The organism is Sphingomonas sp. R86520 (assembly GCF_042466285.1).
Taxonomy (GTDB): domain Bacteria; phylum Pseudomonadota; class Alphaproteobacteria; order Sphingomonadales; family Sphingomonadaceae; genus Sphingomonas.
Map to the genome: position 1 here is coordinate 3,727,501 of NZ_JAXHBZ010000001.1, position 57,671 is coordinate 3,785,171.

At 64.6% G+C, this 57,671-nt stretch carries 49 protein-coding genes, 3 tRNA genes and 2 rRNA genes (2 of these 54 only partly in view); 22 read left to right on the forward strand and 32 right to left on the reverse strand.

All coding sequences use genetic code 11. The annotated features are described in order from the left end of the window. The 3 genes from SJY41_RS17200 to SJY41_RS17210 form a co-directional block, all read left to right on the forward strand. A 23S ribosomal RNA gene (locus SJY41_RS17200) occupies positions 1–2,584 on the forward strand; it begins 213 nt to the left of the window's first position. Positions 2,585–2,841: 257 nt separating this feature from the next. Next, positions 2,842–2,956 (forward strand): 5S ribosomal RNA (gene rrf / locus SJY41_RS17205). Between the two features lie 112 nt (positions 2,957–3,068). Continuing rightward, positions 3,069–3,145 (forward strand) — tRNA-Met (locus tag SJY41_RS17210). 198 nt (positions 3,146–3,343) lie between these two features. Here the strand turns inward: SJY41_RS17210 and SJY41_RS17215 are convergent. The 3 genes from SJY41_RS17215 to SJY41_RS17225 form a co-directional block, all read right to left on the reverse strand. After that, the gene (locus tag SJY41_RS17215; protein WP_380783435.1) at positions 3,344–3,601 is read right to left on the reverse strand and encodes a hypothetical protein; all 258 of its coding nucleotides are present in this window, start codon (positions 3,599–3,601) and stop codon (positions 3,344–3,346) included. Between the two features lie 301 nt (positions 3,602–3,902). Further along, positions 3,903–4,490, reverse strand: coding sequence for a response regulator transcription factor (locus tag SJY41_RS17220; RefSeq protein ID WP_380783436.1), 588 nt, complete (start codon positions 4,488–4,490; stop codon positions 3,903–3,905). Next, positions 4,487–5,992 carry an ATP-binding protein gene (locus tag SJY41_RS17225; protein WP_380783437.1) on the reverse strand — a complete coding sequence of 502 codons (1,506 nt, stop codon included), beginning with the start codon at positions 5,990–5,992 and terminating at the stop codon, positions 4,487–4,489. The genes SJY41_RS17220 and SJY41_RS17225 overlap by 4 nt, the downstream gene beginning before the upstream one ends. Before the next feature lie 262 nt (positions 5,993–6,254). Between SJY41_RS17225 and SJY41_RS17230 the strand changes: the two genes are divergently transcribed. Then, positions 6,255–6,464: a hypothetical protein gene (locus SJY41_RS17230; protein WP_380783438.1), complete on the forward strand. Its 210-nt coding sequence runs from the start codon at positions 6,255–6,257 to the stop codon at positions 6,462–6,464. A gap of 226 nt (positions 6,465–6,690) precedes the next feature. Then, on the forward strand, positions 6,691–7,965 hold the full coding sequence (locus SJY41_RS17235; RefSeq protein WP_380783439.1) for a methyltransferase family protein: 1,275 nt from the start codon (positions 6,691–6,693) through the stop codon (positions 7,963–7,965). A gap of 111 nt (positions 7,966–8,076) precedes the next feature. Here the strand turns inward: SJY41_RS17235 and SJY41_RS17240 are convergent, their stop codons facing one another. The 3 genes from SJY41_RS17240 to SJY41_RS17250 all read right to left on the reverse strand — a co-directional run bounded on the left by SJY41_RS17240 (position 8,077) and on the right by SJY41_RS17250 (position 10,670). Continuing rightward, complete coding sequence (locus SJY41_RS17240; RefSeq protein WP_380783440.1) at positions 8,077–9,450, reverse strand: glutamate--cysteine ligase; 1,374 nt, start codon at positions 9,448–9,450, stop codon at positions 8,077–8,079. Positions 9,451–9,517: 67 nt separating this feature from the next. Beyond that, positions 9,518–10,258, reverse strand: coding sequence for a 16S rRNA (uracil(1498)-N(3))-methyltransferase (locus SJY41_RS17245; RefSeq protein ID WP_380783441.1), 741 nt, complete (start codon positions 10,256–10,258; stop codon positions 9,518–9,520). 250 nt (positions 10,259–10,508) lie between these two features. Beyond that, positions 10,509–10,670 carry a hypothetical protein gene (locus tag SJY41_RS17250; protein WP_380783442.1) on the reverse strand — a complete coding sequence of 54 codons (162 nt, stop codon included), beginning with the start codon at positions 10,668–10,670 and terminating at the stop codon, positions 10,509–10,511. Positions 10,671–10,753: 83 nt separating this feature from the next. Here SJY41_RS17250 and ubiA point away from each other — a divergent pair, with 83 nt between their 5' ends. The 3 genes from ubiA to SJY41_RS17265 are packed head-to-tail and all read left to right on the forward strand — an operon-like array spanning position 10,754 to position 13,859. Next, positions 10,754–11,695: a 4-hydroxybenzoate octaprenyltransferase gene (ubiA, locus tag SJY41_RS17255; protein ID WP_380783443.1), complete on the forward strand. Its 942-nt coding sequence runs from the start codon at positions 10,754–10,756 to the stop codon at positions 11,693–11,695. Between the two features lie 9 nt (positions 11,696–11,704). Further along, positions 11,705–13,051 (forward strand): TldD/PmbA family protein, encoded by a 1,347-nt coding sequence (locus tag SJY41_RS17260; protein ID WP_380783444.1) that lies wholly within the window; start codon positions 11,705–11,707, stop codon positions 13,049–13,051. 43 nt (positions 13,052–13,094) lie between these two features. After that, positions 13,095–13,859: a 3'(2'),5'-bisphosphate nucleotidase CysQ gene (locus SJY41_RS17265; protein ID WP_380784178.1), complete on the forward strand. Its 765-nt coding sequence runs from the start codon at positions 13,095–13,097 to the stop codon at positions 13,857–13,859. A gap of 56 nt (positions 13,860–13,915) precedes the next feature. Here SJY41_RS17265 and SJY41_RS17270 read toward each other — a convergent pair whose 3' ends face one another. The 3 genes from SJY41_RS17270 to SJY41_RS17280 form a co-directional block, all read right to left on the reverse strand. Next, positions 13,916–14,290, reverse strand: coding sequence for a Rap1a/Tai family immunity protein (locus tag SJY41_RS17270; protein WP_380783445.1), 375 nt, complete (start codon positions 14,288–14,290; stop codon positions 13,916–13,918). Between the two features lie 87 nt (positions 14,291–14,377). Then, complete coding sequence (locus SJY41_RS17275; protein WP_380783447.1) at positions 14,378–15,130, reverse strand: hypothetical protein; 753 nt, start codon at positions 15,128–15,130, stop codon at positions 14,378–14,380. A 55-nt stretch (positions 15,131–15,185) separates the two neighbouring features. Next, positions 15,186–15,449, reverse strand: a complete 264-nt coding sequence (locus SJY41_RS17280) for a hypothetical protein (RefSeq protein ID WP_380783448.1) — start codon at positions 15,447–15,449, stop codon at positions 15,186–15,188. A gap of 331 nt (positions 15,450–15,780) precedes the next feature. On the opposite strand from SJY41_RS17280, the gene SJY41_RS17285 reads away from it, so the two are divergent. Beyond that, positions 15,781–16,506, forward strand: coding sequence for a DUF72 domain-containing protein (locus SJY41_RS17285; RefSeq protein ID WP_380783449.1), 726 nt, complete (start codon positions 15,781–15,783; stop codon positions 16,504–16,506). 105 nt (positions 16,507–16,611) lie between these two features. On the opposite strand, the gene katG is transcribed toward SJY41_RS17285, so the two are convergent. The 13 genes from katG to hisG form a co-directional block, all read right to left on the reverse strand. Further along, on the reverse strand, positions 16,612–18,840 hold the full coding sequence (katG, locus tag SJY41_RS17290) for a catalase/peroxidase HPI (RefSeq protein ID WP_380783450.1): 2,229 nt from the start codon (positions 18,838–18,840) through the stop codon (positions 16,612–16,614). Between the two features lie 206 nt (positions 18,841–19,046). Then, complete coding sequence (locus SJY41_RS17295; protein ID WP_380783451.1) at positions 19,047–20,531, reverse strand: CHAD domain-containing protein; 1,485 nt, start codon at positions 20,529–20,531, stop codon at positions 19,047–19,049. A 77-nt stretch (positions 20,532–20,608) separates the two neighbouring features. After that, a tRNA-Phe gene (locus SJY41_RS17300) sits at positions 20,609–20,684 on the reverse strand. A gap of 54 nt (positions 20,685–20,738) precedes the next feature. After that, positions 20,739–20,912 (reverse strand): DNA gyrase inhibitor YacG, encoded by a 174-nt coding sequence (locus tag SJY41_RS17305; RefSeq protein WP_380783452.1) that lies wholly within the window; start codon positions 20,910–20,912, stop codon positions 20,739–20,741. After that, on the reverse strand, positions 20,909–21,865 hold the full coding sequence (locus SJY41_RS17310; protein WP_380783453.1) for a ribonuclease: 957 nt from the start codon (positions 21,863–21,865) through the stop codon (positions 20,909–20,911). Before SJY41_RS17310 ends, SJY41_RS17305 begins: the two co-directional genes overlap by 4 nt. After that, complete coding sequence (locus SJY41_RS17315) at positions 21,858–22,424, reverse strand: Maf family protein (protein WP_380783454.1); 567 nt, start codon at positions 22,422–22,424, stop codon at positions 21,858–21,860. Before SJY41_RS17315 ends, SJY41_RS17310 begins: the two co-directional genes overlap by 8 nt. A gap of 81 nt (positions 22,425–22,505) precedes the next feature. Continuing rightward, the gene (gene infA, locus SJY41_RS17320) at positions 22,506–22,724 is read right to left on the reverse strand and encodes a translation initiation factor IF-1 (RefSeq protein WP_031441079.1); all 219 of its coding nucleotides are present in this window, start codon (positions 22,722–22,724) and stop codon (positions 22,506–22,508) included. Positions 22,725–22,987: 263 nt separating this feature from the next. After that, entirely contained in the window at positions 22,988–24,949 is a 1,962-nt protein-coding gene (locus SJY41_RS17325; RefSeq protein WP_380783455.1) for an alpha/beta hydrolase family protein, read from the reverse strand. A 184-nt stretch (positions 24,950–25,133) separates the two neighbouring features. Further along, the gene (locus tag SJY41_RS17330; protein ID WP_380783456.1) at positions 25,134–27,290 is read right to left on the reverse strand and encodes a sodium-translocating pyrophosphatase; all 2,157 of its coding nucleotides are present in this window, start codon (positions 27,288–27,290) and stop codon (positions 25,134–25,136) included. Between the two features lie 91 nt (positions 27,291–27,381). Beyond that, entirely contained in the window at positions 27,382–28,275 is an 894-nt protein-coding gene (gene thiL, locus SJY41_RS17335; RefSeq protein ID WP_380783457.1) for a thiamine-phosphate kinase, read from the reverse strand. Between the two features lie 111 nt (positions 28,276–28,386). Next, entirely contained in the window at positions 28,387–28,842 is a 456-nt protein-coding gene (gene nusB / locus SJY41_RS17340) for a transcription antitermination factor NusB (RefSeq protein ID WP_120300706.1), read from the reverse strand. A 210-nt stretch (positions 28,843–29,052) separates the two neighbouring features. Further along, positions 29,053–30,348, reverse strand: a complete 1,296-nt coding sequence (hisD, locus tag SJY41_RS17345; protein WP_380783458.1) for a histidinol dehydrogenase — start codon at positions 30,346–30,348, stop codon at positions 29,053–29,055. A gap of 124 nt (positions 30,349–30,472) precedes the next feature. Next, positions 30,473–31,138, reverse strand: coding sequence for an ATP phosphoribosyltransferase (gene hisG / locus SJY41_RS17350; RefSeq protein WP_380783459.1), 666 nt, complete (start codon positions 31,136–31,138; stop codon positions 30,473–30,475). Positions 31,139–31,183: 45 nt separating this feature from the next. Here hisG and SJY41_RS17355 point away from each other — a divergent pair, with 45 nt between their 5' ends. Beyond that, the gene (locus SJY41_RS17355; RefSeq protein ID WP_380783460.1) at positions 31,184–32,284 is read left to right on the forward strand and encodes a DUF2332 domain-containing protein; all 1,101 of its coding nucleotides are present in this window, start codon (positions 31,184–31,186) and stop codon (positions 32,282–32,284) included. A gap of 34 nt (positions 32,285–32,318) precedes the next feature. On the opposite strand, the gene SJY41_RS17360 is transcribed toward SJY41_RS17355, so the two are convergent. The 6 genes from SJY41_RS17360 to SJY41_RS17385 all read right to left on the reverse strand — a co-directional run bounded on the left by SJY41_RS17360 (position 32,319) and on the right by SJY41_RS17385 (position 36,529). Further along, entirely contained in the window at positions 32,319–32,798 is a 480-nt protein-coding gene (locus SJY41_RS17360; RefSeq protein WP_380783461.1) for an RcnB family protein, read from the reverse strand. A gap of 326 nt (positions 32,799–33,124) precedes the next feature. After that, positions 33,125–34,000, reverse strand: a complete 876-nt coding sequence (locus SJY41_RS17365) for an alpha/beta fold hydrolase (protein WP_380783462.1) — start codon at positions 33,998–34,000, stop codon at positions 33,125–33,127. Between the two features lie 187 nt (positions 34,001–34,187). Further along, positions 34,188–35,087, reverse strand: coding sequence for a pirin family protein (locus SJY41_RS17370; protein WP_380783463.1), 900 nt, complete (start codon positions 35,085–35,087; stop codon positions 34,188–34,190). Next, a complete protein-coding gene (locus SJY41_RS17375) occupies positions 35,077–35,523 on the reverse strand; it encodes an NUDIX hydrolase (protein ID WP_380783464.1) in 447 nt (148 codons plus the stop codon). The genes SJY41_RS17370 and SJY41_RS17375 overlap by 11 nt, the downstream gene beginning before the upstream one ends. Next, on the reverse strand, positions 35,520–36,242 hold the full coding sequence (locus tag SJY41_RS17380) for a glutathione S-transferase (RefSeq protein ID WP_380783465.1): 723 nt from the start codon (positions 36,240–36,242) through the stop codon (positions 35,520–35,522). Before SJY41_RS17380 ends, SJY41_RS17375 begins: the two co-directional genes overlap by 4 nt. Continuing rightward, entirely contained in the window at positions 36,242–36,529 is a 288-nt protein-coding gene (locus tag SJY41_RS17385) for a BolA family protein (RefSeq protein ID WP_380783466.1), read from the reverse strand. The genes SJY41_RS17380 and SJY41_RS17385 overlap by 1 nt, the downstream gene beginning before the upstream one ends. Before the next feature lie 123 nt (positions 36,530–36,652). Between SJY41_RS17385 and SJY41_RS17390 the strand changes: the two genes are divergently transcribed. Continuing rightward, entirely contained in the window at positions 36,653–37,177 is a 525-nt protein-coding gene (locus SJY41_RS17390; protein WP_380783467.1) for a J domain-containing protein, read from the forward strand. A 16-nt stretch (positions 37,178–37,193) separates the two neighbouring features. On the opposite strand, the gene SJY41_RS17395 is transcribed toward SJY41_RS17390, so the two are convergent. Then, positions 37,194–37,622: a VOC family protein gene (locus SJY41_RS17395; protein ID WP_380783468.1), complete on the reverse strand. Its 429-nt coding sequence runs from the start codon at positions 37,620–37,622 to the stop codon at positions 37,194–37,196. Positions 37,623–37,804: 182 nt separating this feature from the next. Between SJY41_RS17395 and cobS the strand changes: the two genes are divergently transcribed. The 4 genes from cobS (at position 37,805) to SJY41_RS17415 (ending at position 42,133) form a co-directional block, all read left to right on the forward strand. Next, positions 37,805–38,809, forward strand: a complete 1,005-nt coding sequence (gene cobS / locus SJY41_RS17400; protein ID WP_380783469.1) for a cobaltochelatase subunit CobS — start codon at positions 37,805–37,807, stop codon at positions 38,807–38,809. A 4-nt stretch (positions 38,810–38,813) separates the two neighbouring features. Then, complete coding sequence (gene cobT / locus SJY41_RS17405; RefSeq protein ID WP_380783470.1) at positions 38,814–40,637, forward strand: cobaltochelatase subunit CobT; 1,824 nt, start codon at positions 38,814–38,816, stop codon at positions 40,635–40,637. Continuing rightward, entirely contained in the window at positions 40,634–40,876 is a 243-nt protein-coding gene (locus tag SJY41_RS17410; protein ID WP_380783471.1) for a ribbon-helix-helix domain-containing protein, read from the forward strand. Before cobT ends, SJY41_RS17410 begins: the two co-directional genes overlap by 4 nt. A 156-nt stretch (positions 40,877–41,032) precedes the next feature. Then, positions 41,033–42,133 (forward strand): PepSY-associated TM helix domain-containing protein, encoded by a 1,101-nt coding sequence (locus SJY41_RS17415; protein WP_380783473.1) that lies wholly within the window; start codon positions 41,033–41,035, stop codon positions 42,131–42,133. Between the two features lie 150 nt (positions 42,134–42,283). On the opposite strand, the gene SJY41_RS17420 is transcribed toward SJY41_RS17415, so the two are convergent. Continuing rightward, positions 42,284–46,900 (reverse strand): NAD-glutamate dehydrogenase, encoded by a 4,617-nt coding sequence (locus SJY41_RS17420; protein WP_380783474.1) that lies wholly within the window; start codon positions 46,898–46,900, stop codon positions 42,284–42,286. 95 nt (positions 46,901–46,995) lie between these two features. Then, entirely contained in the window at positions 46,996–48,183 is a 1,188-nt protein-coding gene (locus SJY41_RS17425; protein ID WP_380783475.1) for a hypothetical protein, read from the reverse strand. Between the two features lie 134 nt (positions 48,184–48,317). On the opposite strand from SJY41_RS17425, the gene SJY41_RS17430 reads away from it, so the two are divergent. Beyond that, positions 48,318–48,393, forward strand: a tRNA-Thr gene (locus SJY41_RS17430). A 197-nt stretch (positions 48,394–48,590) separates the two neighbouring features. On the opposite strand, the gene SJY41_RS17435 is transcribed toward SJY41_RS17430, so the two are convergent. Then, positions 48,591–49,319 carry a toll/interleukin-1 receptor domain-containing protein gene (locus SJY41_RS17435; protein ID WP_380783477.1) on the reverse strand — a complete coding sequence of 243 codons (729 nt, stop codon included), beginning with the start codon at positions 49,317–49,319 and terminating at the stop codon, positions 48,591–48,593. 474 nt (positions 49,320–49,793) lie between these two features. On the opposite strand from SJY41_RS17435, the gene SJY41_RS17440 reads away from it, so the two are divergent. From SJY41_RS17440 to SJY41_RS17465, 6 genes are all read left to right on the forward strand, one after another. Further along, positions 49,794–50,147 (forward strand): helix-turn-helix domain-containing protein, encoded by a 354-nt coding sequence (locus SJY41_RS17440; protein ID WP_380783478.1) that lies wholly within the window; start codon positions 49,794–49,796, stop codon positions 50,145–50,147. 201 nt (positions 50,148–50,348) lie between these two features. Then, on the forward strand, positions 50,349–50,711 hold the full coding sequence (locus SJY41_RS17445) for an ImmA/IrrE family metallo-endopeptidase (RefSeq protein ID WP_380784179.1): 363 nt from the start codon (positions 50,349–50,351) through the stop codon (positions 50,709–50,711). A 70-nt stretch (positions 50,712–50,781) separates the two neighbouring features. Next, entirely contained in the window at positions 50,782–52,794 is a 2,013-nt protein-coding gene (locus SJY41_RS17450) for an N-6 DNA methylase (RefSeq protein WP_380784180.1), read from the forward strand. Then, positions 52,791–53,942 (forward strand): restriction endonuclease subunit S, encoded by a 1,152-nt coding sequence (locus SJY41_RS17455; protein WP_380783479.1) that lies wholly within the window; start codon positions 52,791–52,793, stop codon positions 53,940–53,942. The genes SJY41_RS17450 and SJY41_RS17455 overlap by 4 nt, the downstream gene beginning before the upstream one ends. After that, on the forward strand, positions 53,939–57,142 hold the full coding sequence (locus SJY41_RS17460) for a type I restriction endonuclease subunit R (protein ID WP_380783480.1): 3,204 nt from the start codon (positions 53,939–53,941) through the stop codon (positions 57,140–57,142). Before SJY41_RS17455 ends, SJY41_RS17460 begins: the two co-directional genes overlap by 4 nt. A gap of 200 nt (positions 57,143–57,342) precedes the next feature. Then, positions 57,343–57,671, forward strand: the beginning of a protein-coding gene (locus SJY41_RS17465) for a hypothetical protein (protein ID WP_380783481.1). 556 nt of this gene lie beyond the right edge of the window; the window shows 329 of its 885 coding nt (coding positions 1–329); the start codon lies at positions 57,343–57,345; the stop codon falls past the right edge of the window.

A 57,671-nucleotide genomic window follows, 5' to 3' on the forward strand; every position in this document is an offset into this window, starting at 1 on the left:
TTCGTGAAGCGAACCCGGCGAACTGAAACATCTCAGTAGCTGGAGGAAAAGACATCAACCGAGATTCCGTTAGTAGTGGCGAGCGAACGCGGACCAGGCCAGTGCCTGATGGTGAATTAGCAGAAGCTTCTGGAAAGTAGCGCCATAGCGGGTGACAGCCCCGTATGCGAAAATGAAACATCAGGACTCGAGTAGGGCGGAACACGTGAAATTCTGTCTGAACATGGGGGGACCACCCTCCAAGCCTAAATACTCGTATGTGACCGATAGCGAACTAGTACCGTGAGGGAAAGGTGAAAAGCACCCCGATGAGGGGAGTGAAACAGTACCTGAAACGGATTGCCTACAAGCAGTTGGAGGGCTTTTATGGCCTGACAGCGTACCTCTTGCATAATGGGTCTGTGACTTAATGTATCAAGCAAGCTTAAGCCGATAGGTGTAGGCGCAGCGAAAGCGAGTCTGAATAGGGCGCCAGAGTTTGATGTATTAGACCCGAAACCCGGCGATCTAGGCATGACCAGGATGAAGGTGCAGTAACATGCACTGGAGGTCCGAACCGATTAACGTTGAAAAGTTACCGGATGAGTTGTGTTTAGGGGTGAAAGGCCAATCAAGCCGGGAAATAGCTGGTTCTCCGCGAAAACTATTGAGGTAGTGCCTCGCACGAACACCTTAGGGGGTAGAGCACTGGATGGGCTAGGGGGTCGCGAGATCTACCAAACCTAACCAAACTCCGAATACCTAAGAGTGATATGCGGGAGACAGACGGCGGGTGCTAAGGTCCGTCGTCAAAAGGGAAACAGCCCTGACCTACAGCTAAGGCCCCCAAATCGTATCTAAGTGGGAAAGCATGTGGGACTTCCAAAACAACCAGGAGGTTGGCTTAGAAGCAGCCATCCTTTAAAGAAAGCGTAACAGCTCACTGGTCTAAACAAGAGGTCCTGCGGCGAAGATGTAACGGGGCTCAAGATACGTGCCGAAGCTTAGGGTGTGCCACTTATGTGGTACGCGGTAGCGGAGCGTTCCGTAAGCCTGTGAAGCGATCTGGTAATGGGTCGTGGAGGTATCGGAAGTGCGAATGCAGACATGAGTAGCGATAAAGAGGGTGAGATGCCCTCTCGCCGAAAGACCAAGGGTTCCTGCGCAAGGCTAATCCGCGCAGGGTGAGCCGGCCCCTAAGACGAGCCCGAAGGGGGTAGTCGATGGGAACCACGTTAATATTCGTGGGCCTGGTGGTGTGTGACGGATCATGTGTGTTGTCATCCCTTATCGGATTGGGATGGCTTCGAAATGGTTCCAGGAAATAGCCCCACCGTATAGACCGTACCCGAAACCGACACAGGTGGTCAGGTAGAGTATACCAAGGCGCTTGAGAGAAGTGTCCTGAAGGAACTCGGCAAATTGCCTCCGTACCTTCGGAAGAAGGAGGCCCTCACTATGCGCAAGCACTTTGAGGGGGCACAGGCCAGGGGGTAGCGACTGTTTAGCAAAAACACAGGGCTCTGCTAAGTCGGCTTCAAGACGACGTATAGGGCCTGACGCCTGCCCGGTGCCTGAAGGTTAAGTGGAGGGGTGCAAGCTCTGAAATGAAGCCCAGGTAAACGGCGGCCGTAACTATAACGGTCCTAAGGTAGCGAAATTCCTTGTCGGGTAAGTTCCGACCTGCACGAATGGCGTAACGACTTCCCCACTGTCTCCAGGACATGCTCAGCGAAATTGAATTCTCCGTGAAGATGCGGAGTACCCGCGGTTAGACGGAAAGACCCCGTGCACCTTTACTGCAGCTTCAGAGTGGCATTAGGAAGAAACTGTGTAGCATAGGTGGGAGGCTTTGAAGCATCGGCGCCAGCTGATGTGGAGCCATAGGTGAAATACCACCCTGTTTGTTTCTGATGTCTAACCTCGTTCCGTAAGCCGGAACAGGGACCCTCTGTGGCGGGTAGTTTGACTGGGGCGGTCGCCTCCTAAAGAGTAACGGAGGCGCGCAATGGTGGGCTCAGGACGGTCGGAAACCGTCTGTTAGAGTGCAATGGCATAAGCCCGCCTGACTGCGAGACTGACAAGTCGAGCAGAGACGAAAGTCGGTCATAGTGATCCGGTGGTCCCTCGTGGAAGGGCCATCGCTCAACGGATAAAAGGTACGCCGGGGATAACAGGCTGATAACCCCCAAGAGCTCATATCGACGGGGTTGTTTGGCACCTCGATGTCGGCTCATCACATCCTGGGGCTGGAGCAGGTCCCAAGGGTTTGGCTGTTCGCCAATTAAAGTGGTACGTGAGCTGGGTTCAGAACGTCGCGAGACAGTTTGGTCCCTATCTGCCGTGGGCGTCGAAATTTGAGAGGAGTTGACCCTAGTACGAGAGGACCGGGTTGAACATACCTCTGGTGTACCTGTCGTTCCGCCAGGAGCGCAGCAGGGTAGCTATGTATGGACGGGATAACCGCTGAAAGCATCTAAGCGGGAAGCCTCCCTCGAGATAAGATTTCATAGAGCCGTCGGAGACCACGACGTTGATAGATCGGATGTAGAAGTGCGGTAACGCATGGAGCTAACCGATACTAATTGCTCTATTCGCGCTTGAGAGTCTCACACCATCAATGACAACACTGGGTTCGCCCAGTTAGCCAACGATGCGTGCGGATGATTAAGACGACGCCAGATTGCCAATCCCCTCGCCGTCGAGGGATTGGTCGAATACCACTACACCAGCACTCGGTGTTCCGAGACGCTGGCTACGAACCATGCACGGTATCGATTTTAAAACCCTCAGGCTTCGCCGAAACGCGAACCCCGAGGGGCCCAGATATGAACGCAAACGCATGTCGCACCGGCTCCATTGCCTGGTGGCTATAGCGTCGGTGTCCCACCCGATCCCATTCCGAACTCGGCCGTGAAACCCGACTGCGCCAATGGTACTATCGCTCAAGCGATGGAAGAGTAGGTCGTCGCCAGGCATTGAAGCCCGTGCGACATGCAAAACGCAACATATCCAAAACCCATCACAATGTCTCATACACCCTTTCCCAAACGGGAACTCAAGGGCCATCACCCCAGATGGTGCCCTGTCGCGGGGTGGAGCAGCCCGGTAGCTCGTCAGGCTCATAACCTGAAGGTCACAGGTTCAAATCCTGTCCCCGCAACCACTTCCTAGCTAACGACCATTGCCGCCCTCACGGGCGGCGTTGTCGTTTGTGGCAAACCCCAGCACGTCCGGCACTTTTCACGACATCCGTCTCTCAGGCCATGCTTGCGGCTCGACGAGATCGTCACCGTGACGATGGCGATGCTGACGTGGCACCAGCCTGTCACGCAACCGCAACCAGCCAGCGCTCATCGATCGATCAGAGACCGAGCTTGTCCAGTGCCGCGGACAATTCCACGTTCGCGGCCGCGCTGTCCCTCGGCGTCAGGCGGTTCAGCGCGGTCTGAATCCGCGTCTGGGCGACCTGCAACGCCTTGTGCCGTACCTCGCGCGTCGCATTGGTTCGCCACGATGCGCTCTCGCCGAGCAGGGCCGCCCATTTGGCTTCTTCGGCGGCCAGGATGGCCAGTGCAAGCCGAAGGCCGTCACGCTGACCATGAGCGTAATCCTCGGACATTCGGCTCCTCTCATATACTCGTTGCGACACTCTACCGGATCGGCGAACGAGACGACAAGCGCGTTCACGGGCCGTCGCCAAGCAAGAGGAAGCCGGAGAGCCGACACATTACGGCGATTGCCACGATGGTTTAGCGTGGCGCTAGCTTGCCCGATGTCTCGGCCAAATGCGTGCGGCGTGTCGGCCTGCGATACCAGGTACCGAAAGCGGATCTGCTCGCCCATGATACCCGGTGCGCCGGGCATGGACCGGGAAGACGGCCTGCCGGTCCGACCGGTCTACCGGAGCCGGTCATGGCCGTTCATCGGCGTGCGGGGGACAACGCCATGAGCTGGGCCAGGCCATTGGCACCGGTCTTGGCGACGATGGCCGAGCGGTGGTTCTCGATCGTCTTGGCACTCAGGTCCAGTTCCGCCGCGATCGCCTTGTTGCTGTACCCGCGGACGAGCAAGTCGAAGACCTGCCGTTCTCGCTGGGTGAGCGCCTCTGTACGGCGCGCAACGGCCCGTTGGCTCGCGGACCATGCGACCCCTTCCGAAACCGCCGCCAGCAAGCGCGCCTCGTCGATCGGTTTCTCGAGATAATCCAGGCCACCATAACGGCGCACGCTGTCCACGGCGTTCGCGGTCGTCGGCCATGCCGTCATGAAGATCAGTGCCACATGCGCATCGAGTACCCGCAACTGATCGGCGAGCATAAAGCCGTCGGTCTCGCCCATCATGATGTCGGTCACGACACAAGCCGCCGGCTCGGCGCGGTGCGTGTCGAGCAGCGCGTGCGGCTCGACGAAAGCGGTCGCGGCATAGCCATTGCGCGTGAGCAGCCGGGCTACGCTGCTGCCCAAATCGGCATCGTCGTCGACGACGTAGAGGATCGGGAGGACCGTCATGCAAGGTCTCCGGCCAACGGAAGGGTGACGACGTACGTGGTCAGTGCCGGCCCCGTCTGGGCTCGCGTGAGGCGGCCGCCATGCGCGTCGACGATCGCTTTGGCGACCAGCGAACCGACCCCCATGCCGTCATGGCCGGCCGGACGGTTCCTGCAGCGATTGGTGACGGCGATCGATACGGTGTCGTCTTCGCGCGCCACGTCGATCTCGACGAGATTGTCGTCGCAGGCCTGCACCGCATTGCGGACAAGGTTGACCAGCGCCTGTGCCAGTTCGACCTCCTGCGCGATCACGGCGAGGTCCGGGTCGACGGTCGCCACGCGTATCGCCACGCCGGCCATCGTTGCTTCCGGGCGGGCGAGCGCCTGTACGCTGTCCAGCAAACCGGCGATCGGCAGGAGGGAAGGCTCGTCCACCGCGCGCCCGCCGAACCGGCGCAGCCGTCGGACCAGCGTCGAAAGCGTCGCGGTCTTTCGTTCGATCAGCGCCGCGGTATCGCGAATCTCTGGGTCCGCGCCGCGACTGATCTCGGCGAGATGACGCGCTTCGATCGACAATGTCGACAGCGGCTGGCTGATCTCGTGGATGACCGCGACCGACATCGCGCGCAGCGTTTTCAGACGCTCGGCCTGGAACAGCATGCGGTCACGCCGCGCGACGGCCGCGAGTGCGCGGGTCTCCGCATCGGCAAAGCTGCCCGCGAGATAGCCGACGACCGCAACGGCCGCGAGGCTCATGTGAAGCGCCAGCCGCTGGTCGATCGGCATCGTGCCCGCAGTCCTGGGCAGCACGAGCAAGGCGGTGACGACGATCGACGCCCAGGCGGCCGCGCGACCGAAACGCAGCCCGATCCACGCGATTGCGAGCAGGACCGGTGTCGCCGGCAAGCCGAGCCCGATCGTCGCCAGCGTCGCCACCAGCGCAAGCGCGATCGCGAGCACGATGACGGCTTCCACGACATGCCCGCCGCGAGGGAAATGCCTCGGCAGGCTGGCCGTCCCGTTCATCAGGGCAGCAGCGTAGAGCAAAGGAGGGGCCACCAGCAGGACGCCCAGCATGTCACCGACCGCGAATGCGGTAAGCGATGCGATCACCTCGCGGACGTTGGCCACCTCGGTGAAATCGGGGCGCAGGACCGACCAGGGCGATGCGAACGCAACGGCGGTCAGCGGCGCCGCTACCGAAGCCAGCCCGAGCGGCATCGGTGCGGTCGCCAGGCTCCCTTCCGATCGATGCGACACGCTGCGGACGAGGGCCACGGCGATGCCGTAGGCGACGACCGGACTTGCCACGCGGGCTGCTGCGTAAAACCATTCCGGATCATCGAGCGAGACGATGCCCCTGAGCAACTGCACGGCGATCTCCGTGATCGCGGCCGCCGGGGTGAGACGTGACCCGAATCGCCAGAATAGCGCCAGCCGAACGCCGGCTGCGGGGAACCACGACGAGTAATAGCCGATCCCTCCCCACAATATGGCGAGGCCGTGAAGTCCCCAGAACATTGCGCCGTACCCCAGGAGGACGAGCCATTCGTCTCCCCGGGGTCGCCACGCCGCCATCGCTGATCGTACGGTATCCAAGCGCGAGGGCGATATCATCCCGCGTACCATGGCGCACCCGCCTTGCATTTTGGAGGGGGGAAATACCCGGACGGGGTGTACCCTGGTCGATGCGACGTCTGCCGGCGAGCGTCTGCGGGTTTTTCCCGGAATGACGACATCGGAGGCCGTGATCTACGCCGCAAGCGGAAATCCGGGGGGGACAATGACCGATAACCAAGCACGTTACGGCGAGCAGGCGGAACACGAGCTTCGTCTGGCAGAGCGGGCGCACTCGAGCGAACTCCGCAAACTGCATCTCAACAAGGCAGCCGAATACGCGACGCTGGCGGAACTCGCGGAACGTGCTGCGTCGATGACGAACTGTCCGGAACCAATCCCCAGGCCGATCGCCGCCGAACTCGCCGTGCGCTAGCTACGGTCGGCGCGCGCTATCCGGCGAACGCCGTCCCGAAACATGTGCCTGTTGTCGGTCGTCGTCAGATCCGATCGGACCGTGCGGCACCGGGTCGTGACGCTTTCGGGGAACGGCGGCAGGTCCATCGAGCGCGGGCCTGCGGAAACGGCGTCCCTGGACCGCAAACGGGCGGCGCGAATATGCTTCATGGCTTGCTTACCAATCCGCGCTATTGACGGTCGCCATGCATGACGACGCTGCGCTCACCGGTCGGACCGACGCCGATCCTCGTCCGCGGTCCGCGGTCAGCCATGGCGCCGGCCTGTCGGGACTGGTCGGCGTGCTCGCCTGGATCGGCATCGCGCGGCGATACGGCATGGACGGCCCGTATTCCGCGCTGGTCAACGTCGCGGCGTGCGGCGCGCCGATGGTGATATGGTCGCTTCTGGTCGACAAGGTTCACCGCCGTTCCAGCACGGGCATCGACTGGTCCGCGGGCAAGCCCTGGCGCGAGACGCTCGACACGAGTCTCACCAAGCTTGCCGGGCTCTGGGCGACCTGGGCGGCGATCACGGTGATCTACGGCACCGGACGCTTCTATTGGCAGGGTAATTTCGCGTTCGCGATGTGGTGTTTCACCAATGCCGCGCCGATCCTGTTCGTTGCGTCGATCCCCTATGTCCTCTGGATCGATCGCTATCTGGTCGAGCCACGCGATGGCGCCTGGCATCTCGGCGCCTGGATGACGGGGCAGGCGGGTGTCGACCGCGACGCGATTTACGGCCATCTGCGCGCCTGGGGGGTGAAGACGTTCTTCCTCGCCTTCATGCTCGCGATCGTACCGCCCGGGTTCGGCGATTTCGTGCGCGGCGACGTCGCGACCGTGCTCCGCGATCCGGTCGCGTTGTCGGGCTGGCTGGTGACGTTGATGTTCCTGATCGACGTGGCGTTCGCGACGGTGGGGTATCTGCTGACGTTCCGCCCGCTCGATTCGCACATCCGCAGCGCCAATCCGTTCGCCGCGGCGTGGATGCCCGCGCTGATGTGCTATCCGCCGTTCATCCTGATGAACACGGGCGGTCCGCTCGATTATCATCCGGGCACGTCGGACTGGGCGTATTGGTTTCAATGGCATCCGATCCTGCTCGCGCTGATCGGTACGATGCTGGTCGGGCTGACCGCGATCTACGCCTGGGCGACGATGGCGTTCGGCTTCCGCTTCTCGAACCTCACCAACCGCGGCATCCTGACGCACGGGCCGTACGCGCTGTCGCGCCATCCTGCGTATCTGTCGAAGAACCTGTTCTGGTGGCTCTCGACCATCCCCGTCCTGTCGCTTGGCAGCATGGTCGACGCAGCCCGCGCGACGCTGCTGATGGCGGCGGTCAGCGGGGTCTATTACTGGCGCGCGAAGACCGAGGAACGGCATTTGAAGCTCGATCCGGACTACCGCGCCTATTTCGACTGGATGACGCGCAACGGCCTGGTGCCACGGCTGTTCGCCAGGCTGCGCGGCTAATTCCCCTCCCGCTTGCGGGAGGGGTTAGGGGAGGGGCTGACCTATGCCGTGGACCGGATCGCTCGCGGCCAAGCCCTCCCCCGACCCCTCCCGTAAACGGGAGGGGAGCAGTCAGAAGCTGGCTTCGTCGTACACCTTCGACACGTCACCACCCCAGATGCCGTTATAGCGGTCCAGCAACACTTCGGCGGGCACCTTGCCGCTCCGGACGATCTCGCGCAGCGGATCGAGGAAGCCGGTCTCGTTGTCGCCCGCGCGGTTGAACCGCGCGCGTGCCGACAGTCCGGCCCCGGCGATGTCGAGCACCTCGCCCGCAATGTCGCGCAGCATGCCACCGCCTGCGATCGGCGCGTTCAGCCCGAGCTTCGGCACCGCATCGCGCAGCGCCTGGCGCTCGTCGATGGTCCAGTCCTTGACCAGGTCCCACGCCGCGTCGAGCGCCCCCTGATCGTACAGCAGGCCGACCCACAACGCCGGCAGCGCGCAGATCCGGTTCCACGGCCCGCCATCGGCACCGCGCATCTCGAGGAAGGTCTTCAGCCGCACCTCGGGGAACGCGGTCGACAGGTGATCGGTCCAGTCGTCGAGCGTCGGCTTCTCGCCGGGTAGCACCGACAATTCACCCTTCAGGAAGTCGCGGAACGACAGCCCGGCAGCATCGATATACTTGCCCTCGCGGTAGACGAAGTACATCGGCACATCGAGCGCGTACTCGGCGTAGCGCTCGTACCCGAAGCCATCCTCGAACACGAACGGCAGCATGCCGGTGCGGTGCGGATCGGTGTCGGACCAGATATGGCTGCGATACGACAGCATGCCGTTGGGCTTGCCTTCGGTGAACGGCGAGTTCGCGAACAGCGCGGTCGCCAGCGGCTGGAGCGCGAGCCCGACGCGGAATTTCTTCACCATGTCCGCCTCGGACGCGTAATCCAGGTTCACCTGGATCGTGCAGGTCCGCAGCATCATGTCGAGGCCCATGCTGCCGACGCGCGGCATGTGCCGCAGCATGATCGCATAGCGCCCCTTCGGCATCGTCGGCAGTTCGGCACGCGTCTTGTCCGGCCACATGCCGAGCCCGAGGAAGCCGATGCCGAGCTTCTCGCCCGCGGCCTTCACCTGCTCGAGGTGACGTCCGGTCTCGGCGCAGGTCTCGTGCAGATTGTCGAGCGGCGCGCCCGACAGTTCGAACTGCCCGGCCGGCTCCAGGCTGATGCTGCCATCCGCACCCGACATGGCGATGGCGTTTCCGCCTTCCATGACCGGCTTCCAGCCATATTGCTCCAGCTCGCCGAGCAACGCGCGGATGCCGCTCGGCTCGTCATAGGACGGCGCGTGGTGATCGCCGTTCGCATAGACGAACTTCTCGTGCTCGGTGCCGATCCGCCACGCGTCCTTCGGCTTCTCGCCGCGGGCGAAGCTGGCGATCAACTGGTCGCGCGACTCGATCGTCGGGCTGGTCTTGAGCGGGGCTGGAATCGTCGTCATCGCCGCGCCTTACGCGTCGATGAACGAGGGTGCTAGAGGGGATTCGGACCAATCGGTACCGATGTGGTTACCAGTCGCCCGCCGCCGCCATCCACAGGGTGACGGCAGCACTCGCAGCGGTCTCCGCGCGAAGGATACGCGGCCCGAGACCGATACCGATCGCCCGGGGGTGGGCGCGGATCGCCGCGCGCTCGTCCGCATCGAAGCCGCCTTCCGGGCCGATCAGGATCGCTGCCGGACCGGGCCGTGACCGCATCGCCTCCAGCGCGGGCACGCCGCCGGTTTCGTCGGCGAAAAACAGCGCACGGTCGTCGGGCCAGTCGCGCAGCAACGCGGCAAGCTTCACCGGCTCGGTTACTTGCGGAAGCGCGGTACGCCCGCATTGCTCCGCCGCCTCGATCATCTGCGTACGCAGGCGATCGGTATTGGGCTTGTCGACGATCGTGCGCCGCGTGACGACCGGTTGCAGTCGCGCGACGCCGAGTTCGCACGCCTTCTCCGCCATCCAGTCGACGCGGCCCTTCTTGAGTGGTGCCGCGCACAGCCACAGATCGGGCACGTCCTCGCGCGGTCGCAGCAACTCGGTGACGTCCAGCACGAGATCGCGCTTGCCGACGCTCGACGCGACGCCGAGCCATTCCCCGGTCCGATCGTCGAACAGCTTGACCGGATCACCGATCTTCATCCGCATCACGCCGACGAGATAATGCGCGGCGGGGCCATCGACGTGAAGCGGACCGACCGCGAGCGGGGTATCGACGAAGAGGCGCGGCGTGGACTGCGGCGGCCAGGCTGGGGTTGCAGGCATGAGGGCGTCCTAGCAAATCCTCCCCGGCACGGGGAGGGGGACCAGCGCAGCGGGTGGAGGGGGGCCTCCCCAGGGCGTCACGCTAGCGTTTAGCGTCTTCCAAAAGGGTTGCCGGCGCGTGTCTCGCGTTCCGCCAGCGTTGCGTTCGGGCGATCCCCTCCACCCTTCGCCGATGGCGAACGGTTCCCCTCTCCGCGCCGAGGAGGATCTGTACGTTTACCCTTCCCCTTCCCTTTGACATGGGGGGAGCTCAGCGTTTCCGCCGCGCCCACATCTTTCGCGCGACCACGTACGCCAAGACCAGGATCACGATCCCAAGGATCAGCACACCCGCAACCGCCCCCGCGACCCGGAATATCCCCCAGAACAACGCCTCGACGAAGCGGCCGACCGCGACCGAGAGGCCGATCATGCAAGGAGTTCCAGACGCAACACGGTGCCACAGGTAGCGGGCAAAGGCTTGCACGCCAAACCCCGTCTTCCTACGCCATCCACATGCCGACCAGACCCATTCCCACCGAAATCGTCCCCGACAGCGAACATAAGGGCCTGGTCGGTCGCCTCCCGCCAACCCTGCGCGGCCTTGCGCTGCTCGCCCGTTTCGACCGCCCGATCGGCTGGTGGCTGCTGTTCTGGCCCGGCGCCTGGGGCGTCGCGCTCGCCGGTGGCGCAGTCCAGCGCTGGGACCTGATCCTCTGGCTCCTGCTCGGCAGCATCGCGATGCGCGGCGCCGGCTGCGTCTTCAACGACATCGTCGACCGCGATCTCGACGCGCAGGTCGCCCGCACCCGCGCCCGGCCGATCCCGAGCGGCCTCGTTACGATCAAGCTCGCCTGGATCTGGCTCGTCGCGCTCTGCCTGATCGGACTGGCCGTCCTCCTGCAACTCACGCCATTCGCGGCGATCGTCGCGCTCGCCAGCCTCGCGCCGGTCGCCGCCTATCCGTTCATGAAGCGCATCACCTGGTGGCCGCAGGCATGGCTCGGCATCGTCTTCTCCTGGGCGTTGCTGGTCGGCTGGAGCGACATCGCCGGCGCGCTCGATACGCCGATGTGGCTGCTCTACGCGGGCTCGATCGCCTGGGTGATCGGCTACGACACGATCTACGCGCTGCAGGACCGCGAGGACGACGCGATGATCGGCATCCGCTCGTCCGCGCTCCGCATGGGGCGCCACGTGAAGGCCGGCGTCGGCACCGTCTACGTCGCTGCCATCGCGCTTTGGGTCGCGGCCTTCTGGCAGATCCGCCCCGACCCGCTCGCGCTCGCCGCGCTCGTTCCCGTCGCGCTCCACCTCGCCTGGCAAGTCGCGACGCTCAAACCCGACACTCACGACGGCGCAGGCACGGCCGCGCTTGCCCGGTTCCGCGCGAACCGTTTCGCCGGACTGCTGATGTTCCTCGCCTGCGTGGTTGTCGGCACGACCCTGCATCCTTAAGTCGCTGATATGCTGACCCCAGACCAAGCCCGCGACCGCGCCCACGACATCGTCCAGCGCGCGAAGGCGGCCGGTGCCGACGCCGCCGACGCGGTCTTCGCCGCCGACGCCGCGCTCGACGTGTCGATCCGCCTCGGCAAGCTCGAGGATATCGGCCGCTCGGAAAGCGAAGATCTGGGCCTGCGCGTGTTCGTAGGCCAGCGCTCCGCCAGCGTCTCCACCTCCGACCTGTCGACTGCCGCGATGGACGCACTCGTCGAGCGCGCGGTGGCGATGGCGCGCGAGGCGCCCGAGGATCCCTGGGCTGGCCTGGCGCCCGCCGAACGCCTGCTTCACGGCATCGTCCCGATGCTCGGCCTGGACGATGGCGGCGAGGCCAGCCCCGAGCAGCTCCGCGACGCAGCGCTCGAAGCGGAGGACGCCGCCCGCGCGGTCCCGGGCGTCTCGAACAGCGAAGGCGGCGGCGCCAGCGCCTCGCGCAGCGTCTGGGCGCTCGCCACCAGCCACGGTTTCGCCGCCGCCTATGCCGCGACCGGCTACGGCGTCTCTGCCAGCGTCCTGGCAGGCGAAGGCGGCAACATGCAGCGCGATTATGCGCACCACAGCGCCCGTCTCCGTGCGCATCTGGAATCCCCCGAGGCGATCGGCCGCCGTGCTGGTGAACAGGCGGTCGCGCGCCTCAACCCCGGCCGCTTGGTCAGCGGCGCCACCACGATCGTCTACGACCGCCGCGTCGGCGCCTCGCTGGTCGGGCACATGCTCGGCGCGATCTCCGGGCAGGCGATCACGCGGAAAACCAGCTTCCTGCTCGATTCGCTCGGCAGCCAGGTGTTCGCGCACGGCATCACCATTCGCGACGATCCGCACCGCCCGCACGGCCTGCGCTCGCGTCCGTTCGACGGCGAAGGCCTGCCTGTCTCGCCGAGCGACATCATCGAGAACGGCATGCTCGAACGCTGGCTGCTCGACTCCGCCTCGGCGCGCCAACTTGGGCTCGAACCGACCGGGCACGCGGCCCGCGGTATCGGCGGCGGTCCGGGCGTGGCGACCAGCAACGTCTTCATGGAGCCCGGTCACGTGCCCCTTGAAACGCTGATCGCCGACATCGAGTCGGGCGTGTACGTCACCGAACTGATGGGCGGCGGCGCAAACGGCGTGACTGGCGACTATAGCCGTGGCGCGGCCGGTTTCCGGATCGAGAACGGCCAGATCACCACGCCGGTCGCCGAGTTCACGATCGCCGGCAACGTGAAGGACATGTTCCTCGCGATGACGCCGGCGAACGATCTCGAATTCCGCTACGGCGTCAACGTGCCGACCTTGCGCGTGGAGGGCATGACGGTGGCGAGTGGCTGATCGCTTCCAAAAATCTCAGCGCTCGGCGGATTGGCTGCGCGCGATCGCCGACGCGGTGTCCGGCATCGCTGCGGAGGCCGGTGCGATGGCGCACGAACGCTTCGACACCGATTTCCGCCGCTGGGAAAAGACCCCCGGCAGCCCGGTCTGCGAAGTCGACCTCGATGTCGACCGGATGCTCAAGGCACGACTGTCAGCACTGCTTCCCGATGCCGGTTGGCTGTCCGAGGAAACCGCCGACAACGCGGACCGCCTCGCGCACGACCTGCTCTGGGTGGTCGACCCGATCGACGGCACGCGCGACTATATTCGCGCTAGGCCGGGCTGGTGCGTCTCGGTCGCGCTGGTCGACCGCGGCCGCTCGGTGATCGGCATTCTCGACGCGCCGTCGCGCGGCGAACATTGGCAGGCCGTTGCAGGGCAGGGCGCCACCCGCAACGGCGTGGCACTCAGAGCTGGAAACCGTACGGAGTTCGCCGGAAGTCGCACGCCGGTCGATGCACTACCCAAAGCCGACCGGGACCTGACCATGGTCGACAAACCCAACTCGATCGCGCTCCGCATCGCGATGGTGGCGGCCGACGAAGCCGATCTGGTCGCGACGCTGCGGTGGGGCAATGAATGGGATATCGCCGCTGCCATCCTGGTAGCAAGCGAAGCCGGCGCCGCGGTCAGCGATGCGCTCGGCGCGCCGTTGATCTTCAACAAGCCCCGGCCACAAGCATTCGGCGTTTTGGCGTCGGTGCCCGGCATCCACGCCGCGGCGGTCGAGCGACTGGCCGATCGGGCAAGGTCGATACTGGCGTAGAGCCTCGAACGGCGTAAAGGCGGCGGCGCTTGGCCCTATGTCGGTAGCCCCACGTGCTAGTCCGATCGCTTGCGCTTGCACGGAAAGGCCTGTTGCAGCGCATCGCGCACGACAAACGTGGGCGCACCGGTAGCTTTCTTGGCGCGCGTTCGCAGGTACTTCCGGACCGCGGAAACGACCTGGATGTTGGATGCGCGGTTTGGTGACGGACAGATCTGACGCGACAACGACAACGTGTCGAATTCGGCGATGATGTAGCCCGAACAGAAACTGGGCGTCGGGTCGGCGTCCTTGCCCTGGCAGAGTTCGACGAGCTGTTCGGTCGTCAGTGAACTCACGACCACCGGCAGGTCGCGCGCCGGTCGGTCGGCTGCCGATCGATCCGCCACTGCGGCGTTGGTCATCGCGAGCAGGGCGAGCGTGAACATCATCGTGATTTTTCCTTCGAGCAATGGGCACCGCAAGCGCCTTGACCGCGCCGACGTCTATACCGGCCGCGCGCCTGTTCGGAACCGGCTCTACTCGCCTGGTGTCGCGCCGAGATACGGCAGCAGGCGGACCCGCGGGAAGACGTCGTCGAGCGGCTTTGTGTCGGGCAGGATGTAGACGATGCCGCCTTTCCTCTGGAACAGTGGACGAAGCTTCCTGGCGTAGAAATCGGTTCCGACGTTGATGCAGCCGAAGCTGATCCGGTTGTCGTCGACTGTCGGTGACAGCAGGCGCTCGACGCGGTGCTCGCTCTTGTTGGTGGTGATCACCGCGTGCACCGCGACCGAATTGGCATAGTCGACCCAGAGGACCCGCTGGCCGCCGAAGGCACGCCCGAACTTGGCGACGAAGCGGCCCGCCGGCGTCGTTCGCTCGGCGGGACCGATCTCGGCGAGGCTCTTGGCGCCGACCCCGGGGGACGAATCGTCGCCAACGCCGATGCCCAGCAGCACCGGCGTCTGCCCGAGGAAGTCGCCCTTCGCGCTGAACATGAGCAGCGACGCGGCCTGCTTGTCGATGACGAGGTAGGGAAGCGCACCGTTATCATGCGCTGCCGCGACCCAGGCCGCCATCCGGCCTGAACCCTCCGAATACACCGGGATGGGCGCTGGCACCGCAACCTTGGCCTTGACGGGCTTCTGACGCGGGCGCGCCGACCCCTTCCGCGCGCGCGGAGGGGAGCCGGCGGCCGCAACCGGCGACAGGTCTGGTGCAATCAGCACCAGCAGGAGCGCGACGAGCCTGGCTGTGCGCCAGACCGCGGCGAACGCGCGATTATGCACGGCGGCCTTTCAACATGGTCGTCCGTCGGTGCACGCCGGTTGCGCGACGATGTGCTTAGCCCCGTGGCTTGCGCTGGCGCTGCTGCATCTGCTGCTCCAGGCCATCGACCCGACCATTGATCTGGTCGATACGCTGCCCGTTCTGCTGAGCCTGGCCGGAGGCGGCCTGAGCCTGGGTCAGCGCTTCGCCCGACGTGCCTTCGACGGTCCGCAGGCGGCCGTCCATGCCGTCGATACGCGTGTTGACCGTTGCGATCTGCTCCCTGACGAAGCCCTTCGTGGCGCACCCGCCGAGCGCCGTCGCGCCGACCAAGATCATTGCAACCGCGGAATATCTCGAAAAATTCGTACGCATTTTGTCACCTTTCAACACATGGCCCCCCCACTCGACACCCCTCCCGTAATTCGACAATCGATTTTAGCCGAGGCGTGCGCCTGATGCGGCAGAGTTGCTTGGCGAATACGCGACTCCTCGCGCCCGAACTATCGTGATGCGTGTGCCGATGTGGAACTGGACCGGGCTAAGCTATCTGCTGCTTCGCGCGATCATACCGTTCGTCAGGTGCAGTCTTGGCATCGGGTTGGAGTGCGGCGACGCCGTTCGGGGAACGGTTTGAGCGTCGGGCGATTGGGTAGCATGTATGCCACCGATGATCGGAACCGCGGGCTGGGCCATCCCCGCAAACGACCGGCCCTCGTTCCCCGCATTGGGGACGGCACTTCAGCGCTATGCGTCCGTGCTGCCATGCGTCGAGGTGAACTCCTCGTTCCACAGGCCGCATCGCCGATCGACCTGGGAGCGGTGGGCGTCAACCGTCCCGGACGACTTTCGGTTCGCGGTCAAAATCCCGAAAGCGATCAGTCACGGCCACCGGCTTCGCGACGCTGACGACACCCTGGAGCGGTTCCTGGGGGAGGTCGGCGGGCTTGGCGACAAGCTGGCGATTCTCCTGTTGCAGCTTCCGCCGAGCTTGGTGTTCGACGCGTCAATGACGTCATCATTTCTGCACAGGCTTTCCTCCAGGATTACCGCAAGGATCGTGTGTGAACCACGCCACGAAAGCTGGTTCGCCCCCGAGGCAGAGGGGCTGTTGGCCGAATACCAAGTCGCTCGGGTCGCAGCCGATCCCGGGAGGCTTGCCGCGGCGGCGTCACCGGGTGGCTGGCGCGGGCTGACGTATTGGCGGCTGCACGGTTCGCCCGTCATGTATCGGTCGGCTTACGGGGAGGACCGTCTACAGCCCTACGCGTCGATGATAGCGGCCGATGTCGCTGCAGATCGGCCGGTTTGGTGCATGTTCGACAACACCGCCGCGTCGGCGGCGCTTGGCGATGCGCTTCTCCTGGCGACGATGCTCGAGACGGCGAGCCTGTAGCGGCAGTCGTCGACGGCGTCTCAAGCAGGCGCATGACGGGTTTCACGAAAAAGGGCCGCCGACATTGCTGCCGACGTCCCCCTTTTAGGCCATTGTGCGCGTTCGTCAGTCGATCAGGTCGTAGCGATCTGCGTTCATCACCTTGGTCCACGCGCTGGTGAACTCGGTCACGAACATTTCACCCGCATCGGCGCAGGCGTACACTTCGGTCAGCGCCCGCAATTGCGAGTTCGACCCGAACACCAGATCGGTGCGCGACGCGGTCCACTTGTGATCGTGCGTACCGCGGGTCGTGCCGATATATTCCTGGTCGCTTTCCTCGCTGACCTGCTTCCACGCGGTCCGCATGTCGAGCAGGTTGACGAAGAAGTCGTTGGTCAGCTGGCCAGGACGGTCGGTGAACACGCCGTGCGCCTTCGCGTTGGAATGGTTCGCCCCCAGCACGCGCAGACCGCCAATCAGCACCGCCATCTCGGGCGCCGACAGACCCAGCAACTGCGCCTTGTCGACCATCAGTTCCTCCGTCGGCACCGTGAAGCGCGTCTGGAGATAGTTGCGGAACGCATCGGCCTTGGGCTCCAGGACCTTGAAGCTCTCGGCGTCGGTCTGCGCTTCGGTCGCGTCGGTGCGACCGGGCGTGAACGGCACTTCGATATCATAGCCTGCCGCCTTGGCTGCCGCTTCGATGCCGACCGAACCGCCGAGCACGATCAGGTCCGCGATCGAGACGCGCTTGGCACCCTCGCTCGGATCCTTTGCGTCGAACGCGGCCTTGATACCGTCATAGACCGCCAGCACGCGCGCAAGCTGTGCAGGCTCGTTGACGTCCCAGTCCTTCTGCGGCGCGAACCGGATGCGTGCGCCGTTGGCGCCGCCGCGATGGTCCGACCGACGATAGGTCGATGCCGAAGCCCAGGCGGTGGTGACCAGTTCAGCGACCTCCAGACCCGAATTGGCGATCGCCTTCTTCAGGTCGGCGACGTCGAACGAGTCGATCGGCTTGTAGTCTGCCTTCGGGATCGGATCCTGCCAGATCAGTTCCTCCGACGGTACTTCGGGGCCGAGGTAGCGCTGCTTGGGTCCCATGTCGCGGTGGGTCAGCTTGAACCATGCACGCGCCCAGGCGTCGCCGAAGTATTCCGGATCGGCCCGGAACTTCTCCATCACCGCGCGGTAGCTCGGGTCGACCTTGAGCGCCATGTCGGCGGACGTCATCATCGTCGGCACGCGCTTGTCGGGCGAATGCGCGCCGGGGGCCAGCGTCTCTTCCGGGTTGCCGACCGGCTGATACTGATGCGCGCCGGCAGGGCTGCGGACCAGTTCGTATTCATGGTCGAGCAGCATGTCGAAATACGTCATGTCCCAGGTGATCGGCGTCGGCGTCCACGCGCCTTCGATCCCGCTGGTGATCGTGTCGTCGCCCATGCCGGTGCCGTGCGTCGACGTCCAGCCGAGACCCTGCGACGCGATGTCCGAGCCTTCGGGTTCCTTGCCGACCTTCGACGCGTCGCCGTTGCCGTGCGCCTTGCCGAAGGTGTGGCCGCCCGCGGTCAGCGCTGCGGTCTCGACGTCGTCCATACCCATCCGGGCGAACGTCTCGCGCATGTCGCGCGCCGAGCCCATCGGGTTCGGGCAGCCGCCGGGACCTTCCGGATTGACGTAGATGAGACCGTGCTGGATCGCCGCAAGCGGCTCCTCCAGCGCCATGCCGGCTTCCTCGTCGATCCGGGTCTGGCCGAGCCACTCTTCCTCGGTGCCCCAGTAGATGTCCTTCAGCGGCTCGAACACGTCGGCACGACCGCCGGAGAAACCGAAGGTCGGTCCGCCCATCGATTCGATCGCGACGTTACCGGTCAGGATGAACAGATCGGCCCAGCTCAGCGCGCGACCGTATTTCTGCTTGATCGGCCACAACAGGCGACGCGCCTTGTCGAGGTTGCCGTTGTCCGGCCACGAGTTGAGCGGGGCGAACCGCTGTGCGCCCGACGACGAGCCACCGCGACCGTCGCCGGTGCGATAGGTGCCGGCCGAATGCCATGCCATGCGGATGAAGAAGGGGCCGTAATGCCCGTAATCGGCCGGCCACCAGGGCTGGCTGTCGGTCATCAGCGCGACCAGGTCAGCCTTCACCGCGGCATAGTCGAGCGCCTTGAAGGCGGCACGATAATCGAAATCGTCGCCCAGCGGGTTTACGGCGAGCCCGGGGCCCTGCAGGATTTCCAGCGGCAGCGTATCGGGCCACCAGTCCCGGGCGGTGCGGCCCAGCAGCGCACGCTTCGCGGCAGGCTGCTTCTTCGGATCGTTGATCGGGCTACCTTCGGTAATCGCGTCCATGTCTCTCTCCTCGATCTCGGCTTGGTATCCTGAATACGGGTTCGCGCTGAAAACCGGCAACGATTTCGCCAGATGTCATTGATCGACTGGGTCAATGAGTCGGGCTTAGGCGGTCGGTTTTTCCAACCCAAAGCCCACAGGAAAGACGGAAAGGATTTGGTGTTGACGGATAGGTATGGCGGCCCGCGACGGAGTAGGCGACCTGGTCACCAGAAGCGTTTTGCATCCTTCAGTCGTCCATAGGCGTCGGCCGCCCGCGCCAATATTTTCTCGCGGTCTTCCAGCGAAATCCTTTCGCCGTCATCCAGATCGAAACGCGCGAGCAGCGCAGGTGCGGTCGCGATGTCGTTCAGGAGCCCAAGCTGCTCCTGCAGCGCCTCCAACGGTTTGACGAACGCCTTGAACCGGCGATGCGCCTTCTTGCCCGGATAAAGCGTCTCGAAGAACCCGGTTGCGTAGCGTAGTTTCTTCGCGGCGATCCGCGCGCGATGTCGGGCATCGTCTTCCAGGCCGACGAGACCGTCGCCACGGCGCTTGATCCGTCGACGGAGCGATTCCAGGACATCGCCGGTAAATCGAATGGCGGGCTGCTGGACCTCTCCCGGGTCAGCGGGATGCACCCGCCACGCGCCCAGTGCGGTCCACTCCACGATGTCGATCATCAGGTCCCGCGTGCGTTTCGAATCCAGTGCCGCAAGCGCGTCAGCGTAGGCCTCGGCATGCGCGGCGATCAATCGTGCGTCCGGATGTGCCAGTCTTGCCAGCATGACGTCCAGGTCGCGTGCGGTGCCAAGCGTTCCCGCCAGCCATTTGAGGTCGCTCGCGAGGTGGACGAAGCGGGCGTCGGCGACGACCGGCTTGAATATCGAGAGCGCAGAGCGCAGCCGTCGCAGCGCGACCCGTGCCTGATGCAGCGGCTCCGGACCCGGCTCCCGGCGGAGCAGGGTCTCGTTGAGACGGAAATGCCGGAGGCAGGCGCCGACGATCCGTTCGAACGCCTCAGCCACGGTGGCGTCCGACGCAAGTTCGAGCCGCTCCGCCTTCTCCGCGCCGAGTATCGCCGCTTCCATCAAGCGATAGCCGCGCTCCGCCTTGGTCAGTACGCCGAGCCGAAGCGCGACGTCACGATCGAGCAGGCGCGCTAGCGAAAAGATCGCGGTCGGTGGTCCGCTCTTCAGTTCCAGTTCGATTTCCGAGATCGCCGTCGTGCGTTCGCCAACCGCGACGAAACCGGTGTCCGCGACGAGTTCCACGGTTCCACCATCCTGCTCGATCAGCCATTGGCGCCGCGTGACCGTCACGGTGAACGCCGGGACGATCCTCGCAAGAATGTCGGCGCCAACGAGTGTCCGTATCGGTGACTCCGCGTCCAGTTCCGGCAGGGGGCCCGCTATGTCTCGCTCCCACTCGGGACGAGCGAACAGACCCGCCGCGGCACTGCCGCTGACCTTGACGGTCTGGACATGCCGTTCGCCAATCTTGCGCACGCGCAGCGATATCTTCGCCTTGCGAAGGTCGTGCTGGGGGGTGTCGAAATAGGTCGAAAGCTGCTCGACGTCCTTGAACGCAGTCCCCGCCAACACGGCATTGGCGCGAAACGCGTCCATCGCGGCGAGCTCGATTTCAAGCTTGAGCTCGATCTCGCTGGTGTCGTCGCACGCGGTCTGGCGGGTTTTGGTCGCGATACTCATCACCGGACAATCGTCGATCCGACGAATGGATCCAAGCGGGCGGTCAGACAGACCGACGAGACAGGCTGAAGAAGAAATGGTGCCCGGAGACGGGGTCGAACCGCCGACACTGCGATTTTCAGTCGCATGCTCTACCAACTGAGCTATCCGGGCATCGTCCGATCTGGGATCGGATGAAGGACCGATCTTGCGATCGGAAGGGCGCGTTTAGTCGGGGTCTTCGGCGCTGTCCAGCCCCGTTTGCGAGATTGGCCGTCCGGGAATGCGATAGCCTTCCCCGAGCCACTGCAACAGATCGCGGTCGCGGTGGCGGCTCGAGCAGAACGGCTTGTATTCGGGCACCGCGGGCTGGTCGCAGATCGGGCATTTTACGGACATCATGCGCTCTCCAGTTCATGGACGACGCCAGTGCGCCGGGTAAGTTCCGCCACCCAATCGGGGCGTGCGATCAGCCGCGCATGAACGCCGGGCGGCAAGCTATGGCGCCGCGACGCGGTCGGCGGCGTACGCTCGAGCGTACGGAGCAGCGCACGGGTCGCGGCGCCGACGCGGTCGTTGCGAAGGATCTCGGGGATCGAGGCGCGGGGGCGGGGGCGCACGATCTGAAGGAAGCCGAAGCCGTTGACGGCAGTGCGCTCGAACGGCTGCGGCAGTGCGTCGTCGATCATCGCAGCCACCGCGATGCGCGGCGCCTTGCCGGACAATGTCGGGAAATCGATGCCGATCGAACCGCCGATGCCGTGACGGCGAATCGACAGCGCGACGGCGCGTGCCGCGGCGAGCGCCAGAGCCTCGAGCGGCGGCGCGCCATCGACGTCGAACAGCGTCATGGCAGGGGTCGGCGATAACCGCAGCGCACCGAGCGGAAAGACGATTTCCCCGCTCACCGCCTCGTCGAGCAGTTCGGACCACCCGGCCTGCTCCAGCGCGTCGGTCTCGTGCGGGCGGGGACTGCGCACGGGGATACCGGTCGCGACGAGGCGCTCGTACAGTGTCGGCGCCGGGCAGGGGGGCAAGTCGGTCGCAACCGCCTTGGCGAGCTTCGCGCGACCCGTTTCCGGGATAGCCTCGCGGACGATCTCGACGGTCAGGCTGGCGCCTTGCGTGATGCCGGCCGGAAGGTGGTTGACCAATGCCTCCACGCCATCGAACGCGACACGTCCACGCCGCCCGGCAAGCAGCTCGACGAGCCGGGCGCGCACCACCAGGCCGACCCTCGGCGTGCCATCGTCGAGCTCGATCGCGGCTTCGACGATCCGGTCGTCCTCGACCAGCGCGGCGCGTGACTCGCCTATGCCGGCTTCGTAAAGCCAGACGAGCCCGGCTTCAGGCAAGCGCGACGCCTGCGGTTTTCAGCAGCGCACGTGTTTCGAACAGGGGAAGTCCGACGACGCCCGAATGGCTGCCAGACAGAAAGCGCACGAACGCCTCGGCGCGCCCCTGGATCGCGTAGCCACCGGCCTTGCCCAGGCCCTCGCCGCACGCAAGATACGCGTCGATCTCGGCGAGCGAGAGCGGCTTGAATGCGACGATCGTGTCGGCGATCCGCGTTCGCACCTTGCCGTTCGCATCGATCACGCAGACCGCGGACAGGCAATGATGACGACGGCCGGAAAGCTTGCCGAGCAGGTCGCGCTGAACCTCGATGGTGTCGGCGGGCGGCAGGATGCGACTGCCGAGCGCGATCGTCGTGTCGCCGGCGAGTATGATCTCGCCCTCGGCGCGCGTGACGGCGCTCGCCTTCTCGACCGCGAGGCGGAGCGCGTAGGCGCGGGGCGGTTCGGCCTTGCGCGGGTTCTCGTCGATGTCGGGAGATTCCACGCGGGACGGCACAACGCCAAGCCGCGCGAGCAGGTCACGGCGGCGCGGCGAGGAAGAGGCTAGGACCAGCACAGGTGCCTCGTCATTGAAGCGGCAGGCGCACGAACGCCTGCCTCATGATGTAAAGCGGCGGGTGCCACGGCACCCACGGGCTTACTTGAAGCGGTAGGTGATGCGACCCTTGGTCAGGTCGTAAGGCGTCAGTTCGCACAGCACCTCGTCGCCGACCAGCACGCGGATGCGATTCTTGCGCATCTTGCCGGCGGTGTGACCGAGAATCTCATGGTCGTTTTCGAGCTGGACCCGGAACATCGCGTTGGGGAGCAATTCCACCACGCGGCCGCGCATCTCGAGCAGTTCTTCCTTGGCCAAATATAATCTCTGAATTGGGGGAATTTCGGGACGAGCGCCCTTACCGCAGGTTCGCGTAAAAGGGAAGCGCGGCCGAACCGCAGCCGTGCGCCCGATGCCCACGTCCACTTGAGATACCCGATGTCGGTCTTCTCGGTGCGAGAAACAAGGTCCGTGTCAGAACACGCTTTCCGGAAGGACGCTGCCTAGGGTCGGGGTCATACCGAACATCTTGATTATCGGCGATCACAGGCCTTCCTGCGCCTTACGAGCGGTTCACCCCTCTAGGCCGGATTATATTTTGCCAGGAACGCTCCCATCGCCTTCAGGAACTCCAGCCGGTCTTCGCCACGCGTGAAATGGTGATCGCCGAGCGGCTGTTCGATATACTCGTAAGGCTTGCCGGCCTGTTTCAGCGCTGCGGCGATCATCCGCGATTGCTTGACGGGAACGCGTTTGTCTTCCTTGCCGTGCAACAGCAGGATAGGAATCGAGAAGGTTTCCGCACCGAAGCGCGGCGAGACGCTGCGATAGTCCGGGGCCTGCTTCTTCAGCCAGTCGCTTCGAGTCTTTCCGTACAGGAACTTGCCGTCGTAGTTCTGCATCGCCTGCAAGTCGGAGACACCGGCGTAGGAAATCGCGCATCGATACTGGGCTGCCGCGCCGACGCCGTTGCGCTGCGCCGCGCGCATCGCCGCATAGCCACCATAGGAGGCGCCCGCCATGCACACCCGCTTCGGATCGGCGATACCCTGTTTGGCCAGATGCGTGACCGCGTCGTCGAGGTCGTCCTGCATCTTCAGGCCCCATTGGCCCTCGCCCAGCTTGGCGAACGCGGTACCGTAACCCGACGAGCCCCGGTAATTGGGCTGGACGACCGCGTAGCCGGTCTCTGCGAGATACTGCGCCCACCAGTCCCAGTCTTCGGAATCGCGGGCAAACGGCCCGCCGTGCGGCAACACGATCAGCGGCAGGTTCTTCGGACCATGGCCCCGCGGCAGCGTCAGCAGCGCTTCCACCTCGACGCCGTCGCGTGCCTTGTACCGGATGGTCGATACCGGCGACAGCGAACGTGCCTTCAGGACGTCGTTCTGCCAGGCGTAACGCTGCATCGTGCCATTGGCGAGGTCGTAGAAATAGAGCGCGCCGGGCTGCGACGGCGAACCTACCTGCACCAGGAACCGCGTCCGGCTCCTGTTCCAGGAGATGATCCGGGCGCGCCGCGCTCCGACCGCCTTGTCGATCGAGCCCTGGATTTCCTTCAATGCCGGGTTCAGCCACACGATATGGCCGAAGCGATCGGTGACGGTGATGCCATCGACGTCGTCGCCGGTCGCGTTCTCGACGACGCCGTCGACGTCGTAGCCATCCGCGCCATAGACCTTCTTGCCCAGTTTCAGATCGGGCAGCGACACCTCGAACACTTCGTCCCGGCCGTTCGAATCGTCCGTTGCGATCGCAGTGCCGTCGGCGCGGAATGTCAGGGGAATGACGATATCCTGGCTGCCGCGCGCCGACGCTATGACCTTGAAGGCGTCGCGATTGGTGCTGCGGTACAGCAGCGCGCTTTTCCGGCTGTCGTCATCGTAGCGATAGCCCATCCGGACGGTTCCGGCGCCGTCGGCATACCAGCTGAACACGTTGGCCTGGCTGCCGGCGACCGTCTTGGTCCGGCCGGTCGACAGATCGACTTCGGCGACCTGCGGGTACCATTGGCTTTCGCTTTCGATGCCGGTCTGGCGCGACAGCAGGATGCGCGGGGTGCCATCGCGGGCGACCCATAGGACATCGTCCGCGCGAACCCCGGAATGCGTCCAGTCGATCCGGTTGACCTTGGTCATGTCGGCTTTCACGCCCAACGTCCGCGTGATGTAGATTTCCTCGCCGTACAGCATGTCCTGCGAGCCGACGCCGACCGCCAGCCAGTCATCGCCGACCCAGCGCCACCAGTTGATGTCGACGCTCGCACCGACCCGGACCGCGCTGGCCTTCTTGTCTTCGAACAGCGGCGCGACCACCAGCACCTGCTGGCCGTTTATCGCCATCTTCGCTGCGATGCGTGTGCCATCGGGCGAGAGTTTCGGGTTTTCCATGCCGGGCAGCTTGGCAAACGTCTCGACGGCGACCGGTGCCGTTGTCGCTGGCGGGGCAGGCGCCTCGATCGTCGCAGCTTTAGGCGGTGCGGCCTGTGCGACAACGATCGCCGGTACTATTCCGCCAGCCAGCAGACACGAACGCCACCTCATCTATACTCTCCCCCCGTCGTCCCCCGACGACCGCTAGACCACGCTACCGCGTTCGGTCGCAGGAGCAAGTGCCAGCGAAGGCCGGGCGGTCGTGGCTCCGCGAGAGCCGATCGATTTTGGATGATTCGCGCCCGCCCTCCCGATCGTCGGGATCGGTCGGTGTTCCCGGACGGGCGCGATACAGTCAGCCCACTCCGCCACCCGCCAGCGCCGCGAGCAACAGCAACGCGACGATGTTGGTGATCTTGATCATCGGGTTCACCGCGGGGCCCGCCGTATCCTTGTAGGGATCGCCGACCGTGTCGCCAGTGATCGCAGCCTTGTGTGCCTCGGAGCCCTTGCCGCCGTGGTTGCCGTCCTCGATGTATTTCTTGGCATTGTCCCAGGCGCCGCCGCCGCTCGTCATCGAGATCGCGACGAACAGCCCGGAGACGATCACCCCCAGCAACATCGCGCCGAGCGAGGCGAAGCCGGCAGCCTGGCCCGCGACCGCGGTGATGATGAAATACACGGCGAGTGGCGACAGTACTGGCAGCAGCGAGGGCACGATCATCTCGCGGATCGCCGCCTTGGTGACGAGATCGACCGTCCGGGCGTAATCCGGGCGGCTGGTGCCGAGCATGATGCCGGGGTTGTTGCGGAATTGCTCGCGGACTTCCTCGACGACCGCGCCCGCTGCGCGACCCACCGCGGTCATCCCGAACGCCCCGAACAGATACGGGAGCAGCGCGCCGAGGAGGAGCCCGACGATGACGTACGGGTTGCTGAGACTGAAATCGACCGTGACATCGGGGAAGTACGTCGCAAGGTCGGTCGTGTACGCGCCGAACAGGACGAGGGCGGCGAGACCCGCCGAGCCGATCGCATAGCCCTTCGTCACGGCCTTGGTGGTGTTGCCGACCGCATCCAGCGCGTCGGTCCGCTGGCGGACGTCGTCAGGCAGGCCGGCCATCTCGGCGATGCCGCCCGCGTTGTCGGTGACGGGACCGTACGCGTCGAGCGCGACGACCATGCCGGCCTGGGCCAGCATCGCGGTGGCGGCGAACGCAATGCCGATGATCCCGGCGAGCTGGTACGCGACGATCACCGCGACGACGATCACCAGCGTCGGCAGCGCAGTGGATTCGAGACTGATCGCCAAGCCCTGGATGACGTTGGTGCCGTGACCGGTCTCCGACGCCTTGGCGATCGACTGGACCGGGCGGTGGTTGGTGCCGGTGTAATATTCGGTGATCCACACGATCAGCCCGGTGACGACAAGCCCGATCATCATCGACCAGAACAGGTCCATCCCGGTGAAGCTCTGTGTCAGTGACGGCGCGGCCTGCGTGGTCAGGTCGTCGGTGGTGGGATCGAGGAAGCCGGCACCGCCGATCACGCGGTGGAGGTCGCCCAGCACATATTTGGTGGCGAGGTAGATCGCCGGGATCGACAGGATCGTCGAGGTGAAGAAGCCCTTGTACAGCGCGCCCATGATGCTGCCGCTACCGAGCCGCACCATGTACGTGCCGATGATCGAGGTGACGATGCACACCCCGCCGACGAGCAGCGGGAGCGTCATCAGCCGCATCAGCTCGGCGCCGCTCGCCTGGATCAGCAGCGCGATCGAGATCATCGTGACGCCGAGCGTGACGACGTAGGTCTCGAACAGATCGGCGGCCATCCCTGCGCAATCGCCGACATTGTCGCCGACGTTGTCCGCAATGACGGCGGGGTTGCGGGGGTCGTCCTCGGGGATGCCCGCCTCGACCTTGCCGACGAGATCCGCGCCGACGTCCGCCGCCTTGGTGAAGATGCCGCCGCCCAATCGCGCGAAGATCGAGATCAGCGACGCGCCGAACGCGAGCGCGGTCAGCGCTTCGACGATGATCCGGTCGTTGGGGGCATGGCCTGCGGGGCCGGTGAGGTACCAGAAGAACGCGCTGATCGCGAGCAGGCCGAGACCCGCCACGAGCATGCCGGTGACCGCGCCCGATCGGAACGCCATCGTCAGGCCCGATTGCAGCGACGTCCGCGCGGCCTCGGCAGTGCGGACGTTGGCGCGGACCGAGATGTTCATGCCGACATAGCCGGCGACGCCCGACAGCAGCGCGCCGATGACGAAGCCGACCGTCGAGATATAGCCGAGCGTGAAGAGAAGGATCGCCGCGACGATCACGCCGACGATCGCGATCGTGGTGTATTGCCGCCCGAGATACGCTTTCGCGCCTTCCTGGATGGCGGCGGCGATGTCTTGCATCTTCTCGTTGCCGGGGGAGGCGGCAAGCACCTGTCGACTGGTGACGAAACCATACAGGACGGCGATCACGCCGCAGATCATGGCCAAATAGACGGTCGTCATACGGCGCTATCCCTCTTTTCAGGTCCTCTCCGGTCCCGGCTTTGCCGAGTCCCGATGTAAGGAACCTATCAGTGCAGGGGCATTGCGCAAGCTATCCGCGCGGACGGTGTTCGTAGCCGAGACTTGGCGGCAGCAGCACGGGTACGCCCGCGTCGTGCAAGGTAAGGCCTGAGCCGCTCGAGAACGCGCCGATGCGGGTGGCATCGGTGACGAACTCTGCGGGCGCGGCGAAGAGGAGTTGGTAGTCGTCTCCCGCCGTGGCTGCGGCGAGGCGGTCGCCTGAGAAGGCGCGATAGGCTTCGGAAAGGGGGATGCGCGTGAGGTCGACGCTGACGGCGAGGTTGCTGGCTAGCGCCATGCGGGACGCGTCGATCAGCAGGCCATCGGACACGTCCATCATCGCATGGACATGCGGGGCCAGGATGCGCCCGTCGGCGAGCCGCGGCTGCGGACGGCGATAGGCAGCGAGGAGCTCGGCCGGGCCTTGCTTTGCAAGCGCGATGGCCAGCCCTGCGCCCGCGTCGCCAATCGTGCCGGTGACGTAGAGCGCATCGCCTTCACGTGCGCCGCTACGGGCGGGCGCTGCGGCATCGCTCCCGAACGCGGTGACGGTCAGGACGCGAGGGGCGTTCGCGGGAAGCGTGACGGTGTCGCCGCCGATGATGCGCGTGTCGAATGTCGTCAGGACGTCCGCGAGCCCCTCGAGAAAGGCGCGGTCCCACGCGTCGTCGCCCAGCGGGTAGTTGAGGAGGATGCCCTCGGGCGTCGCGCCCTTGGCGGCGAGGTCGGAGAGGTTGGTCGCGACCAGCTTCCACGCGACGTCCTGCGCGGGATCGGTCGGGAGGAAATGGACGCCTTCGACAAGCGTGTCGGTGGTGACGACGAGCGGGCCGGCGTCGAGCAGCGCAGTGTCGTCATTGAGGCTACGCGCGGCAGGATGCAGCGGGAGTTCGCGTAAGGCCGCAATGAACTCGGCTTCGGTCATTCTTAGCTCCCTCTCCCCTCCGGGGAGAGGGCTGGGGTGAGGGGCTGTTCCAGGCGCCGCACTGCTTGGCAGCCCCTCACCCCGACCCTCTCCCCGAAGGGGAGAGGGAGGTTACGCCCGCACCTCTTTCGCGATGCCGTCGAGCAATCCATTCACGAAGCCCGACTCGCGCTTGTCGTAGAACGCGTGCGCCACGTCGACATACTCGCTGATCACGGCGGCAACCGGCACGTCCTGGCGCGCAAGCAGTTCATACGTGCCGACCCGGATGATCGCCTTCATCGGCTTGTCGAGGCGAGCGAGCGTCCAGCCCTTGGCCAGCTTGCCCTCGATCAGTACGTCGATCTCGCCGGCCCGCGCGTTCGCGCCGCTCACCAGGTCATCGAAGAAATCGACGTCGGCCTCGGCATATTCGACGTCTTCGATCGTCGCGCCGAGTCGGTGCTGGTGGAATTCGTTGAGCAGGACGGGCATCGCGGTGCCTTCCATCTCGTGCTGGTACGTGGCCTGGACGGCGGCGAGGCGCGCGGCGGCACGCGCCTTGGTGCGGGGGGCGGTTCGAGTCATAAGCGGTTGCCTGTAGGCGCGGGGGGCCTGTGTGTCAGCCCTTTGCGTTTCGAACGGAACGGCAAGAAGGTTTGTTCACGCGGAGGCGCGGAGGCGCGGAGATGTTGCGTGCGGCGCAGCCGCTTCGATCTCCTCATCCGCTAGTGATTGAAGGGCCGCTACGCGGCAAGGTCGACACCTCCGCGTCTCCGCGCCTCCGCGTGAACCAATCTAACTGTTGAGCCGCAGCCGCAAAGCCACTGATTTTGCATGTGCAGGCAGTCCCTCGGCGTTGGCGAGCGCGACCGTCGCCGGCCCGAGTTCGCGCAATGCCGCTTCGTCCAAAGCCAGGAAGCTGGTGCGCTTCATGAAGTCGAGCACCGACAGCCCGCTCGCAAACCGCGCCCGACGGCCCGTCGGGAGGACGTGGTTCGGACCAGCGACGTAATCGCCGATCGCCTCGGGTGTGTAGCGGCCGAGGAATACCGAGCCGGCGTGGCGGATGCGGTCGAAGAACGCTTGCGGGTCGGGGATGGCCAACTGGAGATGCTCGGCGGCGAGGCGGTCGACCAGCGGGATCGCCTCGTCGAGCGTATCGACCACGACGATCGCGCCGTTCGTCTCCCACGCGACACGCGCGACGGCTTCGGTGGCGAGGTCGCGCAACTGGCGGTCGACGGCGTCCGCGACCTTGTCGGCGAAGGCGGCATCGTCGGTGAACAGGATCGACTGCGTGGTCGTGTCGTGCTCGGCCTGGCTGAGCAGGTCGGCGGCGGTCCATTCGGGGTCGTTGAGCGTGTCCGCGACGACGACGATCTCGGAGGGGCCGGCGACCATGTCGATGCCGACGACGCCGTAGACCTGGCGCTTGGCCTCGGCGACCCAGGCATTGCCAGGGCCGGTGACGACGTCGACCGGCTCGATCCGGCCCGCGCCGTACGCAAGCGCGGCGACGGCCTGTGCGCCCCCGACGCGCCAGACTTCGTCGACGCCAGCGAGGTGCGCAGCGGCAAGGACGAGCGGGTTGATCTGGCCGTCCGGGGTCGGCGTGACCATCGCGAGCCGGCCGACACCGGCGACCTTGGCGGGGATCGCGTTCATCAGCAGCGACGAGGGATACGCGGCCCGCCCACCCGGAACGTAGATGCCGGCGGCGTCCACGGGCAGCCAGCGCGCGCCGAGCCTGACGCCTGCGGAGTCGACCGAGTCGCTGTCGAGCGGACGCTGTTTCTCGTGATACGCGCGGATGCGGGTCGCGGCGAGTTCCAGCGCGGTGCGCAGGTCTGGGTCGAGCGCGTCGAACGCCGCCTTGCAATCGGCGGCGTCGATCCGCCAGCCCGTGGCTTCCAGGTCGTGGCGATCATGCTTCCGCGTGAAGTCGCGCACCGCGGTTTCGCCGTCATGGCGGACGGCGGCGATGATCGCGGCAACGTCCTGCGTGACGCCAGCGTCGGACTCGCGACGGTCTTCGACCAGCGCGGTAAAGCGGGTCGCGAAGTCGGCGTCGGTGGTGTCGAGGCGGATCACATTCCCCTCCCGCTTGCGGGAGGGGTTAGGGGAGGGAATGACATAGCCGCGCACGGTACGATCGGGGCGGGCGTGCCCTCCCCCGACCCCTCCCGCAGGCGGGAGGGGAGCAGAAGGTTTGCGGTCATGCCGCCGTTTCCTTCTCGACCGCACGACGGAACGCCTCGACCAGTGGCACGACCCGGCTGCGCGTTTTCATCGCGGCGCGGTTCACGACCAACCGGCTCGTCACTTCCATGATCGTCTCGACCTCGACCAGTCCGTTCTCCAGCAACGTCCGCCCCGACGACACCAGATCGACGATGCGCGGCGCGAGGCCGAGCGTCGGCGCCAGTTCCATCGCGCCGTTGAGCTTCACGCATTCCGCCTGCACGCCGCGGGCCGCGAAATGCGCGGCCGTCACATGCGGGTATTTGGTCGCGACACGGACATGGCTCCACCCGCGCGGATCATCCTGCGCCGCCATCTCGGCAGGTTCGGCGACCGACAGCCGGCAGTGGCCGATGCCGAGGTCGACCGGCGCGTACAGTTCCGAATAGCCGAACTCCGCGATCACGTCCGACCCGACGATGCCGAGTTGCGCCGCGCCGTGCGCGACGAAGGTGGCGACGTCGAATGCGCGGACGCGGATCAGCGAGATCGCCGGATCGTTGGTCGCGAACCGCAACGCGCGCGAATTCTCGTCGGAGAACGCCGCTTCGGGATGCACTCCGGCGCGCGCGAGCAACGGCAGGGCCTCGGCGAGGATGCGTCCCTTGGGGACGGCGATAATGATCTGGGAGTCTGGCACGCGCCGGGCTTTACGGGGGGGGCTTGGCGGGTGCAACAACTGCGCATGGCAAATGAACCAGCGAACCGCGCGGCGTTCGACATCCAGGCGGGCTATTGCACCGTGATGGACGCGCCGATCACCGCGCGGGTCTGCACGGCGCTGGCCGAGGCGCTCGATCGCGACAGCGAGACGGGGCGGCGGGTGCTCGACTGGCCAGGCGAACCGGTGGCGGATGCGCTGGCGTTGCGGCTCATGGGCGGGTTGCACGCGCTCCACCGAAAGGGGGGCGACCCGGCACTCTCAGCCGTATTTTCGGGCGAAGAGACTGATCCGGCGAACGTTCTGACAACGGTGAAGGCGACGCTCGTCGCGCACGATGCGGCGCTGCTGCCGTGGCTCGACGGTCCGCCGCAGACCAACGAAGCGGGGCGATCGGCCGGGTTGATGACCGGATTGCTGCATCTGGCAAAGCGCTACGGGCCGAAGTTCGAGGTGCTGGAGATCGGATCGAGCGCCGGGCTGAACCTGTTGATCGACCGCTATCGCTTCGATCTTGGCGGCGTGATGGTCGGCCCCGTCGAGTCGCCGGTGACGATCCGACCCGAATGGCGGGGCGAGACGCCGCCCGCTGCGCCTGTCGCGATCGAGTCGACACGCGGTGTCGATATTCATCCGCTCGACCTGTCCGATCCGGCGGCGGGTAAGCGGCTGGAAGCGTATGTGTGGGTCGACGCGGCGGAGCGGCAGGCGCGACTTGCGACCGCGATCGCGATGGTGCGCGACGGCGGCGTCGATCTGACGACGGGCGATGCGGCGGACTGGGTCGAGGCGCGGCTCGCCGAACCGCAGTCGGCCGGGATGACGCGCGTGCTGATGCATTCGGTGGTGTGGCAATATCTGCCACCGGCGTCGCGCGAACGGATCCGGGTCGCGATGGATGCGGCGGGCGCTCGGGCAACGGCGGCGCGACCGCTCGGCTGGGTGATGATGGAGCCGAACCGCGATTTGCACCGGCATGAAGTCCGCATGCGTGGCTGGCCCGGCGAACGGGCGATGGAACTGGTGGCGCTGACTCACGCGCATGGTGCCTGGGTCGAGGGGCTCGCCGCCCCGTACGAGACACGCGACTACGTCATGCGGCGTGGGGCGTACGAGAAGGCGTGAGCCGGCCGGGATCGCTCCCGGCCGGCATGCCTGATCAGTAGAAGAAGCCGTTATTGACCTGCGCGACGCGGCCGTTGCGCGTGTCGACCAGGACGACGTCGCGGCCGTAGCGGACCCAGCGCTGATAGCCGTAGGCCGGGCGCGACAGGCGATACGTCTGATAGTCGTTGATCCAGTATTGGCGGCCATAATAGCTCGGCGCGAACTGGTAGCCGACATTTACCGGGCGATAGCTATAGCCGCGCGGGCCGACATAGGCGGGGCGACGATAGACGTTGCCGTGCGTGCGGCGATAGTCGCGCCAATCCTCGCGGCGTTCCTGGCGGTCTTCGCGCAGTTCCTGGCGCGCGTCGCGGATATCGCCGCGGTCGCCGCGCCGACGCGCGTCGTTCAGATCGCGCCGGCTCTCGCGGACTTCGCGGTTGTCGCGGCGGACTTCGCCGTAGCTCTGCGCGGTCGCGATCGTTGGGACCAGAGTGGCGGCAGCGACGGCCGCGAGGATGATCTTTCGCATGATGACTCTCCTGTGTTCGACGCCGCGCTTGGCGGCATGAGAGGAGTTTTGCGCCCGCGTCGCTGAACGATTTCAGAATGCGGTGGTCAGGATTTAGACAGGTGACCAGCTCGGTGCCGGACCCGGACGGACCCGGCCCCTCGACCCCCGGCCCCTCGACCCCCGGCCCCTCGACCCCGGCCTCTCGACCCCGAACCCCGCCCCCCGTCATCCCAGCGAAAGCTGGGATCTCAGCGTGGTGAGTGCCGGGGCCCAAACCGGGAGATCCCAGCTTTCGCTGGGATGACGGATTAGGGGAGCGTGCGCGTTAGGTGGTGTATCGCCGCTCAGACGCCCCAGCGGCGCAGTGCGGCGATCACCGCGTCGGGCTTTTGCCACGGCACGAAATGTCCGGCTTCGACCTTGTCGATCGTCAGGTCCGGCACATACGCGGCAAGGTCGAGCTGGCTCGGCAACAATGCCGTGTCCTGCATGCCCCAGATCACCAGCACGGGCATTTTCGTCGGTGGGAACGGCGCGTCGAGATACGCCGGGCGCGGCGGCGTCTCGTCCATGTCGGGCACCACGATGGCGCTCGCGCGGTACCAGTTAAGCATCGCGGTCATCGCGCCCGGCTGCGACCATTCGTCGAGATACGCGGCCTTGTCGGCGCCGGCGATCGTCCCCGTGATATGCTTGGCGAAGGTCGAGCCGAGGAATTTCTCCAGCCCCGCGCCGATCAGTCCCTGGTCGATCGAGGTGTCGCGGAAATGGCGGATATACTGGCTCGCCTTGCGCTGCGCGGGGTCGTCGAAGATCGTCCGCTGGAAGACGAGCGGGTGCGGCGCGTTGATGATGACGAGCTTCGAGATGCGGTCCGGATGCTGGAGCGCGGCCATCCACGCGATCGCGCCGCCCCAGTCGTGGCCGACCAGCGTGAAGGTCTTGATGCTGAGGTGATCGGCGAGCGCGATCAGGTCGGCGACGATCTTGTCCGGCGTGTAGTTCTCGACGCCCGTGGGTTTGGAAGACCGCGCGAAACCGCGCTGGTCGGGGGCGACGACATAGTGATCGCGGGCGAGATCGGGCGCGACGTGGCGCCAGGTCCGGTGCGATTCGGGAAAGCCGTGGAGGAGGATGACCGGCGGACTGGCCGGATCGCCGGTGATCGCGACGTCGAGGTCTACGCCCGTGGATAACGCGATGCGTTGCAGGTCAGTCATTGTTCCCCTCCCGCTTGCGGGAGGGGTTAGGGGAGGGCCTGCCCGTCGCGCTGCCCCTGGATCATGCCCTCCCCCGACCCCTCCCGCAAGCGGGAGGGGAGCAGAAGGCGTATCTCCCCTCCCGCTTGCGGGAGGGGTCGGGGGAGGGGCTGGCCTGCACGACGAACTTTACCGTGTCTCCCCAATCTTACGGATAGCTGACCGTCTTCGGGATCGCCGGAATCTCGATCCATTCCTTCTCGTCGCCGGGCACTTTCGGGAAGTTGCCGGCATTCCAGTCGCGTTTCGCCTGCTCGATACGATCACGGCTCGAGCTGACGAAGTTCCACCAGACGTGGCGCGGCGTCGTGAAGGCGTCGCCACCGCACAGCATCGCGCGGCCGCCAGTCGCCGAACGCAACGTCGCCGAAATGCCGGGGCGCAGCACGTACAACACCTGCGGTTCCAGCTTCACGCCCTCTAGCGTCGCCTCGCCCATCGCCAGATAGATCGCGCGCTCCTCGGCGGCGGCGTCGATCGGCACGCTCGCGCCCGGATCGAGCGCGATGTCCGCGTAGATCGTCCCCGAATAGGTCGTGGTCGGCGCGGTCTGGCCCCAGAGACTCCCCATGATGATCCGCGAGCGCGCGCCGTGCGCCTCGATCGTCGGCAGCTGCGCCTTGGTAACGTGCTCGAACGCCGGGTCGATCTCCTCGACCGCCTCGGGCATCGCCAGCCAGGTCTGGATGCCGGACAGGTTCGGCCCCTCGGCACGTTCGTCGCCGGGCGAGCGCTCGGAATGGACGATGCCGTGGCCTGCGGTCATCAAGTTGACCGCGCCTGGCTCGATCCGCGCCTGCGTGCCGAGCGAGTCGCGGTGATCGATCGCGCCATCGAACAAATAGGTGACGGTCGACAGGTTGATGTGCGGATGCGGGCGGACGTCGATGCCTTGCCCGACGCCGAGATGCGCTGGGCCCATCTGGTCGAAGAACAGGAACGGGCCGACCATCGTCCGTTCCTTGTTCGGCAGCGTGCGGTGGACCTTGAACCCGCCAAGATCGTGCGTGGAGGGCAGGATCGTCTGGAGGACGAAATCATCGAGCATCTTGGGACTCCGTCATGTCGAGCAATTCGACCAGGTCGGCAGGATAGATCACTTCATCATGGCCCGCGATGTCGTTTCGGGAAAACCAGCGGTGACCAACGAGCAGCTTCTGCTCCTGTTCGGTGAGCTTGCCGGCCGCGACCTCGCACGTATCCACGTCGATCCGGAAATAGCGTTCGTCGGCGGTCACCTCGATGCCTTCGAACGTGCGGAAGTCGACCACCCGCCGTGCAACCTCGGGGCCGCAGTCAATGTCGAGGCCAACTTCCTCCCATAATTCGCGACGCGCGGCGGCGGCATAGGTTTCGCCCGGATCGACCGCACCGCCAGGCGTACACCAGAGCGGCGGTCGATCGTCGGGGGTGAAGCGGAACATCAGCACGCGGGCCTGCGCATCGACGAGCAGAATGCGCGCGGCCGGCCTCGCGGCTCTCACGCCGCGTCGAGCTCGGGATAGTGGCGGAAGATTCCGTCGGTGTTAAAAGCAAGGCGGCGGTCGCTCTTCATATACGCCTTGATGCCGGGCAGCGCCGCGACCTGGTCGTGGATGCGGACCAGGTTCGGGTAATCGGGCTCCAGCGTCTTCATCCGCTGCGGGAACATGTATCGCAGCCCCTCGATGATCTGGAACAGCGACGTGTCGGCGTAGGTCCATTTGTGATCGATCAGCCAGTCGCCGGGATTGGCCTGCGCCGCATCCTCGAAATGGCCGAGGAACTTGGGGATACGCTCCGCGCGGAACTGCTTGGCGGCGCGCGCGGCTTCGGGCTTTTGGTCGTCGTAATAGTCCATCATGGCGACCGGGTGGTGGACGTTGTGAACCTCCGCGACCAGGTCCGCGATCGTCAGTTGCAGCTGGTTGAGCCACAGCCGGTCGGCCATCTTCGACGGCGCGAGATCGTGGCGCTCGCCGAGATACATCAGGATGTTGGCGACCTGCGCGATGACCAGGGCCCCGCTGTCCGATCCGGGGAGCTCGAGATAGGGCGGCGCGAACGGCGTGCGGCCGGTGCGGTCGTTGAGATCGGCCATCAGGCCGTCCTCGCCGGCGTCGCGGGCGCAATCCTCGTACGCGATCTCGGCACCCTCGAGCGCGAGTCGGACGAATTCGCCACGGCCCTGTATCGTCGGCCAGTACCAGAGTTTGTAAGCCATCAGCGCTCCCCAGGGGCGCGGGCCTTGATGGCGAGCGCGTGTATCTGCGTGCTCAACAGATCGGCCAGCGCTTGGTTCACGAGTCGCTGACGCGCGACACGATTAAGGCCTTCGAACGTCGGCGTTTCGACTTCGACTCGAAAATGCGTCTCGCCAGTGCCGTCGTCGCCCATATGGCCGGCATGGAGTCCACTCTCGTTGATGACGGTCAACTGCGTGGGGTCAAGCGCGGCGGTGAGGCGGGCGGTGATCTGGTCCTGTACGGAGCCGGTGGCGAGGTCTGTCATCGATCCTATATAGCCCGTTTTGAAAAGCGCGGGGAGCCGGTGGCGGACGAGGATCGAAAAGAGCGCAAGGAACGCCCCAGCCCGCGGTTTCACGGCCGCGTGGAAGGGACGGGGCGCGTCTGCATGTGGCGCGACTGCGAGGAACCCGGTGAGTTTCGTGCGCCGCCACTAGAGGGGCCTAGCGACGGCGGGCCGCCGCAGTTCCGCTGGTTCTGCCTGGAGCATGTCCGTGCATTCAATTCAGGGTATAACTTCTTCGACGGGATGACCGCGGACGAAATTCACTACGCCCAACGCCCGATGGCGGGCTGGGAACGCGAAACGCGCGCCTTCGCGCATGGCGGCGGCGACACCCCGCCGAAATGGGCGGATTTCGCGGACCCGATCGATGCGATCGGCGCAAGGTTCGGCGAGCGGATGGCAGCGGCGCGCAAGGATGGCCGGGTGCTGTCCGACGGCGAACGGCGCTCGCTGCGCGTGCTCGGGCTCGGCACGGACACCGACCGCACGGCCCTGCGCAAACGCTACAGCGAGCTCGTCCGGCGTTATCATCCCGACCGCAATGGCGGCGACCGTGCGCACGAGGCCGAACTGCAGAAGGTGATCGCCGCCTACCAGCATTTGAAGGGCGCAGCCGCGTTCGCCTGACGCCCAGGCATATCGCTCAGTTGGCGGGGGGCTGCATGGCCTTGGCCGCGGCCTCGACGTCCATCCACATCAGATCGATGCTGTGGCCATCGAGGTCCTCCAGCCGACGACCATACATGAAGCCGTAGTCCTGCGCGGCATCGGTATCCTCGCGGCCACCGGCGGCGATCGCGGTTGCGATCCGCGCGTCGATCTCGTCGCGGCTGTCTTCGGAAAGGCAGGTGAGCACTTCGGTCATCCCCCGCGCATCGACGATCGCCTTGCTGGTGAAGGTCCGAAAACGTTCGTGCGACAACAGCATGAAATGAATGGTGTCGCTGAACACCATGCACGACGTCGTCGCATCGCTGAACATCGCGTTCTTGGTCGCGCCGATCTGTTCGTAGAACGCCGTCGACGCCGCGATATCGGCAACCGGCAGGTTTACAAAAATCAACTTTGCCACAATCGGCTCCTCTCCAGGGCGAATCCTGTGGTCGAGGATGCGTCGGCGACGGCCGATCGTCCAGAGCGAAGGGAACCGTGCGCTCGCCGGGCAGTTCGTCACACTCTTCTCGCAGCCCGCAAAGGTCGCGGTTGAGTAACGCCCCTTGCTTGCACTAGAGCTATCGGGAACACGAGGCCAACATGACCGATATCCCGAATACCCAGCCCGACAGCCGCGAGACCACGATCCTCGACGCACCCGACCGCATGGTGAAAGTGCGCGAGATGTTCGGGATCGATTCCGACATGGAAGTGCCGGCCTTCTCCGAAGCCGACGAGCGCGTGCCCGATCTCGATCCGGCGTACGTCTTCGATGCCGACACGACGCTCGCCGTGCTGGCGGGGTTCGCGCATAACCGCCGCGTGATGGTCCAGGGCTATCACGGCACCGGCAAGTCGACGCATATCGAGCAGGTCGCGGCGCGCCTGAAATGGCCGTGCATCCGCATCAATCTCGACGCGCATATCAGCCGCATCGACCTGATCGGCCGCGACGCGATCGTGCTGAAGGACGGCCAGCAGATCACCGAGTTCCGCGAAGGCCTGCTGCCCTGGGCATTGCAGACCCCGACCGCGCTCGTGTTCGACGAGTACGACGCCGGCCGTCCGGACGTGATGTTCGTGATCCAGCGCGTGCTGGAGACCGAGGGCAAGCTGACCCTGCTCGACCAGAACCGCGTGATCCGCCCGAACCCATGGTTCCGCCTGTTCGCGACTGCCAACACGGTCGGCCTCGGCGATACGAGCGGACTGTATCACGGCACGCAACAGATCAACCAGGGCCAGATGGACCGCTGGAACATCGTCGTCACGCTCAACTATCTGCCTGCCAAGGTCGAGGCGCAGATCGTGCTCGCCAAGTCGGGCGAATACGACAAGCCCGACGGCAAGAAGGTCGTCGAGAACATGGTCCGCGTTGCCGACATGACCCGCAAGGGCTTCGTCAATGGCGACATCTCGACCGTGATGAGCCCGCGCACGGTGATCACCTGGGCGCAGAACGCGCTGATCTTCGGCGACGTCGGCTTCGCGTTCCGCTTGAGCTTCCTCAACAAGTGCGACGAGGCGGAGCGTTCGCTGGTGGCTGAATATTACCAGCGCGTGTTCGGCAAGGACCTGCCCGAGAGCGTGGTGGGCAAGGCGTAAGCCTTTGGCCAACGAAACCCCTCTCGATCGCTTCAAGGCGGTTCTTGCCGGCACGGCGCGTGCGATTTCGGAGGAGCCGGAGGTCGAACTCGCGTTCACCGCCGATGCGCCGACGCAGTCGGGCAAGCACATCAAGGTGCCGATGCCCGCGCGTGCCCTGCCGTTGGAGCAGGTCGCGGAGGCGCGTGGGTTCGCGGACGGATTCGCGCTCCGGTTGAAGCATCACGACATCGCGCTGCATAATCGTGCGGCGCCCGCCGAGGCCGTAGCGCGCGCGGTGTTCGATTCGGTCGAGACCGCTCGGGTCGAGGCGCTCGGTTCGCGCGGTTATGCGGGGATCACCGAGAACCTCGAACGCGCGCTCGACGTTCGCCTGCGCGCCGACCCGATCACGCGCGCGCGCAATCGCGATGAAGTGCCGTTGTCGACCGCGCTTGGCCTCATGGTGCGCGAGCGGCTGACCGGGCAGGAATCGCCGGCCATCGCCGCACCCGGCCTCGCGCTGGTGCGCGAATGGATCGAGAGCAAGACCGACCTCGACGCGCTGGCCTATGCGCTCGACGACCAGAAGGCGTTCCAGGGCCTTGCGCGGAAGATGCTGCAGGAACTCGAGTTGGTCGAGGGCGATCAGGTCCCCGAGGAGAGCGACGAGGGCGGCTCCGAGGACGAGGGTACCGACGAGCAGCAGCAGGACGAGGGCGACGAAGGCGACGACCAGGGCGAGGACGGCCAGGGCGAAGTCGAGGCGCGCGGCGAACAGTCCGAGCAGCAGAACGAGGAAAGCGACGGCCAGGAACAGAGCGACGAGTCGATGGACGACATCGACGGCGAGCCCGGCGACGACGGCGAGGAAGGCATGCAGCCGGTCCGCCCGAACCGTCCCTTTGCGGACATGGGCGGCGCGTTCGACTACAAGCCGTGGACGACGCAGTTCGACGAGGTGATCGCCGCCACCGAGCTGTGCGACGCCGACGAGCTCGCAAGGCTGCGTGGCTATCTCGACCAGCAGCTTGTGCACCTGCAGTCGACCGTGTCGAAGCTTGCCAACCGATTGCAACGACGGCTGATGGCGCAGCAGTCGCGATCGTGGGATTTCGACCAGGAGGAGGGCATCCTCGACGCGGCGCGGCTCGCGCGCGTGATCGTCAACCCGACGCTGTCACTGAGCTACAAGGCCGAGCGCGAAACCGATTTCCGCGACACCGTGGTGACGCTGCTGATCGACAATTCGGGCTCGATGCGCGGCCGTCCGATCTCGATCGCGGCGATCAGCGCGGACATCCTCGCCCGCACGCTGGAGCGGTGCGGCGTGAAAACCGAGATCCTCGGCTTCACGACGCGCGCCTGGAAGGGCGGGCAGAGCCGCGAGACGTGGCTGGCCGCCGGGCGTCCGCCGCAGCCGGGCCGGCTGAACGACATCCGCCACATCGTCTACAAACGTGCCGACGAGCCGTGGCGGCGTGCGCGCAACTCGCTCGGGCTGATGATGCGCGAGGGGTTGCTGAAGGAGAATATCGACGGCGAGGCGCTGATGTGGGCGCATGCGCGGCTGGTCGCGCGGCCCGAGGAGCGCCGCATCCTGATGGTGATCAGCGACGGCGCACCGGTCGACGATTCGACGCTTTCGGTGAATTCCGGCTCGTATCTGGAGCGTCATCTGCGCCAGGTGATCGGCTGGATCGAAAGCAAGTCGCCGGTCGAGCTGGTCGCGATCGGCATCGGCCACGACGTCACCCGCTATTACGCGCGTGCCGTGACGATCATGGACGTCGAGCAGCTCGGCGGCACGATCATCGAACAGCTCGCGTCGCTGTTCGATACCGAGTGATCGCCGCCCCGCCGGACGGGTTTCACGGACCGGTAAAGCGGTCGATCACGATTGCGGGCCACCAGACGTCGATCAGCCTGGAACCGGTGTTCTGGGCGGCAATCGAGGCCGCGTCGGTAGGCCTGGGTCTGCCGCTATCGGCATTGGTGGCGGAAATCGATGCCATCAGGATAACCGCCGACAACCCGCCCAACCTCGCCAGTGCCTTGCGAACGTGGCTTTTTACCGCCGGAAGATAACGCCACGGCGTTCCTGACCGGCGCACGGCGTTGCGAGCGAGCGCACGACACTGGTCCCGAGCGTTCGACGATCCGTCGGGACTGGCCGACGTGCGGTGCGGATGGACTTGAACCCGCCTGCCATGCCACGCTCCCGCGACAGGGAGTATGGTACGAATGAGCAAGCTGGCAGTGCGGCGGGCGTGGTTCCAGGTTCATAAATGGATCGGGCTCGTGCTGGCGATCCTGATCATCCCGCTGTCGCTCAGCGGCGCAGCGCTGGTGTGGCATGACGCGCTCGACCGGATCGTCGATCCGGCGCGCTATGCGGTCTCGGGCAAGATGGTGTTTAATCCCGATGCCTATCTCGTCGCGGCGCAGGCCGCGCTCAAGCACGGCGAGCGGATCGCTTCGCTGACGATGCCCGAGGATGGCGGGCCGGTAGTGGTCGCGGCCAGCGCTGGCACTGCCCCGGTACGGCCGGGACCTCCCCAGCGGACGATGGTGTATCTCGACCCGCCGACCGCGCGCGTGCTGGAGGTGTCGCCGTCGAACAGCGGGCTCGTCCGGTTCCTCCACGGGCTGCACGGGAGCCTGCAACTGCCCGGCGTCGGGCGCACGATCGTCGGCTGGATCGGTGTCGCGATGATGGTGTCCTGCTTCACCGGCCTGTGGCTGTGGTGGCCGACGATCGGCAGGTGGACGCGCGGCTTGCGGTTCCGGCGGCATCGCAACACCGACACGAACCTGCATCACCTGTTCGGCTTCTGGGTCGCGCTGCCGTTGTTCGTGCTGTCGCTGACCGGCGCATGGATCGCGTTCCCGCAGGTCTTCGGGCCGCGGCCGGCGGGGCGCGGCGTGCCCGATCGCATGGCGCTGGCCCGTGCGAAGCCACTCGCCAAACCGGCGCAACCGCTCGACGTGGCGATCGGCAAGGCGCGCGGCGTCGCCGGCGATGCGCCGCTGCGGAGCGTCGCGTGGCCGACCGATCTCAGCGCCGACTGGACCGTGACGTTCGAGGGCAAAGGTGCGCCGGTGAGCGTGAAGGTGGCGGACGATACCGGCGGCGCGACGGCGGCGCCCGCGCGGGTCCAGGGCGGTGTCGCGCGGTGGATGCGGCGAATCCATGACGGCACCGACATGGGCCCGTTGTGGCAGACGATCATCTTCCTCGGGGGAATATTGCCGGCAGTGCTGGCCGTGACCGGGGTAATCATGTGGTGGCGTGCGCGAGCGTGGAAGGCGCAACTGGCGGCGCGGCGGGCGGGCGTCGCCTAGTCCCTCGCCCCTCAGAGGAGAGGGAAGGAGGAGCCTCTTGGCGACGGGAGGGTGAGGGGAGTTGGGACTCGCGTCCCGAGCCTCATTCCCCTCACCCTCCCACGCGCAAGCGCACGCGGGCCCCTCCCTCTCCCCGAGGGGGAGAGGGGTTTAGCGGCCCAGCAATACGCGCGCCTGGCCGGCGATCTGCGCCAGCATCGCCGCGTTCGGGACGGCCGCATGGCGCGCGCGGTCGATCACCGCCTTGAACTGCGCGACCCGCGTCGCGTTCGCCGTCAGCCACGCGTCCACCGCACCCTGCGGGTCCTGCGCGCCACGCCGCGCGAGAAATTCCAGTCGCAACTGCTGGAAATCGCGCGCGAGGCCCGCGATCAGCAACCGCTCCCACGGATCGGTCGGGCTGATCCGCGCCGCATTCGCCTGCGCCCAATCCAGCCCCAGCGCCTGCCCGAGATGCGTGAACGCGCGCGTGAGAACCGCCTCGTCGAGCGTCATCCGCTCACCGAGATCCGCCAGCCCGACCGCGCCGTCCATCTCGAACAGCCGCACGACCTTGCGGACCAGATCGGCGGGCGCACCGACCGCTTCGAGCTGCCCTGCGATGCGGCCGCTCTGCGCACTGGCTTCCTCCAGCAGCAACGCCGCGGTCTGGCTATCCAGCTGCGTGATCCCCTTGGCCAGCCGCGCGAGCACGTCGCCCGGTGCCGTCCCCGGTGCCGACACGCGCAACAGGTCGGCGATCTGCGAGCGCGTCGCGACCGCGACCTCGTCGAACAGCGCGATCCGCGCCGCCTCGGGCATCACCGCGGTCTCGATCTCCGCCCACAAGGCCGGCAGGTCGAACAGCCGCTCGGCGACGACGAACATCGCCGCGATATCGTCCATCGCCGCGCCTTCTTCTTCCGCCAGTTCGAACGGGTAGAGGATGCCCAGACGGTTGACGATCCGGTTGGCGAGCTTGGTTGCGACGATTTCGGGCCGCAGCCGGTGCTCGTCGATCGCCGTGGCAAACCGCGCGCGCATCGCCGCCGGGAAGGCCGCGTGGAGATCGGGCTTCAACGCATCGTCGCGTGCGATGTCGCCATGCTCGATCGCATCCTGCAGCCCGAGCTTGGCGGTCGCGAGCAACACGGCCAGTTCGGGCCGCGTGAGCCCGTGGCCATCCTGTCCGCGACGCAGCAGGATATCGTTCGATGCCAGCCCCTCGACCGCGCGATCGAGCCGGCCGCTGCCTTCGAAGATCTCGATCACGCGGACGTAGCTCGGCACCGCGACGGCGCCGTCCGCCTCGGCGATCGACAGCGCGAGCGTCTGGAGGCGGTTATCCTCCAGCACCAGGTGCGCGACGTCGTCGGTCATGCTGGCGAGCAGCTTGTTGCGGTCCTCGTAGCCGAGCCGCCCCTCGATCATCTCGCGGTTGAGCGCGATCTTGATGTTGACCTCGTTGTCCGAGCAATCGACACCCGCCGAATTGTCGATGAAGTCGGTGTTGATCCGCCCGCCGCGCGTGGAGAACGCGATGCGCGCTGCCTGCGTGACGCCCAGGTTCGCACCTTCGCCGATCGCCGTTACTCGCAGATCCTCGGCATTGACGCGCAGCCGGTCGTTGGCGGGATCGCCGACCGCGACGTTCGCTTCCGATGCCGCCTTCACATAGGTGCCGATGCCACCGAACCAGAGCAGGTCCGCCGGCGCCTTGAGGATTGCCGAAATGAGCGCACCCGGCTCCATCTCGCCGACCGTCACGCCGAGCGCGGCCTGGATCTGCGGCGACAGCTTCACGATCTTGTCGGTGCGCGCGAATACGCCACCGCCCTTCGAAATCAGCGTCGCGTCGTAATCCGCCCAGCTCGACCGCGGCAGCGCGAACATGCGGTTGCGTTCGTCCCAGCTGGTCGCCGGATCGGGATCGGGATCGAGGAAGATGTGGCGGTGATCGAACGCGGCGACGACCTTCAGCGTCTTCGACAACAACATGCCGTTGCCGAACACGTCGCCCGACATGTCGCCGCAGCCGACGACGGTGATGCTCTCGCTCTGCACGTCGAGGCCGCGTTCGGCGAAGTGACGCTGGACGCTGAGCCATGCGCCCTTCGCGGTGATCCCCATCGCTTTGTGATCGTACCCGACCGAGCCACCGGAGGCGAACGCGTCGCCAAGCCAGTAACCGCGTTCGAGCGCCAGCGCGTTCGCCACGTCGCTGAACGTCGCGGTGCCCTTGTCGGCGGCGACGACGAAATACGGGTCCTCGCCGTCGAGGATCGTCACGCCGTCCGGATGGACGACCTTGCCCTCGACGATGTTGTCGGTGATCGACAACAGCGTGCGGATGAAGATCCGGTAGCTTTCGGTGCCTTCGGCCAGCCACGCATCGCGGTTCGACGCGGCAGGGAGCTGCTTGGGGTAGAAGCCGCCCTTCGCGCCGGTCGGCACGATCACCGCGTTCTTGACGCGCTGCGCCTTCATCAGCCCGAGGATCTCGGTGCGGAAATCGTCGCGACGATCGGACCAGCGCAGGCCGCCACGCGCGACCGGGCCGGCGCGGAGGTGGATGCCCTCGACGCGGGGCGAATAGACCCACACTTCGCGCCACGGCACGGGCGCAGGCAGGCCCGGGATCAGATGGCTGTCGAGCTTGAACGCGAGCGCTTCCGACGCGGCGGGCGTGAACGCGTTGGTCCGCAGCGTCGCCGCGATCAGGTTGCGGTACGCGCGCAGGATCCGGTCGTCGTCGATCGCGGTGACCGCGTCGAGCCCGTGCTCGATCGCGTCGTCCGCCTCGATCGCATTGCCGGGATGATCGGGGTGGTGAACCGCCGTGAAGCGCGCGATCAACGCCGCAGCGACCTTCGGTGCACGGCGCAGCGCATCGACGACGGTGGTCAGGCTGTAAGGGAGCCCGGCCTGGCGCAGATACCGGAACCACGCGCGGAACAGCACGATGGCTTCGGGACGCATGCCGAGTTCGACGATCAGCCGGTTGAACGCATCGTTCTCGGCCGCACCTTCCAGCACCGCCGCGATCGCGCCTTCGAGGATGCCCGCGTCGCTCTGCTGCGCGGCATCGTTCGCCTCCAGCACGAAATCATGCACGAACGGTACGCTGTCGTCGCGCAACCGCGTCGGCAGTTCGCCGATCACGCGGAAGCCGAAATTCTCCAGCACCGGCACCGCGTCCGACAGGGGGAGGGCGCCGCCCAGCTTGTAGATCTTCAGCTGCGGATCTTCGCCCGGCACGCTCGGTAGCAGGCGCACGCCCCGCGAGTTCGCATCGGTGAGTGCAGCGAGCCGCTGAATGTCCTCGGCGGCCTCAGCGGGCGTGCTGACATTGCGGTAATTCTGCGGGAACGCGGCCGCCCATTTCAGCGCGAGCCGCGCGGCGCGCGCCGGTGGCAACGTCTCGATCAGCGCCGCCTCGACGTCCGATACCCAGCCGCGCACCATCCGCTGCAAGCGCAGCGCGAGCGGCGCGACGTCGGGCATCCGGCCCTCGCCACGCAGATCCAGCGTGTAGCGGATCATCGCGACCTCGCCGTCCTCCAGCGCGATCGACCAGTTGAGGACGCTCGCATTCGCCGCCTCCGCCAGCATGTCGCCGATCGCGACCCGGCGGGTGTTGGTGACGTCGTCGCGCGGCAGCCAGACGAACCCGAACAAATGACGGCCGAGCGCGGACTCGACCAGCACGAGCGCCGGCCGCGGCCGGTCCGCCAGACTCATTGCCGTCAGCGCCAGATCCTCCAGCGCATCGGGTGCGAACGCGATGACCAGGTCATGCGGCAGTGCCGTGAACGCATGCGTCAGCGCCTTGCCGGCATGACCGCGCGGATCGAACCCGAACTTCGCCTTCATCGCCGCCAGGCGCGTGCGCAACACCGGCACGTCGCGCGGCATCGCGGCGAGCGCGGCGCTGGTCCACAGGCCGCTATAGATCGACAGCCCGGCGACCGTCGCGCCCTCCATCACCGGCACGACGACCAGGTCGAGCGGCACCGCGCGGTGGACGGTCGAGATCAGGTTCGACTTCAGCAGCAGCGGCGCGTCATTGCCCGCCTCGAACCACTCGATCGCGAGCGCGCGCGAGGCAGCGGCCAGGATCGGCGTGCGGTGTTCGTTGCGCGCGATGCCCAGCGCGGCGTGACCACTCCCGTCGCGGAGCCAGACCTGATGCCCGAGCAGCGTCAGATGGCCGTTCAGGAACCACTGGAGCAGCGCGGCACCTTCGCCCTCGGGCAGCTTGGCGATATCGTCGTCGAGCGCGCCTTGCATCGCGCGCCAGTCGGTCACCGCCGCACGGACGTCGGCCAGCACGGCGGTCAGATCCTCGATCAGCCCGCGACGGTCACGCGCGTCGGCGCGTTCCATCTCCAGGTAGATCATCGATTCGGGGCGACCTGCACCTTGGCCCTCCGCGTCGATCGCATGCAGCGTACCGTCGGGGGCGCGCGTCGTGCGGACGACGGGGTGGATGATCCGGTCGACCGCGATCTCCTGTGCGCCGATCGCGGCCGCGATCGAATCGACCAGGAACGGCATGTCATCGTTGACGATCGCGAGGCGCATCCGCCGCCGCGTGTCGTCCACGCTGATCGGCTCGATCGCGATCGCCGGCGCACCGTCGTCGCGGTGTGCGGCGGTCGCGGCGACGAACGCCGCGGCCTGCGCGACCTCGCTCGCACCGAAGTCCTTGAGTTCGCCCGGAAGGGCCCGTTCGGTCAACCGGCCCGCAAGGGCGTCGGTGAGCGTCTTCAACGATTGGTTCGCCATAGGCCGGGCCTATGCGCTCGCCGTTCGGCTATCTCAAGGCTTGTGGCAGGTGCGAACGGATATGCTGCGGCGCAACCAGATAGGGAGGGATCGGATCAACGGCCGACAGCCGATTGCTCGGCGGCGGCAATCGCCTGCAGATCGCCGTCGTATCCGTCGAGAAAGCTTGCCAGGCCGCCAGCCGGCACCTGATGGCGGCGGGCGTGCCGCAGGACGGCGGCGAATGCCGCGAGCCGCGTTGCGTCGAAATCGACACCGAATATCAGTTGGACGATCTGCACCAGTATGTCGTCCTGACCCGACAGGCAGGCGGCGGAAAGAAGTGCCGAATAGTCTTCGTCTTCGCGTTCTGCGGCGATCGCGAGGTCATGCGATCGACCGAGCGCCCGGTTGAGCGCGGCCCGGCTGCGTGCTTCGGCAGCGCGGACCTGCGCGGCGCTCTCGCGTGCCACTGCGAGTTGGTCGCCAAGCGGTCCGGCGGGCGCGTAGATCGGGGGCAGGGGGGTATCCAGCACGAGTTCGGACACCAGCGTCGTGGACACGTCGCCCGCGGCGAATCCGGAAGCCGGCTCGATGTGGAAACCGCCGCTGGGGCCGTCTGCCCAGACCTGCGCCGCCGCCGCGCGATATGGGCTCGCGTCTGCGGTGGCGGCATCCAGTTCGGCCAGCAGCGTGGCCTGCATCTCCGCGTCGGCGAGTTCCTTCCAGTTGATCACGCCAAAGATAAAATCGATCGTGTCGCCGCCCGAGGTGAACGGCATCAGGATGCCCCGGTACAGCGTCGTCCGGCCGCGGCTGCTGACGAACTCCGCCTCGAAACCGATCGGCGCGCGGTTGGCGATGATCTGCAGGTAATGGTCGGTCAGCCGCGACAGCAGCGATCGGCTCGGTACGTCGGCGATCGTCGCGATCGGTCCGTCGAGGCCGCATTCGTCGCGCAGCGTCCTGCCCAGATACGCGATCCGCGGATCGCCCGTGCCGTGGCTGAAATCGAGCAGGACGCTGTGCGGCCCGAAATCGGTGATCGTCTCGGGCTCGAGGTTCGCGATCGACGGATAGGGGCGCCCGTTCAACAGCGACACCCAGTGATTATAGGCCCGCACGTGCATGCGGCGTTCGTCGCCGCCCAGGTCGAACATCACGTCGTTCATGCCGGCATCCGTCAGGTCACGCGCGCTGCCATCCGGCGCCCCGCCCCCGGTACGATCGCTACCGCGTCCGAGCCCGGTCGCACCGCCCAAACCGCCGCCCGGCTCGTCGTCCAGCCCACATACCGTATCCATGCCCAAGCGTCCCCAATTCACCGTTATACGTGTGCACCCCCCGTGGTAAACGCCAAGTAAACACGCAAAGCGCTTGTCAGCCTGTCAAACCCCTGTTAAGCGCCGCCCCCTCGACCGGAGACATCCATCGTCGGGCCGCTTTAGCTCAGCTGGTAGAGCATCGCATTCGTAATGCGGGGGTCACAGGTTCGAGTCCTGTAAGCGGCACCACCTCCTTTATGGCACTTTCATGAGGTATTGGCGGCGACTGAGGCTGAACTGTGTTTCCGGTGGGTAGCCGTTTGGGTTCTGCTTGGGGCGCTTTGGGCAGGGAACGGGCACAACCAACGCTAAGCCGGTTTGAGGCTTGGCGTTCCGCACACAGCTTTGACGAAAGCATCCCTCGCATCGACAATGCCGCGACGTGCTTAGGTAGCGACCAGTTCGGCGATCTTGGTTGCCACATCCGCCATCGTCTCTTCGGCTGTGTTTAACCCGGCTCGGGAGGCCAGCAGAAGACTGACTTGCTCAAGTTCCTCATAGGTCGTGCCGTGGACTACAGGAACAAGGCGCTCACGCCGAAGGAGCGCAGAGAGCTCTTTGTCTGCTATCCCTTCCGCCGGCAGACGGCGCAACATAGCCGGGGTCACCAAAACGATCCCGACGCGGGAGTTCACCAACCCTTTGTCGATTCCCCGCATCATCGGCACGCCAAGACCTAGGTCCTTCTCGCTGAACCACACACGAACACCGCGCGCTTCTAGCAAATCATGCAACTCTCTCGCGGAACCCTGCCTGTCGTCCCAAGCGTGACAGAGAAACACGTCCCGTAGGTCAGGCTGCAACGCTGCTAAGTTCTCGACGTTCTCGCGAACGGGCGTGAGAGCTTGCACCTGTTCGGGGGTATACAGAGCCGCTGAGCCAGCACTCGACCAACGCGGCTTTGCGGTGCGGCGGGATCCGTTTCCTCCACTAGAAGAAGAGGAGCCATATGACGTCGACGATGATGATGGGGTCGGGGACGCGTATGACCCGTAGCTGCTGTAACCGCTATATCCGCTATAGCCACTTGAGCGACCATAACGACCGCTACATGCAGGACAGTCCGCTCCACCGCCCCTAATGTGACCCCTTACTGGTGCCGTGCATCTCGTCATTTGTATCGATCCTTCCTCTTTAAGGTGGAGCCGCCTTCAAAGAAATAAAGGGCAGCGCCGCCCATATGGTAGCGCCGCCCTTCGACTTACTTCTCGTACGTAGTGGTGTCCGGGCTGCGCCGACCGTGCGCCGCCGTCACGAAACGACCTGATCCAGCGCTCCGGTAGGAGCCACCGGTGTTGCCGCTCTTTCCGCCGGCCTCATGAACGGTAGTTCCTGGGCTGCGCTGTCCGTGCCCGGTGGTCACATACCGGCCTGAAATTGCGCTTCGATACGAACCGCCGCTGTTTTCCTTGGTCATAACTCACTTCCTTTACATCTAGTGGATCAACGCCATGCTTGACTTTGAAGCGCATAGCTGATTCGTCTGTCTTAGACGTAAGGCAGTTTCATTCGTGAGATGACTTGTCCTATGAGTGAGACACTAAGGTTGGGCAGACGGCGAGTCAACGCCCGTTTTTTTTGGAGAACCTATGACCCTTCCGATTGAGGAATTAGGGCAACTGATTATTCGTAAGCGCGGTGCGCGTGGGATCCGCGCGGCGGCCGCTGAAGCTGAGGTCAGCCCTGCGACGTTATCGCGAGTTGAAAACGGAAACCTTCCTGACCTAGCTACTTTCGCTAAGATATGCCGGTGGCTAGACGTTGATCCGGCGCGCTTCCTCGGCGTGGAAAAGGATACCGGGGTTGTGGCTTCGGAAAGAGCGGTGGCTCACTTTCGAAAGAAGGCGACCGTTTCGAAGGAGACGGCAACTTCGTTAGGCGCGCTGATATTGTCTGCTCAACGTGCAAGGCATGCCCGAGCTCAGTTGGAGCGTGGCGAATAAATGAGGCGCGGCTTCAAGGCGGACGCAGAACGTCGGTCAATCAGTGCGAGAGTATCGCTCGAACTTAGCGCGACAGCACCATTATGTCCCTGGGCGTTCGCCAAAGCGCTGGGAGTGATGGTGTTTGGCGCAGATGAGCTAGACCTAGAAGCCGAGCATGCTGATCAGCTGCTCCAGCGGGACCCCGATAGCTGGTCTGGTATGACCCTTCACGATCAAGGTACTCATGTCGTTGTTCTCAATTCGTCACATCCGCGGACACGACAGACGGCCACCCTGATGCATGAGATGGCACACATCACGTTGGGGCATACTCCTGCCGAAGTGACGGTATCGCCGAGCGGGTTAGTGCTCCTCTCCGACTATTCGGCAGAGCAGGAAGACGAGGCTGACTGGTTAGGGGCAGCGCTCTTGTTGCCTGAAGCCGCACTGCTCCACGAACGGAGTCGCGGTATATCACCAGGCGTCATTGCACTAACCTACGGCGTGAGTGAGGCTCTCTGCCAGTGGCGGTGCCGTATGACCGGGGTAGAGAAACGATTGGCGTTGCGGGCAAAGGCATAGGCGTCATGCCTTGTAGCGATGGTTGCTCCTGCCTAGACCCCAACGGCATTACGGGAGGCTGGCCAGCATAATGAGTTCCAACAATATCGAAGCACTCGAAAAGCGCCTGTGGACGGCGGCGGACCAATTGCGCGCGAACAGCGATTTCGCCAGCAACGAATATTTCCTGCCCGTCATGGGCCTGATCTTTTTGCGGCATGCTTATAGCCGCTATCTCGCCGTGAAACCCCAGATCGAAGCGGGCTTGCCCAGTCGGGGCGGCGTGACCCGTCCGCTGACCAAGGAAGACTTCACCAGTCGGGGCGCGATCTTCCTGCAACCCGAAGCGCAGTTCGACCATCTGGCTAGCTTGCCCGGTGGGATGAACCGTGCGGCGGCGATCATCGCGGCAATGGAGGCGGTCGAGCGCGACTATCCAGCACTGGGAGGCGTCCTGCCAAAGAATGAATATCAAACGCTTGAGAACGACGTGCTCGGCGACGTGCTGCGCATCTTCAACGATCCCGCGCTGCAAAATGCCAAGGGCGACGTATTTGGGCGCATTTACGAATATTTCCTGACGCAATTTGCCGATCAGAGCGCGCATGATGGCGGCGAATTTTTCACGCCCCCGTCGATTGTCCAGATGATCGTCAACGCAATCGAGCCGGATCATGGCAGCGTGCTCGACCCGGCTTGTGGTTCGGGCGGCATGTTCGTGCAAAGCGCGCATTTCATCGAGAAGATGCAGCAAGACCCGACCAAGGTCGCCACCTTCTATGGTCAGGAAAAGAACGCAACGACCATCCGGTTGGCCAAGATGAACCTTGCCGTCCACGGGCTGGAAGGGCGGATCGAACCCGGCATAACTTATTACACCGACGCGCACGAACTGGTCGGCAAGGCCGATTTCGTCATGGCCAATCCACCGTTCAACGTGGACGAAGTGGACGCGGAAAAGGTCCGGAAAGACCCGCGCTTGCCCTTCGGCCTGCCCGGGGTGAACAAGGGCAAGAAGGTCTCCAACGGCAACTATCTGTGGATCAGCTACTTCTACAGCTATCTGTCGGAAACAGGCCGCGCGGGATTCGTCATGTCGTCGCAGGCGTCGAGCGCGGGCGGCGAAGAGGCAAAGGTTCGGCAGAAGTTGATCGAAACCGGCGATGTCGATGCGATGATCGCGATTCGGGGCAATTTTTTCTATACCCGCGCCGTGCCGTGTGAATTGTGGATGTTCGATAAGGCCAAGGCACCCGAACATGCCGACAAGGTGCTGATGCTCGATGCGCGACAAGTGTTCCGCAAGGTGACCCGCAAGGTCTTCGACTTCTCGCCAGAACAATTGCAGAATCTGACCGCCATTTTCTGGCTGTATCGCGGGCAGGAAGCGCGGTTCCGTGATCTAGTCGCCGCCTATCTCGACCGGGCGATGGCGGAGGCGCGGGCGGGCTCGGCCGCAATGGGGTCGTTCCGCGCCGCGCTGGATGCGCTGATCGAAACGCTGGAGGATGGCGCGCCGGAGCGGCTCACCGATGCCCGCGCGGTATTTCAGGCGGATTGGGATACGAATGTGCTGGCGACCATATCGCTGAGCGATGCCTGGAGCGACGGCACCGTTACCGCGCCCCTGTTGCATAAAGCCCATGACGATCTGGAGCCGTTGGCGGAGACCAGCCGCGATCTGATCAAGCAGATAGATCAGCTCTTCAAACTAGCGGAAAAGGCGCATCGCGATGCGGGCGGCAAGCGCAGCAAGGCCAGCCCGGTCAAGGCGTTGGAGGAAGCGCGGATCGATGCCGTCGATCAGCTCAAACTGGTGCGCTATTTCCACCGGCAGGCGCACTGGCTGCTGAGCCGCTTTCCCGATGCACGGCTGGTCGCGGTGCCGGGACTGGTCAAGCTGGTGGATCATGCCGAACTGGCGGCGAATGACTGGTCGCTGACGCCGGGCCGGTACGTCGGCGTTGCACGAGAAGAAGAGGACGAAGATTTCGATTTCGAAGGGGTGATGCGCGATATTCATATCGAGCTGGCGGGGTTGAATGAGGAGGCTGCGGCGCTTGCAGCGCAGATTAATAGTAATTTCGAGGGGCTGGGTTTGTGAACTGGCGGCCGAGGACCCTTGAGGACTGTGCCAAATTCAAATCGGGCGGCACCCCCTCTAAGGGCAATTCCGCGTATTGGGGCGGTGACATTCCGTGGGTTGGCTCGGGGGAAATGTCCCAAAGTTTCATTTATGACACGCAACTCCGCCTGACCGCCGAAGGCGCCGAGAATGGCACCCGCGCAATCCCGGAAAACACCGTGTTGGTAGTTGTTCGGGGCATGTCGCTCGCGAAAGAATTTCGCATTGCGATAACTCGCAGACCTATGACGTTCAATCAGGACGTTAAGGCGTTGCAGTGCGCAGAGGATATCGATCCGCAATTCTTGTTTTATGCGTTGAAAGCCCGGAAGGATTACATCCGCGACTTGGCAACTGAGGCCTCGCATGGAACCAAGAAGCTGGAAACCAGCACGCTAAATGCCGTAAAGATTTTGGTTCCGGAGACAATTGAAGACCAGCGGACTGTAGCGGCAGTTGCACGGAACTATGATGATCTGATCGAGAATAACCGGCGGCGGACTGACTTGTTGGAGGATGCTGCGCGGCAGCTCTACAAGGAATGGTTCGTCCGCTTCCGCTTCCCCGGTCATGAGCATGTCAAAATCATCGACGGTGTGCCGGAGGGATGGGCCAGAATGCTGGTTAAAGACGCGGTCAAACGCATTCCTGCCGGAAAACTATTTTCCCAAAAGACAGTCGTTCCGACAGGTTCTGTGCCAGTATTAGATCAAGGGCAAAGTGGAGTGCTTGGTTTCCACGATGAGAGGCCGTCGGTAGACGCATCAATGATCGATCCGATCATCGCCTTTGCAAATCATACTTGCAATCAGCGAGTTATTCATTTCGGATTTTCCGCAATTCAGAATGTCTTGCCGTATAGGCCTTCGGAGCGAGTCCCTAATCAAATATATTGGCTACATCATGCGACCTTTGGCTTGGCCACTTTAAATGCGTACAAAGGCCATTGGCCCGAGTTGATGGCAAAATATTTGACTGTTCCTGCCAATCCGATCGCTGTGGCGTTTTCCGACTTGGTGCGACCAATGCATTGGCAAATTTATTTGCTAAAACGTCAAAACGAGGAACTCGCAAGAGCCCGCGACCTTCTCCTTCCCAAACTGATGAGCGGAGCCATAGCCGTATGACCGCATTGAACGAAGACACGCTGGTCCAGCAAACTATGTCCGATTATCTGGTCGAAGCGCTTGGCTGGGACAGCGTGTTTGCGTTCAACACCGAGGTGCTGGGCGCCGAAGGGTCGCTGGGGCGCGCATCGGAAAACGATGTTATCCTGACCCGCCATCTGGGGGAGGCGCTGATCCGGCTGAACCCCGGCCTGCCCGATGCCGCCTATAAGGACGCGCTGCGCCAGATTACCGATGCGCCGCTTGGCTCCAGTTTCCTGGCTATCAACCGCGACGCATATGCGCTGATCAAGGACGGCGTGCAGGCCAGCTTCCGCAATGCAAAGGGCGAACTCGTCAAACAGCGGCTGCGCCTGATCGACTTCGACACGCTCGAAAACAACCATTTCCTGTGCGTGCGTGAATTGTGGATCAAGGGCGAACTGTATCGCCGGCGCGCCGACATCATCGGCTTCGTCAACGGCCTGCCGCTGCTGTTCGTCGAGTGCAAGGCGGTCCACAAGGACATTCGCCACGCCTATGAGCAAAATCTGTCCGATTATAAGGACACGATTCCGCACCTGTTCCACCACAACGCCTTCATCATTCTGACCAACGGCCACGCCGCGAAGATCGGCTCGCTTTCCAGCCAGTATGAGCATTTCAACGACTGGAAGCGGCTGGAGGAGGATGCACCGGGCGTCGTCGATCTGGAGACAATGCTGAAGGGCGTATGCGGCAAGGGTAATTTCATCGACCTGCTGGAGAACTTCATCCTGTTCGACGATAGCGGCGAACGGATGGTGAAGATCGTCGCGCGCAACCACCAGTTTCTGGGCGTCAACCGCGCCATCGCGGCGGTGCGCGATCGCAAGGCGCGCGACGGCAAGCTGGGGGTGTTCTGGCACACGCAGGGGTCGGGCAAGAGCTATTCCATCGCCTTCCTGACGCAGAAGGTGCACCGCAAAATCGGGGCGAACTTCACCTTTCTGGTCGTCACCGACCGCATCGACCTGGACGGGCAGATTTACGGCACCTTTGCCGGGTGCGGGCTGGTCAATAACGACAAGGCACAGGTGCGCGCCGGGACGGGTGCCGAACTGAAAAAGCTGCTGGCGGTGCGGAAGCCCTATGTCTTCACGCTGATCCACCGCTTCAATCGGGACGTGAATTCCGACGATCCCTATTCGGATCGTGACGACATCATCGTCATCACCGACGAAGCGCATCGGACGCAGAACGGTCTGTTGTCGCTCAACATGCGTAACGCCCTGCCCAACGCCAGCTTCCTGGGCTTCACCGGCACGCCGCTGATGACCGGCGACGAGACGACCAAGCAGACGTTTGGCGACTACATTTCCACCTATGATTTTCAGCGCGCGGTGGAGGATGAAGCCACGGTGCCGCTCTATTACGATGCGCGTGGCGATAAGCTGGGCATTGCGACGAACGACTTGAACGATAAGATCGCGGCCAAGCTCGAAGAACTGGAGTTGGACGATCCCAGTGTGACCGAGCGGCTCGAAAAAGAGCTGAAGCGCGAATATCACATCATCACGGCAGAGACCCGGCTGGAGACGGTCGCGGCGGACTTCGTCGAGCATTACACAACCGGCTGGGAGTCCGGCAAAGCTATGCTGGTGTGCATCGACAAGGTGACGTGCATCCGCATGCACGCGCTGATCGCCAAGCATTGGGATGCGCGGATCGCCAGCCTTGAGACGGAGTTGGCGGAGGCGACCGACGAGCAGGATTTGGCGGATCGGCAGCGGCAACTGGCCTGGGTGCGCGCAACCAAGGCAGCGGTTGTGGTGTCTGAGGAACAGGGCGAGGTCGATCGGTTCCGTAAATGGGGCCTCGACATCAAGCCGCATCGCGCGCTGATCAAGAACGGTTTCGAGACCGACGATGGCAAGCGCCTCGACCTCGAGTCGGCGTTCAAGAAAGACGATCACCCGTTCCGCATCGCCATCGTGTGCGCGATGTGGCTGACCGGCTTTGACGTGCCGAGCCTGTCGACCCTGTATCTCGACAAGCCCCTGAAAGCGCACACACTGATGCAGGCGATTGCCCGTGCAAACAGGGTCCACGAAGGCAAGAACAACGGTCTGATTGTCGATTATTGCGGGATATTGAAGAACCTGCGCAAGGCGCTGGCGACCTATGCCGGGACGCCCGGTGGCGGGCTGGGCAATCCTGGCGATCCACCGCCGGAGATTGATCCGGTGCGCCCGCCGGAAGAACTGCTGGCCGATTTAGAAGAGGCGATCGACGCGGCAGAGGGTTTTCTCGCGGCGCGCGATTTCCGGTTGCTCGATATCTCGGAAAAGACCGGCTTCGAGCGAAACAGGGCGATCATCGACGCCAAGGAAGCGGTCAACGAGAATGATGAAAGCCGTAAACGATTCCAGATTATGGCGCGCGAGGTGTTCAAGAAATTCAAGGCATGCGTTAACTTCCGCGCCGTGAACGCCTATCGGCAACGCTTTGCGGCGATCAAGGTCATCTACAACAACCTCGAAAAAGATGTGAAAAAGGCTGATATTTCGGGGATCATGCGCGAATTGCATGCGGTGGTGAATGCTAGCATCGAAACGCAAACTGAAACTGGCGATCGTGATGACAGGCTCTACGACATCAGCCGGATTGATTTCGAGAGGCTGAAAAAGGAATTCGAGCGCAGCCCCCGCAAGAACACTACCGTGCAGTCCCTGAAGGATGCCATCCAAAGAAAACTGGAAATGATGCTGCGGCAAAACCCATTACGGACCGACTTCCAGAAACACTACGAGCAACTGATCTCCGAATATAACAGCGAAAAGGATTCGGCGAATATCGAGCGGACCTTCGCTGCGCTCGTAGTTCTGGCGCGGGAACTGGATAGCGAGCAGCGCCGGGCCGTGCGCGAGGGGTTGAATGAGGAAACGCTGGCGCTGTTCGACTTGCTGATAAAGCCTGACTTAGAGAAGGGCGACATTGCCACGCTAAAAATAGTCGCTGTCGATCTATATAAGATTATCAGGCAACAACTGGACGATATTCAAGACTTTGCGGGAAAGCAGGCGACACGCGACTCCGTCCGGATTGCGATTACCGATTTTCTGTATAACGACCGGACTGGCCTTCCTCAAAGTTATGCGCTTGACGAGGTTAACGTTAAAGCCGCCGCAGTTTATGCGCATATTCTTACTAAAGTAGGTTTACCGGTTCACGCCCACTGACGTCCGGTCGATCCCGCAGGCCACGGGGGAGCAGTTACGCAGCCGTCGATGCGGTTCGTTGTTGGTTGCTCATGCCTGCCGGATGTACTGCCTTTTTCGTCGCGGGTTCGAAAGCGCTCCGCACACTCGGGCATATCACGCCAACCTTCTCTTTCCACTCAACCGATTGAGCGCCATGATCGAGGAAACGGAGAGCGCGCGTGAACACACCGGCCGATATACCTGAAGACTTAGCGGAGTTCGTCTTTGATACCAGGGATGTTATTCCGCTGACCGAACTGGCGGATAGCTTCAAGGCTCTCGACAGCCTATTTACGCAAGGGTCGCGTTCGGGAGCTCATCTCGCGATTGCTGAGATACGGAAGGGCAGCATCGTCGCTTTGCTGGCTCCTTTTGTACCCATCATGGGTCAGTCTGTTTCGTTTATGGCATCGGCAATTGAAGTGTCCGACTTCGTTAAACGACTTCGAGACGCTTTGAATGCGTTTGCGGGCCTAGAAAGTTCGGATGGTGTCGCAACGCTCGCTGT

What these genes read in the sequence shown, in the direction of transcription:
- SJY41_RS17245 (WP_380783441.1), bottom strand. Translation starts at nt 10,258, where the DNA reads ATGCCTGCAACCCCAGCCTGGCCGCCGCAGTCCACGCCGCGCCTCTTC.
- SJY41_RS17380 (WP_380783465.1), bottom strand. Translation starts at nt 36,242, where the DNA reads ATGGCTTACAAACTCTGGTACTGGCCGACGATACAGGGCCGTGGCGAA.
- SJY41_RS17280 (WP_380783448.1), bottom strand. Translation starts at nt 15,449, where the DNA reads ATGATCTTGGTCGGCGCGACGGCGCTCGGCGGGTGCGCCACGAAGGGC.
- SJY41_RS17420 (WP_380783474.1), bottom strand. Translation starts at nt 46,900, where the DNA reads ATGGCGAACCAATCGTTGAAGACGCTCACCGACGCCCTTGCGGGCCGG.
- SJY41_RS17460 (WP_380783480.1), top strand. Translation starts at nt 53,939, where the DNA reads ATGACCGCATTGAACGAAGACACGCTGGTCCAGCAAACTATGTCCGAT.
- SJY41_RS17365 (WP_380783462.1), bottom strand. Translation starts at nt 34,000, where the DNA reads ATGACTGACCTGCAACGCATCGCGTTATCCACGGGCGTAGACCTCGAC.
- SJY41_RS17230 (WP_380783438.1), top strand. Translation starts at nt 6,255, where the DNA reads ATGACCGATAACCAAGCACGTTACGGCGAGCAGGCGGAACACGAGCTT.
- SJY41_RS17240 (WP_380783440.1), bottom strand. Translation starts at nt 9,450, where the DNA reads ATGACGACGATTCCAGCCCCGCTCAAGACCAGCCCGACGATCGAGTCG.
- ubiA (WP_380783443.1), top strand. Translation starts at nt 10,754, where the DNA reads ATGCCGACCAGACCCATTCCCACCGAAATCGTCCCCGACAGCGAACAT.
- SJY41_RS17305 (WP_380783452.1), bottom strand. Translation starts at nt 20,912, where the DNA reads ATGATGTCCGTAAAATGCCCGATCTGCGACCAGCCCGCGGTGCCCGAA.
- SJY41_RS17260 (WP_380783444.1), top strand. Translation starts at nt 11,705, where the DNA reads ATGCTGACCCCAGACCAAGCCCGCGACCGCGCCCACGACATCGTCCAG.
- SJY41_RS17435 (WP_380783477.1), bottom strand. Translation starts at nt 49,319, where the DNA reads ATGACGAGATGCACGGCACCAGTAAGGGGTCACATTAGGGGCGGTGGA.
- SJY41_RS17330 (WP_380783456.1), bottom strand. Translation starts at nt 27,290, where the DNA reads ATGACGACCGTCTATTTGGCCATGATCTGCGGCGTGATCGCCGTCCTG.
- SJY41_RS17220 (WP_380783436.1), bottom strand. Translation starts at nt 4,490, where the DNA reads ATGACGGTCCTCCCGATCCTCTACGTCGTCGACGACGATGCCGATTTG.
- SJY41_RS17215 (WP_380783435.1), bottom strand. Translation starts at nt 3,601, where the DNA reads ATGTCCGAGGATTACGCTCATGGTCAGCGTGACGGCCTTCGGCTTGCA.
- nusB (WP_120300706.1), bottom strand. Translation starts at nt 28,842, where the DNA reads ATGACTCGAACCGCCCCCCGCACCAAGGCGCGTGCCGCCGCGCGCCTC.
- SJY41_RS17440 (WP_380783478.1), top strand. Translation starts at nt 49,794, where the DNA reads ATGACCCTTCCGATTGAGGAATTAGGGCAACTGATTATTCGTAAGCGC.
- SJY41_RS17270 (WP_380783445.1), bottom strand. Translation starts at nt 14,290, where the DNA reads ATGATGTTCACGCTCGCCCTGCTCGCGATGACCAACGCCGCAGTGGCG.
- SJY41_RS17360 (WP_380783461.1), bottom strand. Translation starts at nt 32,798, where the DNA reads ATGCGAAAGATCATCCTCGCGGCCGTCGCTGCCGCCACTCTGGTCCCA.
- SJY41_RS17445 (WP_380784179.1), top strand. Translation starts at nt 50,349, where the DNA reads ATGACCCTTCACGATCAAGGTACTCATGTCGTTGTTCTCAATTCGTCA.
- SJY41_RS17370 (WP_380783463.1), bottom strand. Translation starts at nt 35,087, where the DNA reads ATGCTCGATGATTTCGTCCTCCAGACGATCCTGCCCTCCACGCACGAT.
- katG (WP_380783450.1), bottom strand. Translation starts at nt 18,840, where the DNA reads ATGGACGCGATTACCGAAGGTAGCCCGATCAACGATCCGAAGAAGCAG.
- SJY41_RS17235 (WP_380783439.1), top strand. Translation starts at nt 6,691, where the DNA reads ATGCATGACGACGCTGCGCTCACCGGTCGGACCGACGCCGATCCTCGT.
- SJY41_RS17450 (WP_380784180.1), top strand. Translation starts at nt 50,782, where the DNA reads ATGAGTTCCAACAATATCGAAGCACTCGAAAAGCGCCTGTGGACGGCG.
- thiL (WP_380783457.1), bottom strand. Translation starts at nt 28,275, where the DNA reads ATGACCGAAGCCGAGTTCATTGCGGCCTTACGCGAACTCCCGCTGCAT.
- SJY41_RS17425 (WP_380783475.1), bottom strand. Translation starts at nt 48,183, where the DNA reads ATGGATACGGTATGTGGGCTGGACGACGAGCCGGGCGGCGGTTTGGGC.
- SJY41_RS17250 (WP_380783442.1), bottom strand. Translation starts at nt 10,670, where the DNA reads ATGATCGGCCTCTCGGTCGCGGTCGGCCGCTTCGTCGAGGCGTTGTTC.
- SJY41_RS17390 (WP_380783467.1), top strand. Translation starts at nt 36,653, where the DNA reads ATGTGGCGCGACTGCGAGGAACCCGGTGAGTTTCGTGCGCCGCCACTA.
- SJY41_RS17415 (WP_380783473.1), top strand. Translation starts at nt 41,033, where the DNA reads ATGAGCAAGCTGGCAGTGCGGCGGGCGTGGTTCCAGGTTCATAAATGG.
- SJY41_RS17355 (WP_380783460.1), top strand. Translation starts at nt 31,184, where the DNA reads ATGGCAAATGAACCAGCGAACCGCGCGGCGTTCGACATCCAGGCGGGC.
- SJY41_RS17225 (WP_380783437.1), bottom strand. Translation starts at nt 5,992, where the DNA reads ATGTTCTGGGGACTTCACGGCCTCGCCATATTGTGGGGAGGGATCGGC.
- SJY41_RS17325 (WP_380783455.1), bottom strand. Translation starts at nt 24,949, where the DNA reads ATGAGGTGGCGTTCGTGTCTGCTGGCTGGCGGAATAGTACCGGCGATC.
- cobS (WP_380783469.1), top strand. Translation starts at nt 37,805, where the DNA reads ATGACCGATATCCCGAATACCCAGCCCGACAGCCGCGAGACCACGATC.
- SJY41_RS17385 (WP_380783466.1), bottom strand. Translation starts at nt 36,529, where the DNA reads ATGACAGACCTCGCCACCGGCTCCGTACAGGACCAGATCACCGCCCGC.
- SJY41_RS17295 (WP_380783451.1), bottom strand. Translation starts at nt 20,531, where the DNA reads ATGAGTATCGCGACCAAAACCCGCCAGACCGCGTGCGACGACACCAGC.
- SJY41_RS17285 (WP_380783449.1), top strand. Translation starts at nt 15,781, where the DNA reads ATGATCGGAACCGCGGGCTGGGCCATCCCCGCAAACGACCGGCCCTCG.